The sequence below is a fragment of the Shewanella sp. MF08487 genome, assembly GCF_050848685.1.
GTDB classification, from domain to species: Bacteria; Pseudomonadota; Gammaproteobacteria; order Enterobacterales; family Shewanellaceae; genus Shewanella; species Shewanella glacialipiscicola.
The window spans coordinates 1-52,488 of sequence record NZ_JBOZPB010000029.1; the positions used below are offsets into that span (position 1 = coordinate 1).

General features: G+C 44.1%; 54 protein-coding genes and 3 tRNA genes. 28 read left to right on the forward strand and 29 right to left on the reverse strand.

Going from position 1 to position 52,488, the window contains the following annotated elements:
* Positions 1 to 401 precede the first annotated feature (401 nt).
* On the reverse strand, positions 402 to 635 hold the full coding sequence (locus ACRN9H_RS16960) for a hypothetical protein (protein WP_432315330.1): 234 nt from the start codon (positions 633 to 635) through the stop codon (positions 402 to 404).
* 291 nt (positions 636 to 926) lie between these two features.
* On the opposite strand from ACRN9H_RS16960, the gene thrS reads away from it, so the two are divergent.
* The 4 genes from thrS to rplT all read left to right on the forward strand — a co-directional run bounded on the left by thrS (position 927) and on the right by rplT (position 4,053).
* The gene (gene thrS / locus ACRN9H_RS16965) at positions 927 to 2,855 is read left to right on the forward strand and encodes a threonine--tRNA ligase (protein ID WP_432315332.1); all 1,929 of its coding nucleotides are present in this window, start codon (positions 927 to 929) and stop codon (positions 2,853 to 2,855) included.
* Positions 2,856 to 2,858: 3 nt separating this feature from the next.
* A complete protein-coding gene (gene infC, locus ACRN9H_RS16970) occupies positions 2,859 to 3,401 on the forward strand; it encodes a translation initiation factor IF-3 (protein WP_076501573.1) in 543 nt (180 codons plus the stop codon).
* A gap of 84 nt (positions 3,402 to 3,485) precedes the next feature.
* Entirely contained in the window at positions 3,486 to 3,680 is a 195-nt protein-coding gene (gene rpmI / locus ACRN9H_RS16975) for a 50S ribosomal protein L35 (protein WP_006081653.1), read from the forward strand.
* 16 nt (positions 3,681 to 3,696) lie between these two features.
* Positions 3,697 to 4,053, forward strand: coding sequence for a 50S ribosomal protein L20 (rplT, locus tag ACRN9H_RS16980; RefSeq protein ID WP_006081652.1), 357 nt, complete (start codon positions 3,697 to 3,699; stop codon positions 4,051 to 4,053).
* Between the two features lie 254 nt (positions 4,054 to 4,307).
* Here the strand turns inward: rplT and trxB are convergent, their stop codons facing one another.
* On the reverse strand, positions 4,308 to 5,261 hold the full coding sequence (gene trxB, locus ACRN9H_RS16985) for a thioredoxin-disulfide reductase (RefSeq protein ID WP_028759937.1): 954 nt from the start codon (positions 5,259 to 5,261) through the stop codon (positions 4,308 to 4,310).
* A gap of 332 nt (positions 5,262 to 5,593) precedes the next feature.
* Positions 5,594 to 6,709, reverse strand: coding sequence for an alanine dehydrogenase (ald, locus tag ACRN9H_RS16990; RefSeq protein ID WP_432315334.1), 1,116 nt, complete (start codon positions 6,707 to 6,709; stop codon positions 5,594 to 5,596).
* A gap of 180 nt (positions 6,710 to 6,889) precedes the next feature.
* On the opposite strand from ald, the gene lrp reads away from it, so the two are divergent.
* From lrp to ACRN9H_RS17025, 7 genes are all read left to right on the forward strand, one after another.
* Positions 6,890 to 7,396: a leucine-responsive transcriptional regulator Lrp gene (lrp, locus tag ACRN9H_RS16995; protein WP_006081649.1), complete on the forward strand. Its 507-nt coding sequence runs from the start codon at positions 6,890 to 6,892 to the stop codon at positions 7,394 to 7,396.
* 343 nt (positions 7,397 to 7,739) lie between these two features.
* A complete protein-coding gene (locus tag ACRN9H_RS17000) occupies positions 7,740 to 10,481 on the forward strand; it encodes a DNA translocase FtsK 4TM domain-containing protein (RefSeq protein ID WP_432315336.1) in 2,742 nt (913 codons plus the stop codon).
* A gap of 56 nt (positions 10,482 to 10,537) precedes the next feature.
* On the forward strand, positions 10,538 to 11,164 hold the full coding sequence (gene lolA / locus ACRN9H_RS17005; RefSeq protein WP_432315337.1) for an outer membrane lipoprotein chaperone LolA: 627 nt from the start codon (positions 10,538 to 10,540) through the stop codon (positions 11,162 to 11,164).
* A gap of 8 nt (positions 11,165 to 11,172) precedes the next feature.
* Positions 11,173 to 12,504, forward strand: a complete 1,332-nt coding sequence (locus ACRN9H_RS17010; RefSeq protein WP_432315339.1) for a replication-associated recombination protein A — start codon at positions 11,173 to 11,175, stop codon at positions 12,502 to 12,504.
* Positions 12,497 to 12,871, forward strand: coding sequence for a fluoride efflux transporter CrcB (gene crcB, locus ACRN9H_RS17015; protein WP_006081645.1), 375 nt, complete (start codon positions 12,497 to 12,499; stop codon positions 12,869 to 12,871). The genes ACRN9H_RS17010 and crcB overlap by 8 nt, the downstream gene beginning before the upstream one ends.
* Before the next feature lie 18 nt (positions 12,872 to 12,889).
* Positions 12,890 to 14,176, forward strand: coding sequence for a serine--tRNA ligase (gene serS, locus ACRN9H_RS17020; RefSeq protein ID WP_432315341.1), 1,287 nt, complete (start codon positions 12,890 to 12,892; stop codon positions 14,174 to 14,176).
* 19 nt (positions 14,177 to 14,195) lie between these two features.
* On the forward strand, positions 14,196 to 14,318 hold the full coding sequence (locus ACRN9H_RS17025) for a hypothetical protein (protein WP_432315342.1): 123 nt from the start codon (positions 14,196 to 14,198) through the stop codon (positions 14,316 to 14,318).
* 92 nt (positions 14,319 to 14,410) lie between these two features.
* Here the strand turns inward: ACRN9H_RS17025 and ACRN9H_RS17030 are convergent, their stop codons facing one another.
* The 11 genes from ACRN9H_RS17030 to ACRN9H_RS17080 form a co-directional block, all read right to left on the reverse strand.
* On the reverse strand, positions 14,411 to 14,749 hold the full coding sequence (locus tag ACRN9H_RS17030; RefSeq protein WP_432315343.1) for a TusE/DsrC/DsvC family sulfur relay protein: 339 nt from the start codon (positions 14,747 to 14,749) through the stop codon (positions 14,411 to 14,413).
* Positions 14,743 to 15,024, reverse strand: a complete 282-nt coding sequence (gene tusB / locus ACRN9H_RS17035; RefSeq protein WP_432315344.1) for a sulfurtransferase complex subunit TusB — start codon at positions 15,022 to 15,024, stop codon at positions 14,743 to 14,745. The genes ACRN9H_RS17030 and tusB overlap by 7 nt, the downstream gene beginning before the upstream one ends.
* Positions 15,024 to 15,380 (reverse strand): sulfurtransferase complex subunit TusC, encoded by a 357-nt coding sequence (gene tusC / locus ACRN9H_RS17040; protein ID WP_432315346.1) that lies wholly within the window; start codon positions 15,378 to 15,380, stop codon positions 15,024 to 15,026. The genes tusB and tusC overlap by 1 nt, the downstream gene beginning before the upstream one ends.
* A 14-nt stretch (positions 15,381 to 15,394) precedes the next feature.
* Complete coding sequence (gene tusD / locus ACRN9H_RS17045; protein ID WP_432315348.1) at positions 15,395 to 15,784, reverse strand: sulfurtransferase complex subunit TusD; 390 nt, start codon at positions 15,782 to 15,784, stop codon at positions 15,395 to 15,397.
* Positions 15,785 to 16,087: 303 nt separating this feature from the next.
* The gene (locus tag ACRN9H_RS17050) at positions 16,088 to 16,750 is read right to left on the reverse strand and encodes a glutathione S-transferase family protein (protein ID WP_432315350.1); all 663 of its coding nucleotides are present in this window, start codon (positions 16,748 to 16,750) and stop codon (positions 16,088 to 16,090) included.
* Positions 16,751 to 16,941: 191 nt separating this feature from the next.
* Positions 16,942 to 17,502 carry an elongation factor P gene (efp, locus tag ACRN9H_RS17055; protein ID WP_220773885.1) on the reverse strand — a complete coding sequence of 187 codons (561 nt, stop codon included), beginning with the start codon at positions 17,500 to 17,502 and terminating at the stop codon, positions 16,942 to 16,944.
* Between the two features lie 45 nt (positions 17,503 to 17,547).
* Positions 17,548 to 18,726: an elongation factor P maturation arginine rhamnosyltransferase EarP gene (earP, locus tag ACRN9H_RS17060; protein ID WP_432315352.1), complete on the reverse strand. Its 1,179-nt coding sequence runs from the start codon at positions 18,724 to 18,726 to the stop codon at positions 17,548 to 17,550.
* A gap of 101 nt (positions 18,727 to 18,827) precedes the next feature.
* The gene (fldA, locus tag ACRN9H_RS17065) at positions 18,828 to 19,355 is read right to left on the reverse strand and encodes a flavodoxin FldA (protein WP_076501538.1); all 528 of its coding nucleotides are present in this window, start codon (positions 19,353 to 19,355) and stop codon (positions 18,828 to 18,830) included.
* Positions 19,356 to 19,409: 54 nt separating this feature from the next.
* Positions 19,410 to 19,682 carry a LexA regulated protein gene (ybfE, locus tag ACRN9H_RS17070; RefSeq protein WP_076501535.1) on the reverse strand — a complete coding sequence of 91 codons (273 nt, stop codon included), beginning with the start codon at positions 19,680 to 19,682 and terminating at the stop codon, positions 19,410 to 19,412.
* Between the two features lie 10 nt (positions 19,683 to 19,692).
* Entirely contained in the window at positions 19,693 to 19,914 is a 222-nt protein-coding gene (locus ACRN9H_RS17075) for a DUF2788 domain-containing protein (protein WP_220773887.1), read from the reverse strand.
* A gap of 101 nt (positions 19,915 to 20,015) precedes the next feature.
* Positions 20,016 to 20,792, reverse strand: coding sequence for an alpha/beta fold hydrolase (locus tag ACRN9H_RS17080; protein ID WP_432315354.1), 777 nt, complete (start codon positions 20,790 to 20,792; stop codon positions 20,016 to 20,018).
* A 295-nt stretch (positions 20,793 to 21,087) separates the two neighbouring features.
* On the opposite strand from ACRN9H_RS17080, the gene seqA reads away from it, so the two are divergent.
* Both seqA and pgm read left to right on the forward strand, forming a co-directional pair.
* Positions 21,088 to 21,633, forward strand: a complete 546-nt coding sequence (gene seqA, locus ACRN9H_RS17085) for a replication initiation negative regulator SeqA (protein ID WP_432315355.1) — start codon at positions 21,088 to 21,090, stop codon at positions 21,631 to 21,633.
* A 57-nt stretch (positions 21,634 to 21,690) separates the two neighbouring features.
* Positions 21,691 to 23,343 carry a phosphoglucomutase (alpha-D-glucose-1,6-bisphosphate-dependent) gene (gene pgm, locus ACRN9H_RS17090; RefSeq protein ID WP_432315357.1) on the forward strand — a complete coding sequence of 551 codons (1,653 nt, stop codon included), beginning with the start codon at positions 21,691 to 21,693 and terminating at the stop codon, positions 23,341 to 23,343.
* A 116-nt stretch (positions 23,344 to 23,459) separates the two neighbouring features.
* Here the strand turns inward: pgm and msrA are convergent, their stop codons facing one another.
* A complete protein-coding gene (gene msrA / locus ACRN9H_RS17095; RefSeq protein WP_432315359.1) occupies positions 23,460 to 23,939 on the reverse strand; it encodes a peptide-methionine (S)-S-oxide reductase MsrA in 480 nt (159 codons plus the stop codon).
* A 324-nt stretch (positions 23,940 to 24,263) separates the two neighbouring features.
* Between msrA and astE the strand changes: the two genes are divergently transcribed.
* From astE to nadA, 5 genes are all read left to right on the forward strand, one after another.
* A complete protein-coding gene (gene astE, locus ACRN9H_RS17100) occupies positions 24,264 to 25,298 on the forward strand; it encodes a succinylglutamate desuccinylase (protein WP_432315361.1) in 1,035 nt (344 codons plus the stop codon).
* Between the two features lie 163 nt (positions 25,299 to 25,461).
* Entirely contained in the window at positions 25,462 to 26,640 is a 1,179-nt protein-coding gene (locus tag ACRN9H_RS17105; RefSeq protein WP_432315363.1) for a thiamine pyrophosphate-dependent dehydrogenase E1 component subunit alpha, read from the forward strand.
* A 3-nt stretch (positions 26,641 to 26,643) separates the two neighbouring features.
* A complete protein-coding gene (locus ACRN9H_RS17110) occupies positions 26,644 to 27,621 on the forward strand; it encodes an alpha-ketoacid dehydrogenase subunit beta (RefSeq protein WP_012089197.1) in 978 nt (325 codons plus the stop codon).
* Positions 27,622 to 27,630: 9 nt separating this feature from the next.
* The gene (locus tag ACRN9H_RS17115; RefSeq protein ID WP_432315365.1) at positions 27,631 to 29,250 is read left to right on the forward strand and encodes a dihydrolipoyllysine-residue acetyltransferase; all 1,620 of its coding nucleotides are present in this window, start codon (positions 27,631 to 27,633) and stop codon (positions 29,248 to 29,250) included.
* Between the two features lie 132 nt (positions 29,251 to 29,382).
* A complete protein-coding gene (gene nadA, locus ACRN9H_RS17120) occupies positions 29,383 to 30,450 on the forward strand; it encodes a quinolinate synthase NadA (RefSeq protein ID WP_432315367.1) in 1,068 nt (355 codons plus the stop codon).
* Between the two features lie 172 nt (positions 30,451 to 30,622).
* Here the strand turns inward: nadA and gap are convergent, their stop codons facing one another.
* Complete coding sequence (gene gap / locus ACRN9H_RS17125; protein ID WP_432315368.1) at positions 30,623 to 31,633, reverse strand: type I glyceraldehyde-3-phosphate dehydrogenase; 1,011 nt, start codon at positions 31,631 to 31,633, stop codon at positions 30,623 to 30,625.
* A gap of 204 nt (positions 31,634 to 31,837) precedes the next feature.
* Positions 31,838 to 32,728, reverse strand: a complete 891-nt coding sequence (locus ACRN9H_RS17130; protein WP_432315370.1) for a DUF2989 domain-containing protein — start codon at positions 32,726 to 32,728, stop codon at positions 31,838 to 31,840.
* Between the two features lie 204 nt (positions 32,729 to 32,932).
* On the opposite strand from ACRN9H_RS17130, the gene ACRN9H_RS17135 reads away from it, so the two are divergent.
* From ACRN9H_RS17135 to ACRN9H_RS17155, 5 genes are all read left to right on the forward strand, one after another.
* Positions 32,933 to 34,366, forward strand: a complete 1,434-nt coding sequence (locus ACRN9H_RS17135) for a glyceraldehyde-3-phosphate dehydrogenase (protein ID WP_432315371.1) — start codon at positions 32,933 to 32,935, stop codon at positions 34,364 to 34,366.
* A 360-nt stretch (positions 34,367 to 34,726) separates the two neighbouring features.
* A tRNA-Gly gene (locus ACRN9H_RS17140) sits at positions 34,727 to 34,802 on the forward strand.
* A gap of 24 nt (positions 34,803 to 34,826) precedes the next feature.
* Positions 34,827 to 34,900 (forward strand) — tRNA-Cys (locus ACRN9H_RS17145).
* 47 nt (positions 34,901 to 34,947) lie between these two features.
* A tRNA-Leu gene (locus tag ACRN9H_RS17150) sits at positions 34,948 to 35,034 on the forward strand.
* A 360-nt stretch (positions 35,035 to 35,394) separates the two neighbouring features.
* On the forward strand, positions 35,395 to 36,588 hold the full coding sequence (locus ACRN9H_RS17155) for an amino acid aminotransferase (protein WP_432315372.1): 1,194 nt from the start codon (positions 35,395 to 35,397) through the stop codon (positions 36,586 to 36,588).
* A gap of 123 nt (positions 36,589 to 36,711) precedes the next feature.
* On the opposite strand, the gene ACRN9H_RS17160 is transcribed toward ACRN9H_RS17155, so the two are convergent.
* A complete protein-coding gene (locus ACRN9H_RS17160; protein ID WP_432315373.1) occupies positions 36,712 to 37,635 on the reverse strand; it encodes a YvcK family protein in 924 nt (307 codons plus the stop codon).
* Between the two features lie 308 nt (positions 37,636 to 37,943).
* Here ACRN9H_RS17160 and ACRN9H_RS17165 point away from each other — a divergent pair, with 308 nt between their 5' ends.
* Both ACRN9H_RS17165 and ACRN9H_RS17170 read left to right on the forward strand, forming a co-directional pair.
* A complete protein-coding gene (locus ACRN9H_RS17165) occupies positions 37,944 to 38,756 on the forward strand; it encodes a glucosaminidase domain-containing protein (RefSeq protein ID WP_432315375.1) in 813 nt (270 codons plus the stop codon).
* On the forward strand, positions 38,749 to 39,372 hold the full coding sequence (locus tag ACRN9H_RS17170) for a DUF2987 domain-containing protein (RefSeq protein ID WP_432315377.1): 624 nt from the start codon (positions 38,749 to 38,751) through the stop codon (positions 39,370 to 39,372). Before ACRN9H_RS17165 ends, ACRN9H_RS17170 begins: the two co-directional genes overlap by 8 nt.
* Before the next feature lie 123 nt (positions 39,373 to 39,495).
* Here ACRN9H_RS17170 and ttcA read toward each other — a convergent pair whose 3' ends face one another.
* The 11 genes from ttcA to ccoN all read right to left on the reverse strand — a co-directional run bounded on the left by ttcA (position 39,496) and on the right by ccoN (position 49,677).
* A complete protein-coding gene (ttcA, locus tag ACRN9H_RS17175; RefSeq protein ID WP_432315378.1) occupies positions 39,496 to 40,467 on the reverse strand; it encodes a tRNA 2-thiocytidine(32) synthetase TtcA in 972 nt (323 codons plus the stop codon).
* Between the two features lie 78 nt (positions 40,468 to 40,545).
* Entirely contained in the window at positions 40,546 to 41,478 is a 933-nt protein-coding gene (gene uspE / locus ACRN9H_RS17180; protein WP_220774064.1) for a universal stress protein UspE, read from the reverse strand.
* A 176-nt stretch (positions 41,479 to 41,654) separates the two neighbouring features.
* Complete coding sequence (gene etrA / locus ACRN9H_RS17185; RefSeq protein WP_220774063.1) at positions 41,655 to 42,407, reverse strand: electron transport transcriptional regulator EtrA; 753 nt, start codon at positions 42,405 to 42,407, stop codon at positions 41,655 to 41,657.
* A gap of 55 nt (positions 42,408 to 42,462) precedes the next feature.
* Positions 42,463 to 43,155, reverse strand: coding sequence for a sulfite exporter TauE/SafE family protein (locus ACRN9H_RS17190; protein WP_432315380.1), 693 nt, complete (start codon positions 43,153 to 43,155; stop codon positions 42,463 to 42,465).
* The gene (gene ccoS, locus ACRN9H_RS17195; protein ID WP_432315381.1) at positions 43,152 to 43,394 is read right to left on the reverse strand and encodes a cbb3-type cytochrome oxidase assembly protein CcoS; all 243 of its coding nucleotides are present in this window, start codon (positions 43,392 to 43,394) and stop codon (positions 43,152 to 43,154) included. The genes ACRN9H_RS17190 and ccoS overlap by 4 nt, the downstream gene beginning before the upstream one ends.
* A 39-nt stretch (positions 43,395 to 43,433) precedes the next feature.
* Positions 43,434 to 45,833: a heavy metal translocating P-type ATPase gene (locus tag ACRN9H_RS17200; RefSeq protein ID WP_432315382.1), complete on the reverse strand. Its 2,400-nt coding sequence runs from the start codon at positions 45,831 to 45,833 to the stop codon at positions 43,434 to 43,436.
* 22 nt (positions 45,834 to 45,855) lie between these two features.
* Entirely contained in the window at positions 45,856 to 46,335 is a 480-nt protein-coding gene (locus tag ACRN9H_RS17205; RefSeq protein WP_432315384.1) for a FixH family protein, read from the reverse strand.
* Between the two features lie 109 nt (positions 46,336 to 46,444).
* A complete protein-coding gene (gene ccoP, locus ACRN9H_RS17210; protein ID WP_220774058.1) occupies positions 46,445 to 47,413 on the reverse strand; it encodes a cytochrome-c oxidase, cbb3-type subunit III in 969 nt (322 codons plus the stop codon).
* A complete protein-coding gene (locus tag ACRN9H_RS17215) occupies positions 47,413 to 47,589 on the reverse strand; it encodes a cbb3-type cytochrome oxidase subunit 3 (RefSeq protein WP_107404487.1) in 177 nt (58 codons plus the stop codon). The genes ccoP and ACRN9H_RS17215 overlap by 1 nt, the downstream gene beginning before the upstream one ends.
* 11 nt (positions 47,590 to 47,600) lie before the next feature.
* On the reverse strand, positions 47,601 to 48,227 hold the full coding sequence (gene ccoO / locus ACRN9H_RS17220; protein WP_220774056.1) for a cytochrome-c oxidase, cbb3-type subunit II: 627 nt from the start codon (positions 48,225 to 48,227) through the stop codon (positions 47,601 to 47,603).
* A gap of 13 nt (positions 48,228 to 48,240) precedes the next feature.
* Entirely contained in the window at positions 48,241 to 49,677 is a 1,437-nt protein-coding gene (gene ccoN / locus ACRN9H_RS17225; RefSeq protein WP_220774055.1) for a cytochrome-c oxidase, cbb3-type subunit I, read from the reverse strand.
* 224 nt (positions 49,678 to 49,901) lie between these two features.
* Here ccoN and ACRN9H_RS17230 point away from each other — a divergent pair, with 224 nt between their 5' ends.
* The 3 genes from ACRN9H_RS17230 to ACRN9H_RS17240 all read left to right on the forward strand — a co-directional run bounded on the left by ACRN9H_RS17230 (position 49,902) and on the right by ACRN9H_RS17240 (position 52,244).
* Positions 49,902 to 50,384, forward strand: a complete 483-nt coding sequence (locus ACRN9H_RS17230) for a hypothetical protein (RefSeq protein ID WP_432306529.1) — start codon at positions 49,902 to 49,904, stop codon at positions 50,382 to 50,384.
* Between the two features lie 287 nt (positions 50,385 to 50,671).
* Positions 50,672 to 50,890, forward strand: coding sequence for a hypothetical protein (locus ACRN9H_RS17235; protein ID WP_432306528.1), 219 nt, complete (start codon positions 50,672 to 50,674; stop codon positions 50,888 to 50,890).
* 61 nt (positions 50,891 to 50,951) lie between these two features.
* The gene (locus ACRN9H_RS17240) at positions 50,952 to 52,244 is read left to right on the forward strand and encodes a tyrosine-type recombinase/integrase (RefSeq protein WP_432306527.1); all 1,293 of its coding nucleotides are present in this window, start codon (positions 50,952 to 50,954) and stop codon (positions 52,242 to 52,244) included.
* The last annotated feature ends 244 nt before the right edge of the window (positions 52,245 to 52,488 follow it).

The window sequence follows — 52,488 nt, forward strand, 5'->3', positions numbered from 1 at the left end:
ATGCTTTTAGCTGCTTCTTTAGCAAAAGCTTCAATATCTTTGTTGTTCATGAGTAATCTGCCTATCCTTGACTCTCTATAGAGTACTTTTTGATAAGCAGTTACACAAAATTAGTTACAGTCTCGACTTTCATGGCGCCACTCCCTATATAGCCAATAAAGCGAATCGCTCTGCTCAATCAGTACTTCTCGGGCTTGGTTCCCTCATGGTACCTACTTGTTGCGTGAGCTCTGAGTGCTCTGTATGTACGTTCTAGTTAGAATATTTTCTATTTAAGTCTTTCTATTAGAGTATATAGCAGAGTGTAGTGAGTTGACTTAGATGAAGTCGGTCTCAAAACGCAGCATGATAGACCTTCTTGTTAAATTCTTTGTTTAGTGAGTGAATAATACTTCTAGCATTTAATCTTTTACCGTCACCCATCCTTCAATTTCGCTGCTATGTAACACACCATCGTGTGCACTTTGGATAATATCATGCGTTAAACGCTGCATTTGCTGTTCAATATCACTTGTTATATCAAAGAGCAATATTTGCGTGTCGATCAGGGGTTCATTTACGCTTAACTCCTGCGGTTGAGGTAGCACACCTGCAGTAGTCGTGATTGCCACTGCCAGTAGAATACAGTTCAACATATTTAAGCTCCCTTATCATGGTTTAGTTATGTGTCATAAACGGATACCAGAGTAGGGGAGTTAGATGACCACTAAGTTACCAAGACACTGCAAAATCATGAATTCGCTTTTTGCTTTTAATCCCATTTCTAGCCATGAGACTTGCACCTTTTAGCTACGATCCCTTAGAATAAACGCCCTGTTACGCAAGGTGGCTAAGACTCCTGTACTGTTTTAACCTAGCGAGCATTTTTCTCAATTAACTTAACCCAAGTGGCCCTACGTGTGGGTCACCACTGGAAAGGATATTTCATGCCTGTAATTACACTTCCCGATGGTAGCAAACGCGAGTTTGCTCATTCTGTATCGACCCTCGATGTTGCCGCCGATATTGGCCCTGGTTTAGCGAAAGCGTGTATCGCTGGCCGCGTTAATGGCGAATTAAAAGATGCCTGTGATCTCATTGAAACCGATGCTGAACTGTCAATCATTACCGCCAAAGACGAAGAAGGTGTTGAAATTCTTCGCCATTCTTGTGCGCATTTATTAGGCCATGCGATTAAGCAAATGTGGCCAGAAACCAAGATGGCGATTGGTCCAGTTATCGATAACGGCTTCTATTATGATATCGACCTTGAGCGCAAATTGACTCAAGAAGATATCGAAGCCTTAGAAAAGCGTATGCTTCAACTGGCCAAAACTAACTATGACGTAGTGAAACACGTGGTTAGCTGGCAAGAAGCGCGCGATACATTCGCGGCGCGCGGCGAAGATTATAAAATTGCTATTCTGGATGAAAACATCAGCAAAGACGCTACGCCTGCGCTGTATCATCACGAAGAATACATAGACATGTGTCGTGGACCGCACGTGCCTAACATGCGTTTTTGCCAACATTTTAAATTAATGAGTATCGCAGGCGCTTATTGGCGTGGTAACTCAAACAATAAAATGCTGCAACGTATCTATGGTACTGCTTGGGCCGATAAAAAGGCGCTGAGCACACATTTAACCCGTCTGGAAGAAGCGGCTAAGCGTGATCACCGTAAAATTGGTAAACAACTCGACTTGTATCACATGCAAGAAGAAGCGCCAGGTATGGTGTTCTGGCATAACGACGGTTGGAGTATCTTTTTAGAATTAGAAAGATTTATTCGCCGTAAGTTAAATCAATACACTTACCAAGAAGTAAAAGGTCCATTAATGATGGATCGCGTGTTGTGGGAACGTTCTGGTCACTGGGATAAATACTCAGAGGCCATGTTTACGACTAGTAGTGAAAACCGCGAATACGCAATTAAGCCAATGAACTGTCCTGGTCACGTACAGATTTTCAACCAAGGGTTGAAATCTTATCGCGACTTGCCATTGCGTATGGCGGAGTTTGGTTGTTGTCATCGTAATGAACCTTCAGGTTCGTTACATGGATTAATGCGCGTACGTGGCTTCACACAAGACGATGCGCATATTTTCTGTACAGATAATCAAGTTCAAGAAGAAGTGAGTGCCTGTATCCAGATGGTTTACGATACATACGCGACGTTCGGTTTTGATAATATTGTGGTTAAGTTATCTACTCGCCCAGAAAAACGTATCGGTGACGATGCCATGTGGGATAGAGCCGAAGAAGCGCTTAAGCAAGCACTACGTGCCAATAATATTGAATTCACTATTTTACCCGGTGAAGGCGCGTTCTACGGACCCAAAATCGAATTTACTTTACACGATTGTTTGGACCGTCCGTGGCAATGTGGTACTGTGCAGCTCGATTATGCGTTGCCAAGTCGTCTTGGTGCAACTTATGTTGCCGAAGATAACAGTCGTCAAACCCCAGTTATGATCCACCGTGCTATTTTAGGCTCGTTGGAGCGATTCTTGGGTATCTTGATTGAAGAATATGCAGGACGTTTCCCAACTTGGTTAGCCCCAATGCAAGTTGTCGTGATGAATATCACCGATAAACAGGCTGATTATGTTGAAGAAGTTGTAAAATTTTTCAAAGAACAAGGTATTCGAGCGTCTTTTGACTTGAGGAATGAGAAAATAGGCTTTAAAATACGCGAGCACACCTTAAGGCGTGTCCCTTATTTGTTGGTCGTTGGTGATCAAGAAATGGAAAATAAGGAAGTCGCGGTGCGTACTCGTGATGGTATAGATTTAGGTAAGATGCGACTTGAAGATTTCGCCACTAAAATCCATCAACAGATTTCGCTCCGTAGTCTCAAATTGTTGGAGGAATAGATCATAAAGATCAAAAAAACAGCAGGGCGTCAGCCAGCCCCTAATAGAATCAATGACGAAATTACAGGCGTACCAGAAGTACGTTTAACTGGCATTGATGGTGAAGCTATTGGTGTGGTAAGCATCAGAGATGCTCAGAATTTGGCCGATGAAGCAGGTGCAGACCTAGTAGAAATTAGTCCAAACGCTGAACCTCCAGTATGTCGCATTATGGACTACGGTAAGTTCCTTTTTGATAAAGCGAAAGCTCAAAAAGAACAAAAGAAGAAGCAAAAGCAGGTTCAGGTCAAGGAAATTAAATTCCGTCCTGGAACTGACGAAAACGACTATCAGGTAAAACTACGCAACCTGATACGTTTTCTGGAAGACGGGGACAAAGCGAAGATTACGCTTCGTTTCCGAGGTCGCGAAATGGCACACCAAAACCTGGGTATGGATCTATTGAACCGTATCAAGGCTGATTTGGACGAGTATGCGGTTGTTGAATCTTTCCCGAAAATGGAAGGCCGACAAGCAATTATGGTGCTAGCGCCTAAAAAGAAATAAGTAGGGCAAAACTTAAAGTAGCAAAGGTCTATGGCCTTTGCTCGCCTTGCTTTTTATTAAACATCCCAATGCGGAGTTTTAGAAATGCCTAAAATGAAAACAGACAAGGGTGTAGCGAAGCGTTTTAAGAAAACCGCTAATGGTTTCAAGCGCAAGCAAGCACACTTACGTCACATTTTGACGAAAAAAAGCACTAAACGTAAACGTCACTTACGTGCCAAATGTTTAGTATCAAAAGCTGACGTTCCAGCAATCGCGCGTCAATTACCTTACGCTTAATTTAGGAGATTAGAAAATGCCAAGAGTTAAGCGTGGTGTAACCGCTCGTGCTCGTCACAAAAAAGTTTTAAAACTAGCTAAAGGTTATTATGGCGCTCGTAGCCGTACTTACCGTGTTGCTGTTCAAGCAGTAACTAAAGCTGGTCAATATGCTTACCGTGACCGTCGTCAGAAAAAACGTCAATTCCGTCAACTTTGGATTGCACGTATTAATGCTGCCGCTCGTCAAAATGGTCTGTCTTACAGCCGTTTCATCAACGGTCTGAAAAAGGCGTCTATCGAAATCGATCGTAAGATTTTGGCTGACATCGCTGTATTCGATAAAGTTGTATTTGCAACTTTAGTTGAAAAAGCAAAAGAAGCATTAAACTAAGAAATTAGTTTGTTGCTGTAGAGAAGGGACCATTTGGTCCCTTTTTTTGTGCGCCATTTTAGGCTTAACCCAACCTAAACACTTATAAGCGCTCATCTAACTGGTACAAGATTAAGAATCGGTGAAGGAAAGACATGTACGTGCGTGAACAATATTGATTGGCACAGTCCGCAAAAATTTTTGCTATTGCTTAACGATTTTGACCTAAAAAAATAGCAGGCTAAGCCTGCTATTCGTTGAAAAATCGAGTCTAGTTACTTTTTAGCGTCTAAATAACGCTCTGCATCGAGTGCGGCCATACAGCCTGTACCGGCAGAAGTAATAGCTTGACGATAATGTTGGTCCATCACATCACCACAGGCATAAACACCCTCGATACTGGTTTGCGTGGCGTTACCTTGCAAGCCACTCTGAACTTTTAAATAACCGTGGTTCATTTCCAACTGGCCTTCAAAAATACCGGTATTAGGGCTGTGACCAATAGCGACGAACACACCAGCAACGGCTAAGTCAGTGATCGAGCTATCTTTAGTGCTCTTCATCTTCAGACCTGTCACACCCATGGCATCACCAACCACTTCATCCATGGTTTGATCTAAGTGAAGGATTATGTTGCCATTGGCGACTTTGTCCATCAGACGGTCGATCAAGATTTTTTCTGAACGGAAGGTGTCACGGCGATGGATGAGGTGAACTTCAGCAGCAATATTGCTTAAATACAATGCTTCTTCAACGGCGGTGTTGCCGCCACCGATCACTGCGACTTTTTGATTGCGATAGAAGAAGCCATCACAGGTTGCACAGGCTGATACGCCGCGACCTTTGAAAGCTTCTTCTGAGTCTAATCCTAAGTAGCGGGCAGAAGCGCCAGTTGCGATGATCAGCGCATCACAGGTGTACTCGCCGTTATCGCCTTTCAGACGGAAAGGGCGCTCGGTAAGGGTCACTTCGTTGATATGATCGAACAAGATTTCAGTATCGAACTTTTCAGCATGCTTCTGCATACGTTCCATCAAGGCTGGACCTGTTAAGTCGTCCGCATCGCCTGGCCAGTTTTCAACTTCAGTCGTCGTGGTTAATTGACCACCTTGTTGCATACCTGTGATCATCACAGGTTTTAAATTCGCACGCGCAGCATAAACGGCTGCGGTATATCCTGCTGGGCCTGAACCCAAAATCAATAAGTTACAATGTCTGACCTGGCTCATTTTTATCTCCGTGCCTTTAGCAAATTGCAAGGATTGTAGGGAATTTACCTGTGGGGGTAAAGTGTTGGAGGGTGATTCTTTTAGATTGCACTAATCGAGCCCATCCGTTTTAGTATGGAGAGTGTCAGTTTTACTTTACTGTGAATAAATAGTTTAAGTGTGAACCACGAAATGAAGCACGGGATGAGCTTGTATAAATATGATGGTGCGATCGTAGTGGAGCCGATTTCTACCCAATAAAAAATCGGCCTCAATAGTATCGAGACCGATTTGAATTACATACTAAGTAAAGCCAGCTTAAATCCACATAAAAAGTTAAGTTAATTAAACGCTTATACTAATAGTGTCGCAGGAGATGTGAACGCTAAGTTTAGGGCGTGAGCCACTTCCTTACACACCACTTTACCGTGCATTACGTTTAAGCCATTGAGAAAATGCCTATCCTGTAACAGCGCTTCTTTATAGCCTAAGTTAGCGAGCTTAAGAATGAACGGTAGGGTTGCATTGTTGAGCGCAAAGGTCGAAGTTCGGGCAACTGCGCCGGGCATATTTGCGACACAATAATGCACAACACCATCAACAATGTAAGTTGGATCTTCATGAGTGGTTGCATGTGAAGTTTCAACACACCCACCCTGATCGATTGCCACATCAACGATGGCGCTACCCTGCTTCATACGGGAGATCATGCTTCGTGTCACTAATTTTGGCGCCGCAGCGCCTGGTATAAGTACACCTCCGATAACAAGATCCGCTTTAATAACATGTTGTTCAATCGCATCAGCGGTAGAGTAAATCGTTTTTACTGCCGAGCCAAACTGTACATTTAAACGACGTAGTGCATCAATACTACGATCGAGTACTACTACATCGGCGCCCATACCGACGGCGACTTGAGCTGCATTAGTGCCCACCATACCGCCACCAATGATCACTACTTTAGCGGGCTCTACGCCGGGTACACCGCCCATTAACACACCGCGTCCACCAGAAGATTTCTCTAATGCCATTGCCCCCGCTTGGATTGACATACGACCAGCCACTTCTGACATTGGGGCCAATAGAGGAAGGCCACCGTGGTTATCGGTCACGGTTTCGTAAGCAATACACACAGCACCACTTCTTATTAAGTCTTCTGTTTGTGGTAAATCTGGAGCCAGATGCAGGTAAGTAAATAAAATTTGATCGTGACGCAACATTGCACGTTCAACAGCTTGAGGTTCTTTTACTTTTACAATCATTTGTGCTTTAGCAAAAATCTCTGCGGCGGTGGCTAAAATGGTGGCGCCAGCGTCGATATAATCTTCATCAGAAAAACCAATACCTAGGCCAGCATTGGTTTCAACAAAAACGTCATGATCTTTGTCCGTTAATTCACGAACGCTAGAAGGAACCATCCCGACACGATATTCGTGGTTTTTAATTTCTTTTGGAACACCAATAATCATAGTTGAGCCTCAATTTCCTGTAAATCCCACTTTTAATGGGCATAATTGTTATTTTATCGTGACCTGAACGTGATTAATTCAGGGATTTCTAGTATAGTATCAGCGAAGCAGTTTATGCTGCTAAACTTGAGTCATACGCAGATTAAAATGTTGTTTTAGTGATAAAGCAAGGTTAAATAAATGGCATATAATAAAAAGAGTCCTGTAAAAGACTTGGATCGCATCGATCGAAACATTCTTAATGAATTACAACTTGATGGTCGCATTTCAAATGTGGAATTATCAAAAAGAGTCGGACTCAGTCCAACTCCGTGTTTAGAAAGAGTGAAGCGACTCGAAAAACAAGGTTATATCAATGGCTATACTGCGTTGGTCAATCCGCATTTCTTGGGTGCATCCCTGCTCGTATTCGTTGAGATCACGTTAAGTCGCGATACTCCCGAAGTGTTTGATAAGTTTAACCGTGCAGTACAGCTGCTAGATGATATTCAAGAATGTCACTTAGTGTCAGGCGATTTTGACTACTTACTGAAGACCCGAGTTTCAGATATGTCAGCCTATCGTCGTTTGCTAGGTGAGACATTATTGAAGTTACCTTCTGTTTCCGACACGCGTACCTATGTCGTCATGGAAGAGGTGAAACACACCAGTCGTGTCGCGATAAATCATCTACTCTCAGATATCTAATTACCCTGATTATTTGGTTTTATCATAAGGGGCTTAGGCCTCTTATTTTTTCTAAAACTAGTCCACTTATCTCGCTTGAATTCTATTGTGTTAAACCTTGTGATCCCACTTATCGTTAACCAGCTTAACCGCTTATTACTGTGGCATTTTTAATCAGAATTGTTAACGGAAGTGTTTGTGTAATAACTCTTTCCTCCCTAAAAGTACACTTAAGCACACCGATAGGTTAAATTTTGCCAATCATGGCTAATTCTACATAGAAAAACAGACTAATATGCTCCACATTTAGTGGGATTCTGGTATCGTTAGCCCACCTGTTTTCACTTATTATGGATTACGTCGTTTGTCTCAAGGAAATAGTGTACGCACGCTCACAGGGCTGCAACGTCTGCTGGAAGGCGGACTCATCATTTGTTGTGTTCTCGCCACTTATATTTTGCTCGCATTAACGAGTTTTAGCCCATCTGATCCCGGTTGGAGTCAGTCGCATTTTCAAGGCGATATTAAAAACTGGACCGGAGCAGTAGGGGCTTGGATTGCCGATATTCTGTTATATTTCTTCGGCGTCACGGCTTACATCATGCCAATCATTGTTGCGTCGACCGGCTGGCTGCTGTTCAAACGCGCCCATCATTTGCTCGAAGTTGATTACTTTTCAGTGGCCCTGAGATTGATTGGATTTTTACTGATCATCCTTGGGTTTTCTGCGCTGGCGAGTATGAACGCTAACAACATCTACGAGTTTTCGGCAGGCGGAGTGGCGGGCGATGTGATCGGCCAAGCCATGCTGCCGTATTTTAATAAACTCGGCACCACCTTATTGCTGCTGTGCTTCTTAGGTTCTGGCTTTACCCTGTTGACGGGGATCAGCTGGCTGACCGTGGTCGAGAAAATCGGCTTAATTTCTATTTGGATTTATAAGAAACTTAAATTATTACCGCAAGCGATGAAACGTGAGCGTGAAAGCGAAGATACCCGTGGTTTTATGTCGGTGGTAGATAAGTTTAAGCAGCGTCGCGAATCCCAATATGTGCTTGAAAGACCTGCTGTAGTTGACTCGCCTAAAGTGCGTGAGCGGTATATCGGGCGTAGAGCGGAGATAACGCCTACATTGTCTGCTACTGATGAGGGCATTATCACTGAAACACAAGACGATACGCCGCAAAAACACAAGCTGTCTGCGCTCGCAAAAATTTTGAGTTTTAATGGCGCCAAAAATAAAAATACGCAACGGGTTGAGCCACAAATCGATCATAATGATTTGGCCGCCCATGGTAATTTTGAAGCGCCACCTTGGTTAGCTGAGCCGCAACATGAGATGACAGCTGAGCAAGATAGCGCTGACTTTAACTCATATTCATTTGATCATGATGACAATGAGCCTGTGTTTAACCATCAAATCTTGGCTGAAGATGACGATGAAAGTATTGGGTTTAATGACGATGATGTTATTGATTTTGATACTAAATTATCAACGGGTGCAGTTACTCAAGCGCAACGTAATAAGCAAGAGCAAAAGGTTAAAATTGTTGATGGCATCGTTGTATTGCCAGGACAAGCGGATAAACCTGCGCCGAAAAAACCAATGGATCCGCTGCCAAGTATTAATTTACTCGATATACCTGATCGTAAAAAGAATCCCATCAGCCCAGAAGAATTGGATCAAGTGGCGCGTCTTGTTGAAGTTAAGCTAGCCGATTTTAATATTATTGCCAATGTGGTGGGTGTGTATCCAGGACCTGTGATCACGCGCTTTGAATTAGAATTAGCGCCTGGCGTTAAAGCTTCAAAAATCTCTAATTTGTCGAAGGATTTGGCCCGTTCTTTATTGGCTGAAAGTGTGCGGGTAGTAGAAGTTATTCCGGGCAAGGCTTATGTCGGCATCGAAATACCCAATAAATTCCGCGAAACCGTGTTTATGCGCGATGTGCTCGATTGCACGGCCTTTACCGAGAGTAAATCTAATTTAACCATGGTATTAGGCCAAGATATCGCTGGCGATCCTGTGGTGGTTGACCTGGGTAAAATGCCGCATTTATTAGTAGCGGGTACGACGGGTTCTGGTAAGTCTGTGGGCGTAAACGTGATGATCACGAGCTTACTGTATAAGTCTGGCCCAGAAGATGTGCGCTTTATCATGATCGACCCCAAAATGTTGGAATTGTCTGTCTATGAAGGTATTCCGCATTTGCTCTGTGAAGTGGTTACCGATATGAAAGAGGCCGCCAATGCACTGCGTTGGTGTGTGGGCGAGATGGAACGCCGCTACAAGCTGATGTCGATGATGGGCGTACGTAACATTAAGGGCTATAACGCCAAAATTGCCGAAGCGAAAGCCAATGGTGAAGTGATTTTAGACCCTATGTGGAAGTCATCCGACAGTATGGAGCCAGAAGCGCCTGCGTTAGATAAGCTGCCATCGATTGTTGTCGTGGTCGATGAATTTGCCGACATGATGATGATTGTCGGTAAGAAAGTAGAAGAGTTGATTGCCCGTATTGCGCAAAAGGCCCGTGCCGCAGGCATACATTTGATCCTAGCAACCCAAAGACCGTCAGTGGATGTGATTACTGGCTTAATTAAAGCTAACATTCCGACACGTATGGCGTTCCAAGTGTCATCGCGTATCGATTCGCGCACCATTTTAGATCAACAGGGCGCTGAAACCTTACTCGGTATGGGGGATATGTTATTCCTACCACCGGGGACGGCCATACCGAATCGTGTGCATGGCGCCTTTGTTGACGATCATGAAGTTCACCGCGTCGTTGCCGATTGGTGCGCCCGTGGTAAGCCGCAATATATTGATGAAATTCTTAATGGTGCCACTGATGGCGAGCAAGTGTTATTACCGGGTGAAACCGCGGATTCTGATGAAGAATATGATCCGTTATACGATGAAGCCGTCGCCTTTGTGACTGAAACTCGCCGTGGCTCTATTTCAAGCGTACAGCGTAAATTTAAGATTGGTTATAACCGCGCTGCGCGCATTATTGAACAGATGGAAGCCCAAGGTATCGTGTCGGCTCAAGGCCACAACGGTAACCGTGAAGTCTTAGCGCCGCCGGCACCAAAACATTATTAAGCCGCGCTAAGGCGTGGCTTTGATACACCCAAAAGTTTTACAGGGTAAGGAATAAAATGAAAAAACGATTATGCGCTGTGTTGCTAGCTTCACCTTTGTTATTTAGCGCGGCAGTGTTTGCCGATGATGCACAGCAGCTCAGAGAAAAGTTAATTGGTACAGCTTCACTAAAAGCCGATTTCAAACAAACCGTCACTGACGTCAATAAAAAGGTCATTCAAACGGGTTCTGGTATTTTTGCCTTGGCGTATCCTAATCAGTTTTATTGGCACTTAACTCAGCCAGATGAATCGCAAATTGTCGCTGATGGTAAAGATTTATGGATCTACAATCCCTTCGCCGAAGAAGTGGTCATCATGGATTTTGCCGAGGCAATCAATGCTTCGCCTATCGCCTTGTTAGTCCACCGTGACGATGCCACTTGGTCACAGTATTCAGTGACCAAGCAACAAGACTGCTATGAAATCAAACCGAAGGCGATTGATTCGGGCATTTTGTCTGTCAATGTGTGTTTCAAAAATGCCCAGTTAGCCAATTTTAATGTTGCCGATGACAAAGGTAATTTGAGCCAATTTGATTTAAGCAATCAACAAGCGATTACAAATAAAGACAAAGCGCTGTTCAGCTTTGTGCTACCTGACAGCGTCGATGTTGATGATCAACGTCGTAAAACAGCGCACTAGGCGATAGCGTGAGCAGTTTATCCTTTAATTTCGCCCCCGACTTTCGTCCCTTAGCCGCACGTATGCGGCCAAGGACGATCGCCGAGTATATAGGTCAAGCCCATTTACTGGGTGAGGGCCAACCACTACGCAAAGCATTGGAAGCGGGACGCGCCCATTCCATGATGTTGTGGGGGCCGCCGGGCACAGGTAAAACGACTCTAGCCGAATTAATTGCACATTATTCTAATGCTCACGTTGAACGCATCTCTGCTGTCACCTCTGGCGTCAAAGACATTCGCGCGGCGATTGAGCAAGCGAAAGCCGTGGCGCAGTCGCGTGGTCAACGCACCTTATTGTTTGTCGATGAAGTCCACCGATTCAATAAGAGCCAGCAAGATGCTTTTTTGCCGTTTATTGAAGATGGCACGGTGATTTTTATCGGCGCGACCACTGAAAACCCATCCTTTGAAATCAACAATGCGCTGCTCTCGCGGGCACGGGTTTATCTTATCAAGCGCTTAAGCCATGATGAGATTGCCCATATAGTGACCCAAGCCTTAAGCGATACCGAACGCGGCTTAGGGCAACGCCAATTTGTGATGCCGACGGATGTGCTCACCACACTGGCGCAACTTTGTGATGGTGATGCCCGTAAAGCGTTAAACCTTATCGAGTTGATGAGCGATATGCTCGCCGATGGCGGCACTTTTACCACTGAAATGTTGATTCAGGTGGCCGGGCACCAAGTTGCCGGATTCGATAAGAACGGCGATCAGTTTTACGATTTAATCTCCGCCGTCCATAAATCAATTCGCGGTTCAGCACCCGATGCGGCGCTGTACTGGTTTTGTCGAATATTAGAGGGCGGCGGCGATCCGCTGTACGTCGCAAGGCGCTTACTGGCGATTGCCTCTGAAGATGTCGGCAATGCCGATCCTGCGGCAATGACCATAGCGCTTAATGCTTGGGATTGTTTTCACCGTGTTGGACCAGCCGAAGGTGAGCGAGCGATAGCACAAGCCATTGTTTATCTTGCCAGCGCGCCTAAGAGTAACGCTGTCTATACCGCATTTAAGGCCGCGCGTGAGTTAGCTCGCGATACTGGGCAAGTCGAAGTGCCGCACCATTTACGTAATGCACCGACTCAGTTAATGAAAGACATTGGCATGGGAGCAGGGTATCGATATGCCCACGATGAAGCCAATGCCTATGCCAGTGGTGAAAATTATTTTCCCGAATCCCTGCAAACAGCGCAGTTTTATTTTCCGACTGAGCGAGGGTTCGAGAAGCGAATCAAAGATAAGTTGGCGCAATTAGCTCTGTTAGATCAAGCCAGCGAGCACAAAAGATATGAATAATCTCTTACTTGTGGCGCTAGGTGGTTCAATTGGGGCTGTTTTTCGCTATCTTATTTCAATATTCATGATCCAAGTATTTGGCAGCAGTTTTCCTTTTGGTACACTGTTGGTTAATGTCCTCGGTTCATTTTTAATGGGCGTAATTTACGCACTGGGGCAAATGAGTCATATCAGCCCAGAACTCAAAGCGCTGATTGGTATTGGCCTGTTGGGTGCTTTGACAACGTTTTCGACTTTCTCTAATGAAACCTTATTGCTGCTGCAAGAAGGGGATTGGCTGAAGGCGACTTTGAATGTGGTGTTGAATCTAAGTCTATGTTTATTCATGGTGTATTTAGGTCAACAACTGGTTTTTTCTCGCATTTAACTATTAAGAATATATCACATGTTAGATCCTAAATTTTTACGCAACGAATTAGACGTTACCGCTGAGCGACTGGCCACCCGTGGCTTTATTTTAGATATCGCTCATCTCACTCAACTAGAAGAAAAACGTAAGTCACTGCAAGTGACGACCGAAGAGTTACAAGCGTCGCGTAACGCCATCTCTAAATCCGTTGGCCAAGCTAAAGGTCGTGGTGAAGATGTTGACGCGATCATGGCGCAAGTGGGCGATTTAGGTTCACAGCTGGATGCCAAAAAGATTGAACTGGCCGCCGTGCTCGAAGAAGTGAATGCCATTGCCATGTCGATGCCAAACCTGCCAGATGAATCCGCGCCAATCGGTGCCGATGAAACACAGAACGTTGAAGTTCGCCGCTGGGGCACGCCACGCACGTTTGATTTCCCAATTAAAGATCATATCGATTTAGGCGAAGGCTTAAACGGTTTAGATTTTAAAAATGCAGTGAAAATCACTGGCTCACGCTTCATCGTGATGAAAGGCCAAGTAGCCCGCTTAAACCGCGCCATTGGTCAGTTCATGTTGGACTTGCACACCACAGAGCACGGTTATACCGAAGCTTATGTACCGTTACTGGTTAACGAGGCAAGCTTACTGGGCACAGGCCAACTGCCTAAGTTTGGTGAAGATTTATTCCACACTAAACCTGCAACTGAAGAAGGCCAAGGCTTGAGCCTTATCCCAACTGCGGAAGTGCCATTAACCAACCTCGTGCGCGATACCATTGTTGACGAAGACGACCTGCCGATTAAATTAACCGCGCAAACGGCTTGTTTTCGTAGTGAAGCGGGCTCATACGGCAAAGATACCCGTGGTCTGATCCGTCAACACCAATTCGATAAAGTTGAAATGGTGCAAATCGTTAAGCCTGAAGATTCAATGGCAGCGCTCGAAGCGCTAACAGGTCATGCTGAAACTGTATTGCAACGTTTAGGTCTGCCATACCGTACTGTGATTTTATGTACTGGCGATATGGGCTTTGGCTCAAGTAAAACCTACGACATCGAAGTGTGGCTTCCAGCACAAGATACTTACCGCGAAATTTCTTCTTGCTCAAATATGAAGGATTTCCAAGCGCGTCGTATGCAGGCGCGCTATCGCGTGAAAGCAGACAATAAACCCGCGCTGCTGCATACCTTAAATGGTTCTGGTTTAGCAGTAGGCCGTACTTTAGTGGCTATTTTAGAAAACTATCAAAATGCCGATGGCAGTATTACCGTTCCTGAAGTATTACGTCCTTATATGGGCGGGTTGACTCAAATAGGCTAACGGGTCACAAAATAACACCATGGATAAAGGCCAGCGCTATTTCCGTTGGCTTTCCTATACTGCAGTCATTGCTGTGTTTTTTGCTGTGATGTTGGCGACCATAGGCAAAGCCTTCTGGGTTGTATTAGAAAATATCAGTTAAGTCTATTTTGTGCACCAATAAAAACAAAGGCATGCTCCCTTAGATGACATGCCTTTGTTTGCACTTATGTTGATATCATTTAACTCTGAGGCTTAAATACATTTTGCCGGTTTTGGCAGGCCTGCAATTTTGGTTGCCTGTTTTGCTGGGCCAATAGGGAACAAGGTATATAAGTATTTTGAATTGCCTTTGTCTGGCCCTAAGGTTTGACCAATGGCTTTGACTAATACGCGAATGGCAGGGCTAGTTTTATATTCGAGATAGAAATCGCGAACAAAGTTAATGACTTCCCAGTGTGCGGGTGTCAGCGTTATTTGCTCTTCTGCTGCCAATAATAAGGCCATATCAGGCTGCCAATCGTCGATATTTTTTAAATAACCCTGATGGTCACGGTCGATTTCAACACCATTAAAGAGTAACGAATTTACCACGTTATCACCTTATTATGTCGTAATGATTGGGACACAAACTCGTTGTAATCGATAAGAATGACATTTTTGAAACGCTCAGTTAAACCGCGAGCAATCACATCGTTTCTTAATACCATGAGCTTGAAAGGCGATAAGGCCATGGTCCATTGGCGTAGTAACAGTGCGTTAACACCATCGCTCGATAATAGAATGCTATCTTCTTTGCATGCATAGCGTAAACACAGTTTTAGCGCACTATCGCGGCTGGGTGATGTTTGAATATGGTGTAATATCATCAGAATACTAAGACCTCATCCACTGAATTTAAGTGTGCTGCTATGGTTTCATCGTTGACGATAGTGACAGGAATGGACAATAAACCATGGCTTAAGCCGTAATCAGTTAACGATTGTTTACACACCAATACCGACTCGATATCGTACAGCGGCAGTGCTTTAAAGGTGGAGATGTAATCTTTAGCGCCGATAAGCTCTGGCTGTTGATCTTTAATCAAATGCAGCACACCTTCATCGACAAATACTAAACTCACTTCTTGCTCAAAGCTGGCGCTCAGCAGGGCGAGATCTAAACCTTCGCGGCCACGAACAGTACCGTGTGGCGAACAGCGAAATAGAATACACAATTTTTTCATAGCAACCCTGAGAGTTAAAAACTGATCAAACGATCGGTCGATTCAATGCCAGTGACAAGCTCACCTAAACCACCCATAATAAATGATTTGCCCACATTCCAATGACTCAAACCATTATCGTGAGCATCTTGCTCACCGACAATCCCACGGCGTAACGCAGCGGAAACACAATTAACTAACGGTACTTGATTAGATTGCGCGAGCTGTTTCCAGTCACTGATCACATCGTTTTCGTCGGAGGCGGGTAAGCTTAAATCGGTAGAGTTATATACGCCATCTTGATAGAAAAAAACACAGATAACCTGATGCCCAGATGCAAGGGCAGCTTGAGTAAAACGTAAAGCATTGATGCTCGCTGACGTGCCATAAGCAGGCCCGTTCACTTGGATAATAAATTTGCTCATTTACAATAAAAATGGCCGAAAAGTAAGGCTATTCTAACGTAAGTTAAGCTAAAAATCCCTAAGTAACCCAGAACACAGTTTAATGAGCGATGATTGTAATAACATTAAATTGTGTCCGAGTAAGCGGCTTTATCTTATGAGCTTTACTTAGTTCTGGTTGATTACCCATCAATGGATAATAAGTCCACTGATATAGAGCATAAAATGATGAACAATACCTTATCTAGAGTACGCTCTTTATGTGACTATTTGATCATAAAACCAACTAAATGTTAATCGCTCTGTACTAGATTATTCGCAGCTTTATTTAGTTGGTTTTATTGAAGCCAATATTTCTTGCTCGCCCTCTAACAGATTTTGCATCGAAGGTCGCGCTTTGATACGGTTATAAAGTGCAAGAAGGTTAGGCCAGCGCTTGGCATCGAGTTGTTCTCCAGCGTGCTCCATATTGACCATTTGAGAAGCGAATGCCAGATCGGCAAGACTTAAGCTGCCACCAATAAAAAACTCAGCATTCCCTAAACATTGCTCCAGATAATCAAAGTGTGAAGGGAGTTTCTCGGTTAAAGCTGACCGCACAATCTTTTCATCACAATGCTGACCCATGCTTGGATTAATGATGCGTTGTTGAAATAGCATAAAAGTAGTCAGTGGTGCGAGTTCATAGTCGGCATATTTTTCTAACCAACGCACCTTGGCATGCTGCTCTGGGGTTTGTCCGAGCAATGGCTTAAGGTTGTTATATTTATCTTCAAGATATTGGCAGATCACGCTGGAATCAGCCAAAGTAAGGTCGCCATCTGTCATTGCGGGAATACGACCCAAAGGATTGAGATCTTTAAACCAAGCGGGTTGATCAAAGGGCGGCACTATGACTAATTCATAATCGAGTTCTTTTTCTGCGAGGCATAAACGTAATTTTCGCACATAGGGAGAAAGTGGAACGCCATAGACGGTGAGATTCATTGTGGGTCCTTATATCGTTTAAGAGAAATGCATCATGTGAGTGCAACTTAGGGCATATTTAGCTGTGCAGAGTATGACGTTAACTGATTTTTACCATAGGTTATAATTTTTGCTTAACCATTTTTCATAAAAAACAGCCACAAAAAAGCCAGTGCAAGCACTGGCTTTTTGTCTGGAAACGAGAAGGGCGATTAAACGCGCTTCTTGAATTCGCCAGTACGAGTATCAATTTCAATCTTGTCGCCGACTTTCACGAAGTCAGCAACGTTAATCTTGCCGCCACCAGTGATAGTCGCAGGCTTCATCACTTTACCTGAAGTATCACCACGGGCTGAAGGTTCAGCGTAGATCACTTCACGTACGACAGTAGTCGGCATTTCTACAGAAATGGCTTTGCCGTCATAGAAAGTCACTTGGCAAGTTTCTTCCATACCATCAACGATGTAATTCGCTGCATCACCTAAGTTTTCAGCTTCTACATCATACTGGTTGTACTCTGCATCCATAAATACATACATAGGATCAGCAAAGTAAGAATAAGTACAATCTAGACGATCTAAAACGATGTCTTCTAACTTATCTTCACCTTTAAACGTCGTTTCAGTACCTGAGTTAAGTAATAAGTTTTTTAACTTTAACTTAACGATAGCAGCGTTACGGCCAGAACGAGTTGTTTCAGTTTTCTGCACAACCCATGGGCTGCCATCTAACATGATCACGTTACCAGGACGGATTTCATGAGCAGTTTTCATTACAGTATTTCCTATATGTAGATTTTTCTGTTATTGCGCAGTATCTTAGCTGTTTTTAACGAACTGAACTAGTCGAGTTGCAAGATCTGCGGCATTTATTGCATTAATTGGCCATTGTTTAACATGCTGCAACAAGGGCAAACTAATAGGATTAAGGTTTTGCCAGTGAAGATCCACAGCTGATTGCTGTGCTTGATTAAATGCGAGATTTAATTTAGACCAATTATCGGCAATTTCAGGGGCGAGATTATCGCAGTAAATTTTGAGAAAAGCTTCTAATTTTACCAGGTGATAATCATCTTCTTGCGGATAAATATGCCAAATGAAGGGTTTTGCGGCCCATTGTGCTCGCATAAACGAATCTTCACCACGCACGATATTAATATCACAACTCCACAGTAAGCGATCAAAGCTTTGTTGATTTGTCATCGGTAAGATGTGCAAGGTTAAATTGCCATGAACGATTTGTTGGCCAGGCACTAAAGCCTCAATTTCGCAGGGCAATAAATGTGTCAGGCTATGTAAACTACGCCCTTTAGGGATCAGAGCATGGACTTTTTTTTCACCTTGTTGCCATAATTTGCATAGTGTGGCTAGTGCCTGTGTTTCATAGCTAAAAATGCTAATCACAGTGTCTTCAGACTTTATACCTTTGAGATTAAGTTCGTTAAAAAGCTGTAGCTTATTAGCGGTATCGGCTTGCCATGCATCGCGCAGTGCAAACAAGTTCTGTTCGCAAATCAGTCCGCCCGTTTTGGCGGTAAAACCGGGGAAGTAGAAATACTTTTTCAAGCCATTAGCTTGTAACGAGGGTAAACAATGGCAACCTTCAACCCAGTCTTCGGCACTTAAATACTCTAAGTTCAACCAGATAGGTACAGACTTTGGATCTGTTTGATGTAAATGAAGCAGTTGATTTTTTATCTGTTCGGGTAATTCACAGGCAAAAGCCTCTATGAGCACATCTCCTGCTACAAATTCGATAGGCAAAGGCTCAGTCCAATGAATAATATTCACGCCACTGAAGGATTGTACTTTTTTAAAGGGGTTGAGCGCCGGTAATATGTGCGAGAAACTCGCGAGATCATCAACCCATAAATTAACGGGAATAGAGTACTCATTGGCAATTTGCTTTGCTAAACGCCAAGTCACGCCGATATCGCCGTAGTTATCGACGACGGTGCAAAAAATATCCCAATGGTTAGCGCGGGGTATATTGATCATAAGTTGGGTATGTTATTCAATGATGAAATAGTTTGGTGTACATAAAAATTGATGCATAAAAAAAGCGGCGTTAAGGCCGCTTTATTCAGAGAGTTAGAAAATTAATCTTCTAATTCAGCTAAGCACATTTCTTCGTAGATTTGCTTAACCCAAGCATCAACACGCTCTTCGGTTAGTTCAGGCTGACGATCTTCATCGATACCTAAACCAATAAAATGCTCGTCATCGACTTGGCCTTTAGAGGCTTCGAAGTTGTAGCTTGCCGTTGGCCAATGGCCAATGATAATACCACCACGCGCCTGAACGATATCGCCCACCATGCCCATGGCATCAAGGAAATACTCTGCGTAGTCTTCTTGATCACCACAACCAAAAATAGCGACAAGTTTGTCAGTAAAATCAATTTGCTCTAATTCTGGGAAGAAATCGTCCCAATCACATTGAGCTTCGCCGTAATACCAGGTTGGGATACCGAACAGCAGCAAATCATATTCTGCGATCTGTTCTTTGGTACTTTTGGCGATATCTTTCACCTCAACCATTTTTTTACCCAGTTTTTTCTGGATCATCTTGGCTACAGCTTCGGTGTTACCTGTGTCGCTACCGAAAAAAAGACCTACAGTTGCCATTGTCTATCCTTTAATGTCTAGTTCACTTATTAGGTTAATCTTGCTGGTACTCCTTCAGCACTCAATTTGTTGCTGAAGAATGAATTCGATTAACTGGCTACGGCTGATGTTACTGGCCAATGCCTGCTCATTCAAGGCGTCATACAAATCTTGTGACACCTTTAACTCTATTCGCTTTAATCCGTTAGCTTTATCGCGCTGGATTTGATTGCGTTTATTGACCTTAAGCTGTTGACTACGGGACAAAGGATTACTTCTTGGGCGGCCCCGGCGTTTGTCATTGGCAAAAAGGTCAATGGTGGTTCTGTCTGTCGCTTCTTTTGCCATGTTGTTATTGTTAACCGATCCCTGAGCCTTCCCAAGTGATCTGGATAATACCTTTTACAATAAACCCGGCACAGCCGAGAAATAACACTAACCAAACAATAAATCGACCAGATTTAGGTACATTACCTTGCTTTAGCACATCGTGGATGGCCATGCCGATAAAGAAAAATATCGAGGCAAAAAACAGGTTAAGACCGATGGTTTCAATTTGTTCCATGTACTGAGTTAACATAGTTTCTTAGTCCTTTAGAGTGTTCTAAGGCCAAAAGAGGCGCGAATATATCACATCAAGATGACGGCTGCCATAGGCTTTAAGCCAACTATCATGGGTATTTACTCAGTATGTTTGTCAATAAATTCAGACACAATCCGGTTAAATATGGCGGGTTTTTGTGCATGTAACCAATGGCCACATCCTTCAAGCGTTTTCGCTTGTGCTGCAGGGAATTGACTCATAATTGCCGTTCTATGCTCGCTCGTCACATAGTTCGAATCACCGCCGCGAATAAATAAGCTCGGGCCCGCATAAGTTTGTGAGGGATTGGGGCTCTGATTGTACCAGCCAATAATATTGGGGTAACCATCTTTTAAACCACTTAGGTTGAGTTTCCAACGAAAGCCTGTGTCGATGCGTTGCAAATTTTTGAGTAAAAATTGCGCCGTGGCTTCGTCAATACCCTGATTAATTAAATGATTTAGGGCAAAACGTCTGTCGGTGTGGCCTTCTAACGGCAGGCTTTCGAGTGCAGCAAACACGATATCGTGTCTTGGCTCATAGGCAACGGGCGCGATATCTGCCGCTACCATAGTGATAATACGCTCAGGAAATGCCAACGCTGTTGCCATGGCGATTTTCCCGCCCATTGAGTGGCCCACAATATGGGCGAGTTCTATGTCAAGTTCATCGAGCAAGCCTGCCATTGCATGGGCGAGGCTAGGGTAATCCATCTGCTGCCAATGTTCGCTTAAACCGTGATTAGGTAAATCGACGCGGATCACTTGATGATGAGTTTCTAGTGTTTGCCCTAGATTTTTAAGATTATCTAGATTACCAAACAAGCCGTGGATCAAGAGGACTGCGCTTCCTTGGCCTGTGGAAACAAAATTCATGGCGATTCCTGTGGGGTATTTTGCGGGTCGAGGCGCGAATTGTGCCCTTAATGCACTTAGATTGACAAGTCGACTTTGCCTAGCAAAACCATGACGGCGGTTAACTTGCCTGCTTTTTCAGCAATTGCCCATTATCTGCTAGTTTGCTGTGCTGTTTAGCGCATTTTTAGAATAATGGCGCTTTATCAGATTGATAGAGATAGATACACTGATGCAGATCGCAATGATCTGTCCCGATCGCTGTGGTACACTTTTTTCGGTTAAGCCTGTCGAATAACAAAGGATAATGAAGGTCATGAAATATATCGAAGTAGATGAAGAGCTCTATCGTCACATTGCCAGCAAAACAGAACGTATTGGTGAGAGCGCCTCAGACATTTTGCGTCGATTACTCGGCTTGTCCTTTAATGCGGTTGAACCACCTCAGCCTTTGGCGATAAGCCAACCCAGTTTAGAGGCTGAACCTATTCAGCCAGTTGTAGTTAAAGCCGTGACGCCAGTTGTTAATGATTTCAACTCATTAGTTAATGAGCATCAATTATCCCAACAAAAGGGCGCAGTAGGGCGTTTTCTATTTTTGCTCGACAGTTTGTATCAATTAGCCCCTGAGCAGTTTTCGCAAATTTTGCAGATCCAAGGCCGTGATCGTTTATATTTTGCCCGCGCTAAAGAGCAGTTACTGGAAGCGAGCGCCTCGGCGAACCCTAAAGAAATCGGCAACAGTGGTTTTTGGGTCACAAGCAATAATAATACAGCCAAAAAACGCACCATTTTATCCGAAGTGTTAGTGCAGTTCGGTTGTGATGCGACTGTCGCCGCCGGTATCGCTGAGCGAGTGTAAGCCTTTGTTCGATATTCTATTTATTTTTCACTGTAATTGAGTGCAGGAGAGCCACAGATGGCAATACATCAACGGGCAGGACAAATCGCCCATCAGACGGATCTGGTCAATATTCCGAAACTGATGAGTCATTATTACGCCATCACGCCAAATATGGCTGATGTGCAACAACGTGTCACCTTTGGCACATCTGGGCACAGAGGCTGTGCCTTTAACGGCAATTTTAACCAACAGCACATTTGGGCAATTACCCAAGCGGTGGTGGATTATCGCCAATCGGTGAATATCGATGGACCGTTAATTCTTGGCATTGATACCCATGCGTTATCCTACGCAGCCTATTTATCCGCCATTGAAGTGCTGTCGGCAAACAAAGTGACTGTGCATATCCAGCAACATGATGGATTTACGCCAACGCCAGTGGTTTCCCATGGCGTAATTGGTGCTAATCGTACAGCTAATATCACGGGCGCGGGATTGTCTGATGGACTGATCATTACGCCATCACACAATCCGCCACAGGACGGGGGCATTAAGTATAACCCGCCCCATGGCGGTCCAGCTGAAGGTAATATTACCGCTTGGATTGAATCGCGCGCAAATGATTATCTTAATCAGCAGTTAGTAGGTATACATAAATTAACCTATGCCGATGCACTGACCTCTGGTTATGTAAAAGCCATTGATTTAGTTAGCCCGTATGTGGCCGACTTAGAAAACGTTATCGATATGCAGGCGATTGCCAAAGCTAAAATACGCATTGGCGTTGACCCGCTTGGCGGCTCAGGTATCCATTATTGGGCGCCGATTGCAGCGTACTACGGGCTCGATATCACCTTAGTTAATGATAAAGTGGACCCAAGTTTTAGCTTTATGCCATTAGATAAAGACGGCAAAATCCGCATGGATTGCTCGTCGCCCTATGCGATGGCAGGGTTACTAGCCCATAAAGAATCCTTTGATTTATGCCTTGGTAATGATCCCGATTATGACCGTCACGGCATAGTTTGCCCAGGTACCGGCTTGATGGATCCGAATCATTATCTTGCGGTCGCTATTGATTATTTACTGACACACAGACCAGATTGGAGCGATACCTTAGCCATAGGTAAAACCTTAGTATCGAGTGCGCTTATCGATAAAATCTGTGCTTTCCATGGCAAAAAGTTACTCGAAGTGCCAGTGGGCTTTAAGTGGTTTGTCGACGGTTTAGCCGAAGCCACTATTGCTTTTGGTGGTGAAGAGAGCGCGGGCGCGGCATTTCTGCGTCGCGATGGCACAACATGGTGTACCGATAAAGATGGTTTTATTCTGGGTTTACTGGCGGCTGAAATACTTGCAGTTACAGGTAAAACCCCTGGTCAGCGTCACCAAGAGTTGGTAAAGCAATTTGGCCAAAGCTTTTATAAGCGTATCGATAGTCCTATCAGTCTTGAAAACAAAGCTAAGTTTGCCTTACTGAATGCTGACACCTTAAATGCCACTGTGCTTGCAGGTGAGACAATCGAAAACGTGTTAACCCATGCGCCAGGCAATAATGCGGCGATTGGTGGCATTAAAGTCACTACGGCGAATGGGTGGTTTGCGGCGCGTCCATCGGGCACTGAAGCGTTATTTAAGATCTACGGTGAGAGTTTTATCAGCGAGCAACATTTAGCCGATATCATCAAAGATGCGCAGGCGTTAATTGATAAGGCGCTAAACGCTTAATGCTGTAGTAGGTTTAGTTAACGCCTCAAAATAAAAAACGCACTCAGATTTGAGTGCGTTTTTGTTTGTGTCTAATTCAGCCGTGAGTAGTTGATCTCATGCTGATTTGACCGTATTTAGTACTCGATATGACAACTCGGTAAGTTATTCTTATCGATGTAATTTTGATGGTATTCCTCAGCCACATGGAACTGTTGCAATGGCACAATTTCAGTCACGATATGGCGTAATCCCCAACGGCCCGAGCGGGCAAAAGCTAACTTTGAGGCTTCTGCGGCCGCTTTTTGTTCACGGTCATGGAAGAAAATCGTGCTGCGATATTGAGTGCCTATATCTCCGCCTTGCATGTTCAGACTAGTTGGATTGTGGTTTTTCCAAAATACCTCGAGCAAGTCTTCATAACTGACCAGGGCAGGGTCAAATTCCACTTGTACCACTTCAGCGTGGCCAGTTTTGCCTTTTTTGACTTCTTCATAAGTTGTCGCCGTGTTTTTACCGCCCATATAACCACTCGTGGCGTTTAGTACTCCTTCAACTTTTCTAAAAAAATATTCAACGCCCCAGAAACAGCCGGCTCCAAAAGTTGCTAATGCCATAGATAATACCAATTAGATGTCTAGATGGCTGAGATTGTGATTAATCTGCTCATCAAAAGCAAGTAGGGCGATTAAATTTAATATTTTTAGTTTTTGCCAGTCCCAAGTGGTTGGACTTCAGCTAATGTATTGGCTGTTATTGTCTTTTATAATCAAGCGTTTTTTTGCCGTGAATGTCTAGGATACGGTTTTCATACTTGTGTTAGTATTGATGCGCTTTTAAAGATGCCTGCCTCACTCAAACCGTATCACGATAAAAATTAAACGGGCTTAATGGATCCCGTTGGGCATTTATCTTTAGCACACCATTATAAGGAGAATTCTGTGTTACAAGCTCTGTTAGATTCGAAGGATTTTTTAGCGTTAACCTTAGCCAATCCACACACATTTGATGGTAAGTTTTCGTTCAAGTTAGGCGAACATACTCAAGTTGAAGTGTGGGATACCGGCGTTATCGTTTTTGAGCCAGTCCACAATGAAGGTAAAGATATTGTCCTATCCTGCGGTGTTCACGGTAACGAAACTGCGCCTATTGAGCTATGTAATGGCTTAATTACACAGCTTTTACAGCAAAAGATCATTGCTAAACAGCGCACTTTATTCCTGATTGGTAATCCATTAGCGATTAATAACGGCACGCGGATTATCGATGAGAACATGAATCGTCTCTTTAGTGGTGAGCATTCCAATCCTCCGGGATTAGTCAATCCTGAGCGAGTGCGCGCCAAAAAACTCGAAGCCTATATCGACCGTTTTTATACCGCGGTTGCCGATGGTCGTCAGCGCATTCATTATGATCTGCACACGGCGATGCGCGCCTCGAAGCATGAAAAGTTCGCTATCTATCCCTATCGCCCAGGGCGCGCCTTTAGTGGTGAGCAAATCATGTTTCTAGCAGCAAGCGGTGTCGATACGGTACTTTTTCACCACGAACCGACCACGACCTTTAGCTATTTTTCCTCTGAATGCTACAGCGCCGATGCCTTTACCATTGAACTTGGCAAAGTGTATCCCATGGGGCAGAACGACATGACGCGTTTTATCGCGACCCATGAAATGTTTATGCGTTTAATCACCGCTAAGCCGTTGGAGTTAGATGCATTTGATGCCGATAAGGTTAACTTGTACCAAGTGTGCCGCGTCATCAATAAACATTTCGATGATTTTGAATTTACCTTCGCAACCGATGTCGAAAACTTCAGATCTTTTCCTAAAGGTTTTGTATTAGCGCGGGAAGGTGGGCAAGAAATTAAAGTCGAGCAAGAATTTGAGTCTATCGTGTTCCCTAACGCGAAAGTGCCCATTGGTCATCGCACTGTGATTTGTTTAATTCCGGCGGTTAATGCGCACGTGCGTTAGGCTTGTAAAGCATTATATACATGCAAGGTAAGGATAACTTGCAGTTTGAACTGTGCCAATGGTTGATAGGTAGTTTACGTTAACGTAATGTTCGTCGGGCATATTCGTATAAATTAGGCGCACCTAACACGTTGGGCGCGTCACGAGATAACAAGAGCACAATATGAGCAAAGCAACACTCAACACTGATACAGTGCACCGAGTAGGCTTCTTGGATAAGGCATCGCTTCACATTCCTATCCTTCGAATTCTACAAGCCGATGGCACCACTTATGAAACCGCGGTTTTGCCTATTATAGATGAAACCTTAGCTACCAAAATTTATGATACCTGTGTGTTCACTCGGGTACTCGATGAACGTATGTTAGGTGCCCAGCGTCAAGGGCGCATCAGCTTTTATATGACCTGCACGGGTGAAGAGGCGGCGATTGTCGGCAGTGTGGCCGCACTCGATCAAGAAGATGTGATCCTCGCGCAATATCGCGAGCATGCGGCGCTGCGTTATCGCGGCTTTACCACTGAACAGTTTATGAATCAGATGTTCAGTAACGAGAAAGATCTTGGTAAAGGTCGACAAATGCCAATCCATTACGGCAGTGCGGCATTGCATTATCAAACGATTTCTTCACCGTTAGCCACGCAAATCCCGCAGGCGACGGGTGTGGGCTACAGCTTAAAAATGCAAGGTAAGCGCAAAGTCGCGGTTTGTTATTTTGGCGAAGGCGCTGCATCGGAAGGGGATTTTCATGCTGGCCTAAACATGGCCGCGGTACTGAAATGCCCAGTGATTTTCTTCTGTCGTAACAATGGCTACGCCATTTCAACGCCCACCGAAGAGCAGTTTGCCGGTAACGGTATTGCCAGCCGCGGTGTCGGTTATGGCATGCACACGATTCGTGTTGACGGTAATGACATGCTGGCTGTGTTAGCCGCAACTCAGCAAGCCCGCGCCTATGCGATTGAGCATAATGCGCCTGTGCTGATTGAAGCCATGACTTACCGTCTCGGCGCGCACTCTTCTTCAGACGATCCCTCTGGTTATCGCTCGAAAGATGAAGAAGCCAAGTGGCAGCAACACGATCCGGTCAAACGCTTCAAATTGTGGCTTATCAACAAAGGTTGGTTAGCTGAAGCTGATGATGTGAAACTGCATGAGAAATATCGTGAAGAAGTATTGGCTGCGGTAAAAGTGGCTGAAAAAATTCCTGTGCCTATGCTGGATGAAATTATTGAAGATGTTTACGACAAGCCGACGCCAGTGCTGAGAAAGCAACTCGCCGATCTTAAAGAACATATCAAAAAATATCCGCAAGCCTATCCAAAAAGTGCAGGGAGACTATAAGCCGTGGCTGAAATGAATATGTTACAGGCCGTCAATGAGGCCTTGTCGATCGCCATGCAAGCCGATGAGCGCATGGTAGTTTTTGGTGAAGATGTGGGTCACTTTGGTGGGGTATTTCGCGCCACTTCCGGTCTTCAAGAAAAATTCGGTCGCGATCGCTGCTTTAATACCCCGCTGACAGAGCAAGGTATTGCCGGTTTTGCCAATGGTTTAGCCTCAAATGGCATGACTGCTGTGGCTGAAATCCAATTCGCCGATTATATCTTTCCGGCGTTCGATCAAATCGTCAACGAGTCGGCTAAGTTCCGTTACCGTAGCGGTAATGAGTTCGATGTCGGTGGATTAGTGTTCCGTACGCCCTATGGCGGCGGTATCGCGGGCGGACATTATCACTCGCAATCACCTGAAGCTTATTTTACCCAGACACCTGGATTAAAAGTGGTAGTGCCACGCAACCCAGAGCAAGCCAAAGGCCTGCTGCTGGCGTCAATCCGTGACAAAAACCCGGTGATCTTCTTTGAGCCTAAGCGTTTATATCGTGCATCGGTTGGCGAAGTGCCCGCGGGCGATTATGAAATTGAACTGGGTAAGGCTGAAGTGGTTCGCGAAGGTAAAGACATCACCTTAGTGGCGTGGGGCGCGCAAATGGAAATCCTTGAAAAAGCCGCCGATATGGCCGCTAAAGAAGGGATCTCCTGTGAAGTTATCGATTTACGCACCTTGTCACCCTGGGATATCGATACCGTTGCCGATTCAGTCAAAAAGACCGGACGTTTACTGGTTAACCATGAAGCGCCATTAACCGGTGGTTTTGCTGGTGAGATAGCGGCGACGATTCAGCAAGAATGCTTCTTGTATCTAGAGTCACCCATCAGCCGCGTTTGTGGTTTAGATACCCCGTACCCACTCATTCATGAAAAAGAATACATGCCAGATGCATTCAAAACGTTTGAAGCCATCAAAGCATCAGTGACCTTCTAGGAGTCCGGTATGATTAAAGATTTTATTTTGCCGGATATTGGCGAAGGTGTTGTGGAGTGTGAGTTGGTTGAATGGCTGGTCAAAGAAGGCGACACAGTCGTTGAAGACCAACCTATTGCCGATGTGATGACAGACAAAGCACTTGTTCAAATCCCAGCGCCTTTTGCGGGCGTAGTCACTAAGCTGTATTACGCCAAGGGCGATATTGCGAAAGTGCATGCGCCGCTTTATGCCGTACAAATTGAAGGTGCAGTTGAAATCGCGGGCGAATCTGTTACGGCTGAACCTGCTGCAGCTGCGACAGTCGCAAAAGCTGCTGAGCCAGTGGCAGTCACGAACGCGACCACGTCATCCAGTTCGTCTGTCAGCATTGAAGAATTCTTGCTACCAGATATAGGCGAAGGCATAGTTGAATGTGAGCTAGTCGAATGGTTGGTGAGTGAAGGTGATTGGGTTGAGGAAGATCAACCGATTGCCGACGTGATGACAGATAAAGCGCTGGTGCAAATTCCTGCCATTAAAGCGGGTAAAATTGCCAAACTGCATTATCGCAAAGGTCAGCTAGCTAAAGTACATGCGCCTTTATTTGCCATTGAAGTTGAACAGGTGACTTCTGCACCTGCGGCGACAACAAACACTGATACTGTGGCCAATGCGGCACCAGCAGCGCAGATTGTGAGTGCAGAACCTGCTCGCCAAGGTAAAGCCTTAGCCAGCCCGGCGGTTCGTCGTATGGCGCGGTCGTTAGATATCGATTTGAGCCGAGTACCTGGCACAGGAAAGCATGGCCGTGTGTATAAGGAAGACATCGCTCGCTTCCAACAAGGCGCGAGCAATGCTTCTGCTCCAAGTGTGGCTCAGGTGAAAGAGGCGCCAGCTCAGGCATCTCAAACTCAAGTCCCAACATCGACAGTGACTCAACGCGCTGACACGGTTGAGCCGATTCGCGGCGTAAAAGCTGTGATGGCACGCATGATGGTGGAATCAGTGTCGAGCATTCCGCACTTCACCTATTGCGAAGAGTTTGATTTAACAGACTTAGTTGCACTGCGTGAAAGCATGAAAGTGAAGTATTCGTCCGATGAAGTGAAGCTGACCATGATGCCTTTCTTCATGAAGTCGATGTCGCTCGCGTTAAGTCAGTACCCTGTGATGAACAGTCAAGTGAATGCTGATTGCACTGAACTAACTTACAAGGCACGTCACAATATCGGCATGGCGGTGGATTCTAAAGTCGGTCTCTTGGTGCCCAACATCAAAGATGTGCAGGACAAGAGCATTTTAGAAGTGGCGGCAGAAATCACCCGCCTGACCCAAGCAGCCCGCAGTGGCCGTGTGGCGCCAGCAGATCTGAAAGATGGCACTATATCTATCTCTAACATTGGCGCCTTAGGTGGCACAGTGGCAACGCCTATTATCAACAAACCTGAGGTGGCGATTGTTGCCTTAGGTAAGTTGCAAACCTTGCCGCGTTTTAACGCGAAAGGAGAAGTCGAAGCCCGCCAAATCATGCAAGTGAGCTGGTCTGGCGACCACCGAGTTATTGATGGCGGCACTATTGCACGCTTCTGTAATTTGTGGAAACAGTATCTTGAGTACCCTCAAGAGATGTTATTAGCGATGCGTTAAGCGACTGGCACGCAGATTTGACACAAAAGGACGCTTTAAAGCGTCCTTTTTAATTTGCATTGCATAAATGGGTTAATCTTTTGATTCCGATTACGTATAATTCGCGAACGTAGTTATCCTAATGGATGTGTTATGAGTCAGTTTATCCCCAGCATAGAAACTATTGATTACCCGTTTCCGCCTAAGCCTGTTCCTTTGTCTGATATTGAAAAAGCCGACTATAAGGCGCGTATCAAGCAACTGCTCATTGAAAAGAATGCCGTTCTGGTTGCCCACTATTATACCGATCCTGAAATTCAAGCCCTTGCCGAAGAAACCGGCGGCTGTGTTTCTGATTCCTTAGAAATGGCGCGTTTCGGCCGCGATCACCCTGCAAAAACGTTAATCGTAGCAGGGGTTAAGTTTATGGGTGAAACCGCTAAAATTTTAAGCCCAGAAAAAACCATTTTAATGCCGACCTTAGAGGCCACGTGCTCTTTGGACTTAGGTTGTCCTATTGATAAGTTCAGCGCTTTCTGCGATGCGCACCCGGATCATACTGTGGTGGTTTACGCCAATACTTCGGCTGCGGTTAAAGCGCGCGCTGATTGGGTGGTGACCTCCAGTATTGCCCTTGAAATCGTTGAGCACTTAGACAGCGAAGGTAAAAAGATCATTTGGGGACCAGACCGTCATTTAGGTAGTTATATTGCCAAGCAGACGGGCGCCGAAATGTTGATGTGGCAGGGCGATTGTATCGTTCACGACGAGTTTAAATCGAACGCGCTGCGCGATATGCAAAGCGTTTACCCAGATGCGGCTATCCTTGTGCACCCTGAGTCACCAGCCAGTGTGGTGGCGATGGCCGATGCCGTTGGCTCGACCAGTCAGCTGATCAAAGCGGCACAGACAATGCCGAATGAGCGTTTTATCGTGGCAACCGATCGCGGCATCTTCTATAAAATGCAGCAGGCGGCGCCAGGTAAAATCTTAATCGAAGCGCCAACGGGCGGAAATGGCGCAACCTGTAAGAGCTGCGCCCACTGTCCTTGGATGGCGATGAACGGTCTACAGGCGATTGAAGCATCACTTGCCGACACCGATAAAACCCCCCATGAGATTTTTGTGGATGAAGACTTAAGAGTCAAAGCGCTTATTCCGCTGACGCGTATGCTGGATTTTGCCAAGACACTGAATATGAAAGTGAAGGGTAATGCCTAAGCATGGCTAAGCCCGTTCTTTAGCTGTTCTCCAGTGACATAAAAATCCCTGCCATTGAGTAGGGATTTTTTATGGCTGTTGTTTAATTGAATTTAAGGAAATAAAAAGCCCCGCAAATGCGAGGCTTGATTGAGTAACGCGGAATCTAAAAGCTAGATGATTTTGCGTTTAATTACTTGGCGTTCATCAGTGCAACCGCGTTATCTAACATACGGTTACTGAATCCCCACTCGTTATCATACCAAGACATCACTTTCACTAAACGGCCGTTCACACGGGTTTGAGTGGCGTCAAAGTTTGAAGAGAACGCATTGTGGTTAAAGTCGATAGACACTAATGGTTCTTTGTTTACCGCTAACACTTCGCTTAATGGCGCAATGCTGGCAGCACGTTCGATAATGGCATTCACTTCTTCAACCGTAGTCTCACGGGCAGCGATGAAAGATAAATCCACCAGTGATACGTTAACGGTAGGAACACGAACCGCTAAACCATCGAACTTACCTTGCAATTCAGGTACAACTAAACCAACAGCAGCAGCAGCGCCAGTTTTAGTCGGGATCATCGACAGCGCTGCAGCGCGGGCACGGCGTAAATCTGTGTGGTACACGTCAGATAAACGTTGATCGTTGGTATAAGCGTGAATAGTCGTCATCAAACCTGATTCAATACCTATCTCGTCATTTAACGGCTTAGCAAAAGGCGCTAAACAGTTAGTTGTACAAGAAGCATTGGAAATTACTGTCATGCTTGAGGTCAATACGTCATTGTTTACACCGTAAACAACAGTGGCATCAACGTTTTTACCAGGAGCAGAAATAATCACTTTCTTCGCGCCAGCAGTTAAATGTGGTTGAACGGTTTCTTTCGACGTGAAGATACCTGTACATTCAAAAACCACGTCAACTTGTAACTCAGCCCAAGGCAGTTTTGCAGGATCGCGTTCTTGGAAGGTGAGGATCTTATCGCCATTCACATAAATAGCTTCATCATCATGATCAACCTTGGCATTAAAACGACCATGAACAGAATCGTATTTAGTCAAGTGAGCATTGATGGAAGCATCGCCTAAATCATTAATTGCGACGATCTTGATTGGATAAGCTTTTTCGCTTTCGTACAAGGCGCGTAAAACGTTTCTACCGATACGGCCATAGCCATTTATTGCGACACGGATAGTCATCTCATATCCCTCTGGTGATTATAAAATTCAACTGGTAGTAAAATTACCAAACTGACAGCTATCGTCAAGTTAAATCGGTGTTTTACCGTTATATTGCTTAACAAATTCGGCTTTTTTTTACATTGATCGCGTAATTACTATTTTTTACGCATTAATCGGGTAAAAAATTACAAGATGGCAAACATTTTGCCATCGTCGTTTTGCTTATTTCTCGTCGGAGTGGACGGGTAAGGTTTCGGATTTTATATCTGCTGCAACAGCTTGAGACTCAAGCCATATTTTTACTAAGCTAAGTGGATAGCTGGCATCTTCAAGAGAATCGATCAGCGTTTGAGCTTTTAAATCTAATTCTGCCGCGAGTAACTTATTACCACCAAGTAAGGCTAGCATCTTTTGCTCTGAATACTTCTGTTGCGTAAGTAGTAAATTCGCTTTCGTTAACATGTAGGCTTTATCAAATTGCTGTGTTTTACGATAAGTCGAAGCGAGTCCAAGTAGCCAGTTAACATCAAAATCATCAAATGGGATTTCTGCAAACACTTTAAGGTAGAGTTGTTGCGCTTTAATGGCATTGCGATTGCTGTAGTAAGTTGCCACTTGTGCAAGTAGAAACGGATCGCTTACCTCACCAGTATTCTCAAGTTCTAAAAAACGATTTAACGCGTCAGTATCACCAAAACGTGTCCATTGATAGTAAGACATAAAAGGATCTTGGCGCTCACGGGTTTGCTCTTGTAACACACTTAAATTTTCAGTGCTTAATCTGAACGCTCTGGCTCGGTCTGCAGTTCGTTCTGTGTGGATGATATGTTGCACACCTGATGCGAGTTCGATACAGCGACTGTAGTCCTCAAGGTTGGTTAATTGTATATAGAGTTGTTTCCCTGTGGTTATTTCGCTGTCTTTTACTGCGTAACGGTTTTGGATAATTTTAGTTTTTTCAGCTAAACACCAACTATCTTTGTGCAAATCGGCACAAATTTCAGGATTATTGTTACAAATAGACCGGATGTTTCGACCATTATCACAACCGATAAGACCTAAAAAGCTCATCCCTAGGCTAAATGATGTAATTATTACTAGATTCTGTCTCAAAACTGACTCCGGATGGTGATTTTCTCTAATAAAATTACAGATTTACAGGAAACATCTTGCTGGAAACCACGCGCGACTTTCATTACAATGGCGCCGACCAAAACAGGGTTTTCCCTAAAACCCGCATTAGATTATTGGTCTTTTCGTCATGTTACTCAAACCTTTCAGTACATTTTATTGAAAAGTGAGATAAAGGATCTATAAATGAGCGCTGATAAACACCTACAAAGTTGGCAAGAACGTTTTGAAATGGCAGAGGCAATGCAACCTTTGTTAGGCAAGTTGTACCGTAATCAAGGCGTCGAAGTCATGATTTATGGCAAGCCGTTACTCAATGCTTCTACGATTGAAATCATTAAAGCGCACCGTTTAGTCCGTCGTCATGTTGGTGAGAAATTACGTTTACGCGAGAGTTTTCCTTTTGTTCAGGCGCTGAGCAAGCTTGCAGTTAAACAATGCAGAGTTGATATTGGTAAATTAGCCGTTAATTACTGGCGCGATCATACCGATGTCAGCGAAATTGAAAGCTATATGGCCAAAGAATTGGCCGATGCCATTGACCATGCCGATGATGTTGCGCCTCGTGATGTCGTGCTTTATGGCTTTGGCCGTATTGGACGTTTATTAGCGCGTTTGCTAATTGAACGCACTGGTCGCAGCAACAAGTTAAGATTACGCGCTATCGTGTTACGTGGCGGTAAAAAGGGTGATTTAGAGAAACGTGCTAGTTTATTACGTCGAGACTCTGTCCATGGTCCATTCAATGGTTCTGTGGAAGTTGACGAAGAGAACAATGCCATCATCGCCAACGGTACGTATATCCAAGTGATTTACGCGAATTCGCCTGATGAAGTGGATTACACTAAATACGATATCAGCGATGCCCTCGTTGTTGATAATACCGGTATTTGGAAAGATGAAGCGGGTCTTGGTTTACATCTTAAGAGCCCTGGTGCCAGCAAAGTGTTGTTGACAGCTCCTGCAAAAGGCGCAATCAAGAATATCGTCTACGGTGTGAATGAAGGCGACATTACCCCAGAAGACATTATCGTTTCTGCGGCAAGCTGTACGACCAACGCAATTACGCCGGTATTAAAAGCCGTCAATGATAAATATGGTATAGAGAATGGTCACGTTGAGACTATTCACTCCTATACCAACGATCAAAACTTGATTGATAACTATCATACTGCCGATCGTCGTGGTCGTAGCGCACCATTAAACATGGTCATTACGGAAACTGGCGCCGCAAAAGCTGTCGCTAAAGCGTTGCCAGAGCTAGCCGGTAAGTTAACGGGTAACGCGATTCGCGTGCCTACGCCTAACGTCTCTATGGCGATCATCAGCATGAACCTGAATGCTGAAACCAGTAAAGATGAGCTTAACGAGTATCTGAAAGATACGGCGTTACAATCACCGCTACAAAATCAAATTGATTACACAGACTCTACTGAGATTGTATCGAGCGATTTGGTTGGTTCTCGCTATGCGGGTGTGGTTGATTCGCAAGCGACTATCGCAGAAGGTAAGCGTGCCATTCTTTATGTCTGGTACGACAACGAGTTTGGCTACAGCTGCCAAGTTGTGGGCGTAATGCAAACTATGCTGGGTTTAACGACGCTGTCATTACCTGCGTAAGTCTTTTGAGCCATTAAGAGCTTTAACTGCTTTCCAAATAAGCGCCCGGTAAAAAGGGCGCTTTTGTTGTTCTCTATTTCGGCATTGTATTGCTCTGGCTGCAATCTTTGCATGAACGACTGTTTATCTATAGGGTTTGATCATTAGCAGTATTGGCAATCATCTCTACAATGAATCCCGAAATAGATTAGTGAAACATCAATTTAGTGCAGTTATGACGGTTTATTGGGCAAACGATGCGGCTTAGATCATTTTTTAAAAATTGTTGATTGACTCTGGGGTCTAAATCGGTAGAATGCCAATCCGCAGTCAAGGGAAAGCGTGCCTAGCATGAGTTCCGATGACATAGCGCAGTAATAAGCGACATTAGCTCAGTTGGTAGAGCGATACCTTGCCAAGGTATAGGTCATCGGTTCGAACCCGATATGTCGCTCCAAATTCTAATCAATTTGGTAATTTGGGCGCGATGGCAGAATGGCTATGCTGCGGATTGCAAATCCGCCGATCTCGGTTCGACTCCGGGTCGCGCCTCCAAGATAAAACGTTAATGACATGATTCCAGTTGTTAATGTAAAGAGTTTGCCCGAGTGGTGGAATCGGTAGACACAAGGGATTTAAAATCCCTCGCTGGTAACAGCGTGCCAGTTCAAGTCTGGCCTCGGGTACCAAAACAGAAAAGCCCTGACAATAGTCAGGGCTTTTTTGCTTTAGGATTTTTAATGTATGAATTCAACACTGCGTTGCCAATGTTGAGATAATCTCGCTTGTCGCCTTATTTATGGCTAGCTTTTATCATCTTTACAACAAATTGAATAATAAAAGTGTGATCTAGATTTTGCAAATACATTATCTTAAAAAAAACGGTTTTTTGTTTACAATTAATCAATAATATTTAAATTTTATTGATTAATCTTTGATAGCATAATCATTTCTAAACTAAGCAGTCTTCGGGTCTATTACACCTAGTAAGACAGTGATATAAATAACTCGAAATTTCCCCTACACGTGAACATTGAGGATAAGTTGTCATGATTTTCTCTGAAGTTGTACTTGCACCCGCCGATCCGATTCTTGGTTTAACCGATACATTTAAAGCGGATCCACGCCAAGATAAAGTAAATCTAGGTGTGGGTATTTATAAGAATGAGGCCGGCCAGACTCCTGTACTTGCATCAGTGAAAAAAGCAGAAGCCATATTGCTTGAGCAAGAGAAAACTAAAAACTACTTAGGTATTGAAGGCGTTCAAGCTTATAACCATGCGGTACAAACACTGTTATTTGGTAAGGGCAGTCAGTTGATATCTTCTGGCCGTGCAGCCACAGCGCAAGCTCCTGGTGGCACTGGTGCATTACGTATTGCCGCTGAGTTTTTACTGCGTAATACCGATTCACATACCATTTGGGTAAGTAACCCAACGTGGGCTAACCATCAAAATATTTTTGAAACGGCAGGCTTAACGGTAAAAGAGTACGGCTATTATAAAGCAGAGGCTCATGATATTGATTTCGATACCATGATGACGGATCTGTCTAGTGCGAATGTGGGCGATATCGTGCTATTACATGGTTGCTGCCATAACCCAACGGGTATCGACTTGACCTTAGCGCAATGGGAACTCGTAGCCCAATTGTGCGCCGATAAGAAACTGGTACCACTGTTTGATTTTGCTTATCAAGGCTTTGGTACAGGAATTGAAGAAGATGCTGCAGGTTTGCGTTTAGTTGCCGCTAAGGTGCCTGAATTGTTGATTGCGAACTCTTTTTCTAAAAACTTTGGTTTGTATAATGAACGTATCGGTGCAGTGACCGTCGTGGCAGAAGATACTGATGCCGCAGTACGTGCATTTAGCCAAGTGAAGCGTACCATACGTGCTAACTATTCTAATCCGCCAGCCCACGGTGCGCTGATCGTTAGCACCATTTTGGGCGATACAGCACTTAAAGCAATGTGGGTGCAGGAAGTGACTGAAATGCGTGAGCGTATAGCTGAAATGCGTACACTGTTCGTTGATAGTTTGAAAGCAGAAGGCGTGACACAGGACTTTAGTTTTATTTCCCGCCAAAATGGTATGTTTAGTTTTTCGGGTTTAAACAAAGCCCAAGTGGCACGTTTGAAAGATGAGTTTGGTGTTTACATTGTGGGTTCTGGCCGTATTAGCGTGGCTGGAATGACAAAGACCAATATGCCTGCGATCTGCAAAGCCATAGCGAAAGTGCTATAAGATTGATAGTTTTATAAATTTAAGCTAAAGGGATCATTCCTTTTCGCTTAATAAACATAAAGGACAGCATTGGCTGTCCTTTATTGTTTTGATTCAATTATTCACCGCTATACACTAAAAGGATTAGCAAGCGAGTGGTTGAAGTGTGAATTCTGGTTTGATCTGCAGCAGGGTGCTTAATGCATCTAACAAATTCGCCCGATCATGCAAATTGGGATTATGACGATTTTTTAACGGAAAGTAGTTGATCAGTGAGTCTAAACGTATTTGTTCGCCATGGCGTAACACTTTACTGATCACCGGTTTGCCGATCACTTGATGGCACCAAGCAATACGTTGTTCAATGCTAAATTGACCCGCAGGAGAGGTTTCTTCGGCAAGGTTATCGATAAAAATGACTTGTGCTTTTGTTGCCGCTAAACTTTTGGCGAACTTAGGCAGTAAGAGTGGCGGCATGATACTGGTTAAAAAGCTTCCTGGGCCTAAAATAATTAAATCGGCATGACGTACAGCCTCACAGGCCTCAACGGTTGCATCGACTTGGGGCTCAAGGCACAAGGCTATGGGCGCTTCATCCATGCTATCGACATTGGTCTCACCAAACACTTTACTGCCAGAGGCTCGAAGGGCAACTAAGTGAGTCGGTTGCTCGGACATAGGGATAAGCTGAGTCTCGATCTTGAGTAAGTTACGGATAAGATTAACCGCTTCTAATGGACGCACACAGAGTTGATCTAATGCCAGTAACATTAAATTTCCCAGATTATGACCACTGAGTTCAGTTTGCCCCTGAAAACGGTATTCAAAAAGCTGTGAGCCAACCGAAGGTCGATAAGCAAGATGGGATAAACAATTACGTAAATCACCCCATGCAATACAATCTTGTTCAGCCCGAAGCCTACCTGTCGAACCGCCATTATCTGTGGTAGCGACAATCCCAGTTAGGCGGTTACCTAAAAAATCGAGAGAAGATAATACTCGGCCTAAACCATGGCCTCCGCCGATGGCGACGACATGTTTAAATTGATTTAACATCAAATACTGCATCTGGGTTTATCCTTCCTGAATACCCGATAAGATCATTGTTATCCCTAAATAGCGCGTTAAGCGCGGCGATAGATGACCAAATGTTGTCATACATGATGGAAATAGCGGAACCTTAGAATAAAAGCTCAGTCAAACATTGTACTGAAAAAGTGGAGAACGGATCCAGTTCAACTGATTGATGTCGTTTCCGGCGGATATTGTACCTGAATTTACTCCCCTGATTTCAGGCAAATTTCGTTAAATCTAACAAATAGCTTATAATCCGCACTTTATTTTGCCTGTAAGGGCATTAAACCAAAGGTGAACTATTGAAAATAGGTAGAATTGGTTCGTTTACATTGGCATTAGCCATGGTCATCGTCGCCATTTTTTCATTGAGAGTGTGGATTATCCCAACGACTAATGATGCATCACATCTTGCGACTCGATTTGTTAACGCGGTCGATCCTGTTACTCAAGTTCCTGACTTTTCAACGGTTAATGATATCGTTGAAAAAAAGAAAGCCTTTTTTGATTTTTTGCGTCCCATTGTTCAGCAGCAAAATGCGATTATCTTGATGGAACGTGACTTTATCAATGAGATGCTCACCTTAATCGATAACGACAAGAGTTTATCTGAGAGCCAACGTGGGCTACTCAATGAGTTATTTGACAAGTATCAATATGCAGCACGAAATATAGATGCTAAATCCTTAAACAGTTTATTAAAACGCGTGGATATCGTGCCGGAATCTATGGTGCTAATCCAAGCGGCAAATGAGTCTGGTTGGGGCAGTTCTCGTTTTGCCCGTGAAGGTTTTAACTTTTTTGGAGAATGGTGCTTTACGTCGGGTTGCGGCATAGTGCCATCCTCGCGAGGTTCGGGTAAGTCGCATGAAGTGAAAGTGTTTACTTCAGTTGATGAGTCAGTGTCTTCTTATATGCGTAACCTTAACTCGAACACTGCCTATACGTTGCTTCGCTCAATACGTGCTGATTTACGCTCACAGGAGCTAGAGCTTAAGGCGGATCAATTGATTTACGGTTTAGTGAATTATTCAGAAAGACAAGATGCTTATATTGATGAGCTTCTGGATATGTTACGTCATAACGAAAAATATTTGGTGAATGTTGATGTATAAAAAATGGTGGTTAGGTTGTTTGTGTTTATTGGCCAGTAGTGCGAGCGCTGAAACTATATCTCTTGAATATAAAGGTTTTTATGACCGATTAAAACAGGTCAATAAAGGCAACTACCAGCTTGTTGAAGTGGCTTTTAGCGTCCCTAAACAAAAAAACTGTGTGATCCAAAGTGGAACTATTTCCAATGAAAAAACTTCAACGCCATTAACGTATACGGATGCTCAACGGTTATTTATACCATTAGATGATGAGTTAAAAAATGAGCGGACCTTAATTAATCTTAATTTTGCTGGTAGTGCAGAAGGGTGCGCAATTGCGATGCAAGTGAGAGCAAAACAGACATTAATACAATACGACAATCACCGTTTGCAGCAAATTAACACTGAAATGGATGCACTACTGAGTGCAATGCAAGGCTTTCCAATGCGCTATTTTAGGGAGCCCATAGCAGGATTAAACTTTGAGTTTACACCCGAGCAATCCGTGACCGTTCATATTGATGACCGCGAGCAAATAGTTACAGGCAGCTTTAAATTAGCGGCCAGCGAGCTCGAAAACATCACATCATTACGTTTTAGCTTGCCACCTTTGGTGTTGAGCCCTTGGGTCAAATAAGTGCTTTAAAAAATAAGGCAGCATTGCTTAAATTAAGATGCCGATCAAAAAGCCCACTCACAGTGGGATTTTTGATCTCTTTGATGGGCACAAACTTAGTTTTTTGGCTTACTTAGGTATGCGCTAGGCCTTATAAGTTTGCACAATCTCAATACGTTTGGTGGCATCTAAATTAATATGCCCATTTTCAATAATATCAATGAAGTCGAAGGCGGGTAAATTAGCCTCAGCAGCCACATCACCACGCATAGGTGCATCAGGGTCCCGTTTTAACGAGACAAAATCAAACTGTTCACGATCAACACCTTGCGAGGGAGCTGTATTTTGCATCGCAGTAAAAATGGTTTCAATACGTCCAGGATACTGCCTATCCCACTGGTTGAGCATATCTTTGACTGCTGCGCGCTTTAAGTTTTCCTGTGAGCCACACAAGTTACATGGAATGATCGGAAACTCTTTTAAACTGGCATATTCTTCAAGATCTTTCTCACGGCAATAAGCTAAGGGGCGGATCACCACATTAGCACCATCATCAGACAGTAACTTAGCTGGCATAGCTTTCATCCTGCCGCCAAAAAACATATTCAAGAACAGGGTCTCAATAATATCGTCTCTGTGGTGGCCAAGAGCGATTTTAGTCGCGCCGATACGCTGGGCAAAACTATAAAGAGTGCCACGGCGCAGACGAGAGCACAGTGAACAGGTCGTTTTACCTTCTGGGATTTTGTCTTTAACTATCGAGTAAGTATCCTTTTCAAGTATATGATAAGGCACGTTGAGTTGATCTAGATAGGCGGGTAGTACATGCTCGGGAAAACCGGGTTGCTTCTGATCTAGATTGACCGCGATAATTTCAAACTGAATGGGCGCACGTTGCTGTAAATTCATCAAAATATCGAGCATCGCATAGCTGTCTTTACCACCACTGAGGCAGCACATGATCTTATCGCCATCTTCAATCATATTATAATCGGCGATAGCATTACCCACTTCACGGCGTAAGCGTTTTTGTAATTTATTTAAACGGGTGGTATTTTTTTTTGATAATTCTTCAGACATTGGATTTGCCGCAGTTTCAGACATAGCTTCAAACATAAAAAAGCGCCCAGTAACACAGTTTCAGGGCGCGTATTATTCCAGCTATCTTAGCTGTGGTAAAGAGCATTGTACTGCTTAGGTTTCTTCTAACGGTGATTTATAGCCGTCCGGTTTAATGGCGAGTAAATCGCAGTTAATACTATCTATAACATGTTCGGCGGTATTACCAATAAGCGCGGCTGAAAATCCTGTACGGCCAACCGTTCCTAAGATCACTAGTTCAGCGTCGAGTTGCTCGGCAAGCTCAGGGATAACATCCTCTGGTAAACCTTCTTTAACATGGCAATGATTGGGGTCAATACCATAGGCGTTTGCAAGGTAGCTTACGCGTTGCTCATGTTGCGTACGAATAGTTTCATTATAGGATTGAGCATCAAAATCCGGTAATTCAATGGCTAGATTAACCGGGGTGCCGGGGTAGCCATTGACTAAATGTACTTCAGCGGAAAATTTAACGGCTAAATCTTTAGCATGCTCAATGATTTTACCGTTAAGCATTTGATGATCGCTATCTTCAGTTGCCACATTGACAGCACAGAGGATTTTTCCCGTTGCTGGCCAGTCGTGGGCTTTCACCATTAACACTGGTACAGGGGCTTTGCGCATTAAATGCCAATCGGTTGGTGTAAAGATCACTGCTTTGAGTTTATCGTGGGCATGGGTGCCTTTGACAATTAAATCGTACTTGCCTGCAATTGCATGATTAATAATACTTTCGAAGGGACGATTATGCCAAATCACCTGGGTATCGATATTGAGTTGCAGATGAGCGTAAGCGGTAAGTAAATCTTTAATCCAAGCTAAGCGTTGGTCTATAACACCTTGGCGCATAGATTCACGCTCTTGATTTGACAAAATAGATGTCATTTCGTAAGAGAAGTCGAAAATAGAAAGAAACACAGTGACTTGAGCGTTACTTTTACTCGCTAAAGTTATTGCTCTTGCAAGAGCAACTTGATCTTCAGTGGTAGGGTCAACCACAACCAGTATTTTTTGATAATCCTTCATGGCACGTTCCTTTAGTCATAGGCTCAATACCATCATGAGCCTTTGGCGATTAGCGGTATTGTTTTAGATCAAATTGGTTCCAAACTCATTTAAATATCGCGATTGACACTATTTTTTGTTTAGCCTATCTATTTACAACTGAATTATTGGGTCATCAATGATGGGTGAATAATCCGCTATCGAGCGATTCTTGAATGTCCTGCCAATTGATTGAGTTCTAACGTATCGAGAATGGTTATATATTTACCATTAACTTCAATTAAGCCTGATTTTTGGAAACGGCCAAGTAACCGGCTGATAGTCTCGACGGTTAAACCAAGATAGTTGCCGATATCACCGCGGGTCATCGTTAGTCGGAATTCTTTATGGGAAAAACCACGGCTACCAAAGCGATTAGCGAGGTTGCTGATAAATGCTGCTAAGCGTTCTTCGGCATTTTTCTTACTCAATAACAAAATCATTTCTTGATCGCTCATGATTTCATTACTCATCAGACGCATGATCTGTTGGCGTAATTTAGGCATAGTGCCTGAAAGTTCATCAAGGATATTGTAAGGGATTTCACAAACCATCGACGTTTCAAGTGCTTGTGCAAAACTTTGATGCAACTGTGCGTGGATCCCGTCAAAGCCAATCACATCACCAGCAAGGTGGAAGCCGGTAATTTGTTCATCGCCTTGCTCGGTAATCGTATAACTTTTGATGGTGCCAGAGCGGATAGCGAACAGCGATTTCAATACATCGCCTGATTTAAAAATTTGTTCACCTTTTTGAATCGGCTTTTTACGCTCAATAATATCATCGAGCTGATCTAGCTCACTGGCATTTAGGGTAAAGGGAATACATAGAGTACCCATACTACAATCGTGACAATGGATTGTGCATCCGCTAGCGGCAGGACGACGATTTTTATTTTGTTCAATTGTCATGTTGATTCTCAAGTTTTTGCACTGCAACCATGGTAAACCAATTCACTCATTTGGGCTAGTTCAGCTGTGCGAGGGCAATATATAAAGTTTGACCACCAAAGGCTATTAACAGTAAGCCGCTCAATAACCTAACGGTTTTCTGTTGTACCCATGTGGCGAGCCGTTTTGCTGCTACGCCCGCGCTTAATAGGGCCGGTAAGGTGCCTACACCAAAGGCCAACATAATCAAGGCTCCTTGGCTGGCAGAGCCAGAAGCCACCGACCAAGTTAAGGTGCTGTAGACTAAACCACAGGGAAGCCAGCCCCAAACAAATCCAGCCATTACGGCTTGACGAAGGTTGTTGATGGGGACAAGGCGTTGGGCAATTGGCTTTAAATATTGCCATAGCCATTGTCCTACTCGTTCAATCTGTACAATACCAACCCAAATTTTGGCGATATATAAGCCAGTAGCTATCATCATCAGCCCCGCAATAATACGCAGAACAATAAGATAGGTGTCGAGCTCGAATAAATGCCCCAATGCTGCCGACGATGCGCCAACGAAAGCGCCTGCCAAGGTGTAGCTTAAAATACGGCCAATATTATAACTCAGCAAATAATTGAGTTGATGTGCCAACAAATTACCTGATTTACGATGAGGTATTTGGGCTGAGAACGCGCCAACTAAACCGCCACACATGCCAAAGCAATGCGCTGCGCCCATCAGACCGACTAAAAAGGCGCCAGTTACATTGTACTCAATCACAGTGGCATGCCTTTTTGCTGATCTTTTATTGCTTGCTGCGTTGCATTGTCATCAAGTTGAGTTGCTAACGGCGTTACAGGTGTATGGCCTGGTTTGTCGACGTTTTCATCAAACAAGATAGAAACACTTTGGCGGTCAAGATCGTCAAATTGTTCAGATTTCACCGCCCAAAAAAATACCATAATGGCGATAGCAACAAAGATCATGGCAATGGGGATAAGCACATAAATAATTTCCATAATGGCCTCTTACTCTTTTGGTTAAACGTTTTATGATACTTACACTTTGACGCGCAATAATCTCAGGCTATTAGCGACCACAATCAAAGAGCTTGCCGACATACCAATCGCAGCGATATAAGGTACCACATGGCCTGTTACGGCTAAGGGTAAAATAAGCGCATTGTAACCCAGTGCCCAAGCCAAATTTTGCTTAATAATCTGCGTAGTCAATTTTGCAATGGCGACGGCTTGGGTGAAACGGGATAGATGATCGCCTAGTAAAATCAGATCGGCACTGTTTTTAGCAATGGCACTACCACTCCCCATTGCGACGGATAAGTCAGCCCCCGCCAGCACTGGCGCATCGTTGATCCCATCACCAAACATGGCCACACGAGTGTGTTGTTGTAATTGGGTCACTAGGGCAAGTTTACCCGCAGGTGTTAACCCGCTATGCACATCTTCAATCCCCAGTTCTTTTGCTAGCTGATGTACATGACCAGAATTATCACCGCTGGCAATACTTATACGGCAACCTTGTTGTTTTAATATTTCAACCGTGGCTTTACTGTCTTGGCGGATATTATCTTTAATGTCAAAGCTCGCCAGTACTTCAAGTTGTTCATTACCTGAGCGTGCTAACCAGATTTTTTGTGTCGGGTCGAGAGGATCAACACTGGCGCCAGTAAATAAGGCGTTACCAATTAAGTATTCAGTCCCATCGATACTGCCTCGCACGCCAAAACCCACTTCATGGTGAACATGTTCAGCAACCTGCGCATTATCGGCAAACTCAGCAAATGCCGCCGCAATCGGATGACGAGAGCCAGCCTCAAGTGCTGCGGCAATGGCTAAGGCCTGCGTCTTTGTTAAATCGGCCATGCACTGTATTTGCCCAATAGAGAGCGTGCCACAGGTGAGGGTGCCTGTTTTATCAAAGACCACATGTTTAATCAGTGGCAGTTTTTCAAATACCCCAGCTTTACGGGTAATGATCCCAAGGCGGGTAAAAATAGCGGTCGCGCAGGTGACTGCAGTCGGTGTCGCTAAGGCTAAGGCGCAAGGACAAGTGGCAACCAATACTGACAGTGTCACCCAAAAAGCATCTTCTGGCGCAATTTGATGCCAAACCAAATACGTTATTGCTGCGATGGTAAGAATTGTGCCTGAGAAATAGCGCGATAATTTATCGGCTAATAGGGCAATCGCAGGTTTGGTATTGGATGCAAGCTCTTGCAGTCTAATAATCTCGGCAACGAGTTGATCTTGCCCTAATGCGGTAATTTTAACTTTAATTGGTTGGTCAACGTTGATGGTGCCAGCGTATACCTGACTATCTCGTAGTTTTTCAATAGGCATTTGCTCGCCAGTGAGCATAGCTTCATTGATGCTAGTGTGGCCTTCAATCACCACGCCATCAGCGGCAACAATTTCCCCAGGTTTTACTAGAATGACGTCATTTAAACGTAATTTTTTAGCGGGGATTTCTTCTTGACCATTCTCGGTAACTAAGTGCGCGGTGAGTGGCACTAATTTATGTAAATTACTGGAGCTGACCGAGGCTTTTTGTCTGGCCTTTTGCTCAAAGTAACGCCCGAGCAACAGAAAGAAAGTGAACATAGAAACCGATTCAAAATACACTTCACCTGTGCCATTGATGGTGGCAAAACAACTGGCAATGTAGGCACCACCAATCGCAATGGAGACAGAGACATCCATATTGAGTTTGCCGCTGAGCAGGGTACGAATGGCACTAAAATAGAAGGGCTGCGCAGAATAAAGCACCACGGGCGTCGCGAAAATCATACTCACCCAGCGAAAATAGTCCCGATATTGCACGTCTAAATCAGTGAAATAGCCAGTATAAAGGGCGAGGGCGAACATCATTACTTGCATAGTCGCAAAGCCAGCGAGTCCTAAACGCAGTAAAAACTTACGGCTATTGAGTTTGTTATTGATTTCTTGTTCATCAACTTGGTAGGGCGCAGCTTGGTAACCAATACGGCTAATTTGTCCGAGAATATCACTGAGTTTTAGCGTGTGTTTATCCCAACTGATCATCGCTCTTTGGGTGGTCGAGTTGACCAGCACTTGCACTATGCCGTTAAGTTGTTTGACTTTATGCTCAATCAACCAAGCGCAGGCGGCGCAAGTGATGCCGTCGATAGACAGCGACACGGACTCGATATTATCCTCTGAATGGACAAAGTCTTGCTGTACTTCAGGTAAGTCATAGGCGCTAAACTGCGTTAAAGTTTCTGGGACGAGGGCATTTTGCTTGCTACCAGGCTCGGTACGAAACTTGTAGTAGCTAAGTAAGCCCGCATCAACGATAGCTTGAGAAACCGCCTGACAACCAGGGCAACACATGAGTTCATCACGTTCGTTAATGCGAGTCACAAACTGCTGGCCCGTAAGCACGGGCTCTTGGCAGTGAAAACAACTTGGGTATGTCATAGCAATATTAATTCAACCACAATCAGTTTAGCCACAGTTGGACATGATCTTTTAATTGAACGCGTTGGTGAATACGCCATTGACTATCATAACTTTCAAGGCGTATTTCCCAAGGTCCTGCCAGTGTCGCTGGTACCGTTATACGGTATACATTACTGGCATCGGCCGTAGCGGTGAGTTTGATATCTCGGTCGGCAAGCGTAGGATGGTAGAACTCGACTTTTAAAGCGGCTTGATACGCTGGACCACCGTGCTGCGTCAGTAAAACTTCATTACCGCTTTGTTCGAGTGAAAAATTCATGCCTATTTGTTTGGCATACTTCACTTTACTTAAGTCCATGTTGATGGCTTTACCTTGCTTATAATAATCTTCGGCAACGAGAGCGTCTGAATTATCAAGGGCTATTTTAAAGGTCGTCAGGCTTGCAATAACGGCGCACAAAGGCAGGAAAATTAAGAACCAAGGCCAGAACTGCTTATACCAGGCTTGTTGTTCGTTCATGTTAGTTACCCATTATAAAGATTTTAACTATTTTACCGTTTAAAATCGGTTATAGCACTTTAAAAAAAAGGCCTCGAAGTCTCGAGGCCTTAGCGTTACTCATATCTAATTACTTGTTTGACAAGCTATAAACATAAGCGGTGATCACGTGAACTTTCTCTTCACCGAGAACGTCTTTCCATGCAGGCATAACACCCGCACGGCCATGTTTAATGGTCTCTTCGATCATGCCGCGGCTACCGCCATATAACCAAACATCGTCAGTTAAATTTGGAGCACCCATGAACTTGTTGCCTTTAGCGTCCATACCATGGCACGCGAAACAACCTTTCATGAATGAGCCTTGACCTTGAGCGGCGAGTGTTTCGTCATGTTCACGGCCAGATAATTTAACAACGTATTCAGCTAAACCTGCAATCTCGCTATCATCAATCGGCAAACCACCTTTAGGCGGCATCATGCCATGACGACCACTCATGATCGTGGTTTTAATCGTGGCTAACTCACCACCATATAACCAGTCACCATCAGTGAGATTAGGGAAGCCTTTGCTACCACGTGCATCAGAGCCATGGCACTGAGCGCAGTTTTGCAGGAACAAACGGCCGCCCACTTTCAATGCTTCTTGGTTTTTCACTAATTCTTCTAGTGGCGTTGCCAAGTAAGCCGCGAAGATTGGGCCATATTTTTCATCAGCGTGTTTTACTTCTTGGTCATACTGAACATAACGGCCTTCTTTTGCTGCAAGCTCAATCGCTGCGGCAGAATCGGCTTTAATGCCTTGTTCAGTACCAATACTTTGATTAGAACTCGTCCAGCCTAATAGGCCTTTGTAGTTACCTAAACCAGGAAATAAGGCCAGATAAATCAAGCCAAACACGATAGTGATGTAGAACATATAACTCCACCATTTTGGCAGTGGGTTATTGAGTTCTTCAATACCGTCGAAACTGTGGCCCATCGATTCGCCTTCTTTTACGCCAGTGGTATTCTTAGAACACACCCGTAGTAATAGAAAACAACCCGCGATCACAACTAAAGACAGTACGGTAATCCAAACACTCCAGAAGCTACTCATTACTTATTCTCTCCTGAGTCCTTCGATTCCTTGCTGATTTCCTCATCGGAAAATACAAGGTTAGCTGCTTCATCAAATGATTTCTGACGGCGCGAGCTATATGCCCAAGCAAAGATACCGATAAAGGTCAGCATCACAATAATGGTTAAGATGCCTTGTAATGTGCCGTAATCCATATATTGCCTCCTTATTTGAGTGCGTGACCCAAAGACTGAAGATATGCAATCAAGGCTTCCAGCTCTGTCTTACCTGCAACAGCTTTCTGTGCGCCAGCCACTTCTTCATCGGTATAAAGATCATTACCCTTGTAACCGCCTTTATGCATGTTACGTAGGATAGTCATCTTCGCGCCCGTCAGTTCGCCGTCTAACTTGTTTTCGGCTAACCATGGGAACCCAGGCATGTTCGATTGAGGCACTACAGCACGAGGGTCAATTAAATGAACTTCATGCCATTTATCGCTATAACGACCGCCAACACGCGCTAAATCTGGACCTGTACGCTTAGAACCCCATAGGAATGGATGGTCCCAAACAGACTCACCAGCGACAGAATAATGACCATAACGTTCAGTTTCAGCCCGTAAAGGACGGATCATTTGGCTATGGCAATTACTGCAGCCTTCGCGCACATAAAGATCGCGACCTTCGATTTGCAGGGCAGTGTAGGGGATTAACCCTTCAACTGGCTCTGTGGTGTCCTTTTGGAAAATCAACGGTGTGATCTCCACAAGGCTACCAAAGCTGATAGCGATAACAGTAAAAATCGCTAGCAAACCGATGTTTTTTTCGACTATCTCATGATTAAATTTCATCGAGTTTGCTCCTTTAAGCCGCTGTGGGTTCAGCCAATGCTGGCAATGAATCTTTAGAGGCTTTCACTGTACGAATCACGTTATATGCCATGATCAGCATACCGGTCAGGAATAAACAACCGCCGAGGAAACGTACAAAGTAGAAAGGATAAGAAGCTTCTAGACTTTCAACAAAGCTGTAAGTCAAAGTGCCGTCAGCATTCACCGCGCGCCACATCAAACCTTGCATAACGCCCGAAATCCACATAGATACGATGTACAGTACTGTACCAATTGTCGCTAACCAGAAATGAACATTGATTAACTTGATGCTGTACATACGGCCGTGGCCAAATAGCACAGGGATCAGGTGATACAAAGAACCAATAGACACCATAGCAACCCAGCCTAGCGCGCCTGAGTGAACGTGACCAATAGTCCAATCCGTATAATGTGACAGTGCGTTAACGGTTTTAATTGCCATCATTGGGCCTTCAAAGGTAGACATACCATAGAAAGACAAGGAGACAACTAAGAAACGTAAAATAGGATCAGTACGCAGCTTATGCCAAGCACCTGATAAGGTCATGATACCGTTAATCATACCGCCCCAAGAAGGTGCGAATAGGATCAATGACATCACCATACCTAAAGACTGAGTCCAGTCAGGTAGCGCGGTATAATGTAAATGGTGAGGACCGGCCCAGATATACAGTGCAATCAGTGCCCAGAAGTGAACAATTGATAGACGATAAGAATAAACGGGACGACCCGCTTGCTTAGGTACGAAGTAATACATCATCCCTAAGAAACCTGCGGTTAATAAGAAACCAACGGCGTTATGACCATACCACCACTGCACCATGGCATCGACAGCGCCACTGTATATAGAATATGACTTAAATAGGCTAACAGGTACTGCCATAGAGTTAACAATATGAAGTACTGCAACGGTAAGGATAAACCCACCGAAGAACCAGTTTGCCACATAGATATGTGAGGTTGTACGCTTAACAATCGTGCCAAAGAATACCGTAGCATAAGCTATCCACACGATAGCAATTGCGATATCGATAGGCCACTCAAGCTCTGCGTATTCCTTACTCGATGTGTAGCCTAAAGGTAAGGTGATTACTGCAGATATAATAATCGCTTGCCAGCCCCAAAACGTAAATGCAGCTAATTTAGGTGCAAATAGTCGGGTTTGACAGGTACGTTGTACGACATAATAGGATGTTGCAAAAAGGGCTGATGTACCGAACGCGAAGATCACCGCATTGGTGTGTAAAGGTCGCAAGCGACTATACGTTAACCAAGGTGTGTCAAAGTTCAGCTGAGGCCAGATTAACTGAGCCGCAATTAATACACCGACTGACATACCAACGATACCCCACAAAACTGTGGTTAAGGCAAATTGGCGGACAATGGTGTAATTGTAATCAGCGCCGGTTGGCTGGGAATGGTTCATCATCGTGCTTCCACTGCTTATTACTTATACTTTGAGTAAAGACAAGCTTTACCTGTTATAAAACGACATAAAAATCAGCATCCCTATTAAGGTTGCTGAGCCATGTCAATGCGTTACCTTACATATTTTTGTTCAAATATGAGGTTTCGCAATGATACTTGAGCCATGTCAAAAAAGATACCAATGAGGGACGTTGAAAGTTGATCTAGATCACTCTGCACCATAGAATGCGCTCATCCAGATCTACAAGGTTACTCTTTGTGCCAACACCTTTGCGACTCTATTTATTCATCTTATTAACCTTTGGCCTTACCGCTTGCAAAGAAGAGGCTAAGCTAATGCCGCTAAAAAGCAGCTTTGATACTTCTCTATGTCAATTTTCAAAGGGGGAGTGTGTTAAACAAGTGGAAAATATCAAGCTCACTTTTAGTCTCTCGCCCGGTAATGCACCGAGTGAAAAGCCATTAACATTGAGTTTGTCATCGACTTTACCCATAACGGACGTCAACATTCGTTTAGAAGGGCGAGATATGTTTATGGGCATGATCCCCGTCAAGATGCAGCAATCCGATGACACCACTTATATAGGGCAATTTGTTTATGGATCGTGTAGCAGTGGTTACATGGTCTGGCGCGGCTTTGTCAGTTTTCGCCTCAATGGCCAAGATCATACAGTGATAGTTGATTTTCTGGCAGATGATAATGGGTGAGCGTTATGTTGCCTTAATCTCGTTGATTATCATGTTAATGGTATAAGTTATTGATTATTAGTTTATCTATTTGTTGTACTCTGAAAAATAGTCCTAAGTGAATTAACGATCCCATTTATTGGCTAACTGTACATTTTAATTTTTAAAGCAGTTTAAGGGTGAACATTTAAAATCGGCATAATTTTTTAATAAAAAGAGAGGGCAGTTGGACTTACTGAACTCACTAGTTGATAATCATTCGTATTTGTGTATTCTTGTGATATTAGCTAATCAGTGAGGAAAGGGTGATGGCAAACCGAATTAATCTATCAATATCGGCGCATAAATTGGCAAAACTGATCCATGATGGGCATCTCTGTGCGGCAGACTTTACATGCTTAGATAGCCAATCCAAGCAGCAAGTCTGGCAATTATGCTTAATTTGCTGCCAAAAAAGAGTGACTTGTCAGCAATGTACGTTTTCTGCATGTGCTAAAATCCCGATATCTCTTGATGCCGATAAATAACATTATCGGCATTTGCGTTTAAGTATTATCATACAAGAAACCTTTATAATTCAGATGTCATATGCAACTTCCTCCAGTTATTCCACTATTTGACTCATTTGAATTCATACAAGTTGGTAATAGTATCGTTAACCAATACATCACCCAAATCAGCATGGAAAAGGTGGTAGATGCAGGTTTAGTTATCGAACATGCCAGTGATTGGTTATTTGAACAAAAGCACAATGAAAACAACTATAAAACCTATCGTAGTGAGTTAACGACATTTCTACATTGGTGTTTTGATGTCGTTTCAATGTCACCAATAGACGTTACCCGTAAAGATATGAGTCGCTATGTTGATTACTGCCAAACGCCGCCCATAGCACTAATTGGCTATTTTAATGTGCCACAGTTTAGATTGGATAAGCAGTGTGACGAGCGGGTTCCTAATGCGCAATGGCGGCCATTTGTCGGCAAAAAACATCTCGGTCAAGTACAACCCTATGTATTAAGTGATAATGCGTTAAAAACCAAGATGGCCATTTTGTCTTCGTTTTATTCATATCTGACAAGTGAAGAATATTGTGAGCGTAATCCTGCTCAGATCTGGCTTAATCACAGTCGATTTTCCGCCAATCGGTCGTATCAACGACAAAATCATGAAGATGAAAATAGCCTTGCATTTACTGAATTACAGTGGTCGTACGTCATGTCAACCGTAACAGCGCAGGCTGAGGAATTCCCTGAATTACATCAAAGAAGTTTATTTCTTATCTCATTGATTTACAGTTGCTATTTACGGATTTCAGATGTGTCTGCACGCGCGGGTTATTCACCAGTAATGAATCAATTTAAACATAATCAGCAAACCGGTATTTGGAGCTTTCATATTCCGCTGAGTAAAGGAGGTAAAAAGCGTAACGTGGCCATTTCGAAGGCTTTACTTGAAGCTTTAGTCAAATATCGACAGTTTCTTGGGCTAACTGATTATCCTGGACCCAATGAAAACCGTCCTTTATTTGTGCGCCACAAAGCCGCTGGACGTGGTCGAGATGTTGGCATACTCAACGCCAATTTAGGTATTCGTCATGTTCGTGATGAAATTCAAAGCATTATCAATCTTGCAGCCGAACGTATCGAAACGGATGGCTTTATACAGGACGGCGCACAAATGCGCAAACTCACAGCGCATAATATTCGGCACACCGGCATCACACACGATATCAATATAAACCGCAGACCGTTATCTCATGTTCAGGCGGATGCCGGACATGAAAGCATTGACACCACATCGCAGTATTTGCACACCAGCCAAGTTGAACGCCATGAAAGTGCATTCAACAAACCAATCGACCATTTAAAAGGGATATAGGGTGCGTATAAATTGTGTGCTCATAATCAGCGAAAGATCAAAAGCATTCATAACGTGCCTTAACAACGTTTAAATGACACTTATCGGCACATCTAATCCCTTAATGCAAAGCTGCGTACAATGTACCGAAGATTCATGTTGAAGTGCTGCCCCTGTCATAATGCGCAGCGACAGGGGGCGGGCAGAGCCCGACTTTAATATAATCTGTATTGTGCGAAGGTCTAAAACCCACTTTAGAATCACT

Bases quoted from the DNA above. Each gene is read 5' to 3' on its own strand.
- rplT (WP_006081652.1), top strand. From the start codon at position 3,697: ATGCCAAGAGTTAAGCGTGGTGTAACCGCTCGTGCTCGTCACAAAAAA.
- nadA (WP_432315367.1), top strand. From the start codon at position 29,383: ATGAGTCAGTTTATCCCCAGCATAGAAACTATTGATTACCCGTTTCCG.
- thrS (WP_432315332.1), top strand. From the start codon at position 927: ATGCCTGTAATTACACTTCCCGATGGTAGCAAACGCGAGTTTGCTCAT.
- fldA (WP_076501538.1), bottom strand. From the start codon at position 19,355: ATGGCAACTGTAGGTCTTTTTTTCGGTAGCGACACAGGTAACACCGAA.
- seqA (WP_432315355.1), top strand. From the start codon at position 21,088: ATGAAATATATCGAAGTAGATGAAGAGCTCTATCGTCACATTGCCAGC.
- ACRN9H_RS17050 (WP_432315350.1), bottom strand. From the start codon at position 16,750: ATGAATCTCACCGTCTATGGCGTTCCACTTTCTCCCTATGTGCGAAAA.
- ACRN9H_RS17200 (WP_432315382.1), bottom strand. From the start codon at position 45,833: ATGACATACCCAAGTTGTTTTCACTGCCAAGAGCCCGTGCTTACGGGC.
- gap (WP_432315368.1), bottom strand. From the start codon at position 31,633: ATGACTATCCGTGTCGCAATAAATGGCTATGGCCGTATCGGTAGAAAC.
- crcB (WP_006081645.1), top strand. From the start codon at position 12,497: ATGAATAATCTCTTACTTGTGGCGCTAGGTGGTTCAATTGGGGCTGTT.
- ACRN9H_RS17230 (WP_432306529.1), top strand. From the start codon at position 49,902: ATGCGCTCATCCAGATCTACAAGGTTACTCTTTGTGCCAACACCTTTG.
- ybfE (WP_076501535.1), bottom strand. From the start codon at position 19,682: ATGGCAAAAGAAGCGACAGACAGAACCACCATTGACCTTTTTGCCAAT.
- tusB (WP_432315344.1), bottom strand. From the start codon at position 15,024: ATGATATTACACCATATTCAAACATCACCCAGCCGCGATAGTGCGCTA.
- ACRN9H_RS17115 (WP_432315365.1), top strand. From the start codon at position 27,631: ATGATTAAAGATTTTATTTTGCCGGATATTGGCGAAGGTGTTGTGGAG.
- ACRN9H_RS17235 (WP_432306528.1), top strand. From the start codon at position 50,672: ATGGCAAACCGAATTAATCTATCAATATCGGCGCATAAATTGGCAAAA.
- ACRN9H_RS17135 (WP_432315371.1), top strand. From the start codon at position 32,933: ATGAGCGCTGATAAACACCTACAAAGTTGGCAAGAACGTTTTGAAATG.
- ACRN9H_RS17205 (WP_432315384.1), bottom strand. From the start codon at position 46,335: ATGAACGAACAACAAGCCTGGTATAAGCAGTTCTGGCCTTGGTTCTTA.
- ccoS (WP_432315381.1), bottom strand. From the start codon at position 43,394: ATGGAAATTATTTATGTGCTTATCCCCATTGCCATGATCTTTGTTGCT.
- ACRN9H_RS17170 (WP_432315377.1), top strand. From the start codon at position 38,749: ATGTATAAAAAATGGTGGTTAGGTTGTTTGTGTTTATTGGCCAGTAGT.
- pgm (WP_432315357.1), top strand. From the start codon at position 21,691: ATGGCAATACATCAACGGGCAGGACAAATCGCCCATCAGACGGATCTG.
- etrA (WP_220774063.1), bottom strand. From the start codon at position 42,407: ATGACAATTGAACAAAATAAAAATCGTCGTCCTGCCGCTAGCGGATGC.
- ACRN9H_RS17080 (WP_432315354.1), bottom strand. From the start codon at position 20,792: ATGAATTTTGTTTCCACAGGCCAAGGAAGCGCAGTCCTCTTGATCCAC.
- earP (WP_432315352.1), bottom strand. From the start codon at position 18,726: ATGATCAATATACCCCGCGCTAACCATTGGGATATTTTTTGCACCGTC.
- tusC (WP_432315346.1), bottom strand. From the start codon at position 15,380: ATGAAAAAATTGTGTATTCTATTTCGCTGTTCGCCACACGGTACTGTT.
- trxB (WP_028759937.1), bottom strand. From the start codon at position 5,261: ATGAGCCAGGTCAGACATTGTAACTTATTGATTTTGGGTTCAGGCCCA.
- ACRN9H_RS17215 (WP_107404487.1), bottom strand. From the start codon at position 47,589: ATGGATTACGGCACATTACAAGGCATCTTAACCATTATTGTGATGCTG.
- rpmI (WP_006081653.1), top strand. From the start codon at position 3,486: ATGCCTAAAATGAAAACAGACAAGGGTGTAGCGAAGCGTTTTAAGAAA.
- ttcA (WP_432315378.1), bottom strand. From the start codon at position 40,467: ATGTTTGAAGCTATGTCTGAAACTGCGGCAAATCCAATGTCTGAAGAA.
- ccoN (WP_220774055.1), bottom strand. From the start codon at position 49,677: ATGATGAACCATTCCCAGCCAACCGGCGCTGATTACAATTACACCATT.
- ACRN9H_RS17025 (WP_432315342.1), top strand. From the start codon at position 14,196: ATGGATAAAGGCCAGCGCTATTTCCGTTGGCTTTCCTATACTGCAGTC.
- ACRN9H_RS17105 (WP_432315363.1), top strand. From the start codon at position 25,462: ATGAGCAAAGCAACACTCAACACTGATACAGTGCACCGAGTAGGCTTC.
- ald (WP_432315334.1), bottom strand. From the start codon at position 6,709: ATGATTATTGGTGTTCCAAAAGAAATTAAAAACCACGAATATCGTGTC.
- ACRN9H_RS17240 (WP_432306527.1), top strand. From the start codon at position 50,952: ATGCAACTTCCTCCAGTTATTCCACTATTTGACTCATTTGAATTCATA.
- msrA (WP_432315359.1), bottom strand. From the start codon at position 23,939: ATGGCATTAGCAACTTTTGGAGCCGGCTGTTTCTGGGGCGTTGAATAT.
- ACRN9H_RS17160 (WP_432315373.1), bottom strand. From the start codon at position 37,635: ATGCAGTATTTGATGTTAAATCAATTTAAACATGTCGTCGCCATCGGC.
- efp (WP_220773885.1), bottom strand. From the start codon at position 17,502: ATGAAAACTGCTCATGAAATCCGTCCTGGTAACGTGATCATGTTAGAT.
- lrp (WP_006081649.1), top strand. From the start codon at position 6,890: ATGGCATATAATAAAAAGAGTCCTGTAAAAGACTTGGATCGCATCGAT.
- ccoP (WP_220774058.1), bottom strand. From the start codon at position 47,413: ATGAGTAGCTTCTGGAGTGTTTGGATTACCGTACTGTCTTTAGTTGTG.
- lolA (WP_432315337.1), top strand. From the start codon at position 10,538: ATGAAAAAACGATTATGCGCTGTGTTGCTAGCTTCACCTTTGTTATTT.
- tusD (WP_432315348.1), bottom strand. From the start codon at position 15,784: ATGAGCAAATTTATTATCCAAGTGAACGGGCCTGCTTATGGCACGTCA.
- uspE (WP_220774064.1), bottom strand. From the start codon at position 41,478: ATGAAGGATTATCAAAAAATACTGGTTGTGGTTGACCCTACCACTGAA.
- ACRN9H_RS16960 (WP_432315330.1), bottom strand. From the start codon at position 635: ATGTTGAACTGTATTCTACTGGCAGTGGCAATCACGACTACTGCAGGT.
- ACRN9H_RS17075 (WP_220773887.1), bottom strand. From the start codon at position 19,914: ATGTTAACTCAGTACATGGAACAAATTGAAACCATCGGTCTTAACCTG.
- ccoO (WP_220774056.1), bottom strand. From the start codon at position 48,227: ATGAAATTTAATCATGAGATAGTCGAAAAAAACATCGGTTTGCTAGCG.
- ACRN9H_RS17155 (WP_432315372.1), top strand. From the start codon at position 35,395: ATGATTTTCTCTGAAGTTGTACTTGCACCCGCCGATCCGATTCTTGGT.
- serS (WP_432315341.1), top strand. From the start codon at position 12,890: ATGTTAGATCCTAAATTTTTACGCAACGAATTAGACGTTACCGCTGAG.